We start from the raw sequence: 56,197 nt of genomic DNA on the forward strand, positions 1-56,197 counted from the left end.
TCATCCCGGTCGCCGATCGCACCCCAGACGAAAAATGGCGGCCGAAGCCGCCATTCCTCATTCATCCGCAAACCGGTTTACGCCGCTTCGCTCACCGTCTGCTGCGTCTTGAACTGCAGCCGGTCCGAACCGCTCGTCACCTTCACCGTCGATCCGTCCGGCACCTGGCCGGACAGGATCTGCTCGGCGAGCGGATCCTGCACGAACTTCTGGATCACCCGCTTCAGCGGCCTTGCGCCGTAGACCGGATCATAACCCTTGTTCGCCAGCCAATGGCGGGCGTCTTCGTCGAGATCGATGACGATCTTGCGCTCGGAAAGCAGAGCCACCAGCCGTTTCAGCTGGATATCGACGATCGCGCCCATCTCCTCACGTTTCAGGCGATGGAAGAGGATGATCTCGTCGATGCGGTTCAGGAATTCCGGCCGGAAATGCCCGCGCACGACCTCCATCACCTGCTCGCGAACCGTATCGCTGTCGTCGCCGTCCCTCAGCTGCGTCAGATATTCGGCACCGAGGTTCGAGGTCATGATGATCATCGTGTTGCGGAAATCGACGGTCCGGCCCTGGCCGTCCGTCAGGCGTCCGTCGTCCAGCACCTGCAGCAGGATGTTGAAGACGTCGGGATGCGCCTTTTCGATCTCGTCGAACAGCACGACCTGATAGGGCCTGCGGCGCACGGCTTCCGTCAGCGCTCCGCCTTCGTCATAACCGACATAGCCGGGAGGCGCGCCGATCAGACGGGCAACGGAGTGTTTCTCCATATATTCCGACATATCCATGCGCACCATCGCCGTTTCGTCGTCGAAGAGGAAGCGGGCGAGCGCCTTGGTGAGCTCCGTCTTGCCGACGCCGGTCGGACCGAGGAAGATGAACGAGCCGATCGGCCGGTTCGGATCCTGCAGGCCGGCGCGCGCGCGGCGGACGGCGCGCGACACGGCCTGAACCGCATCACCCTGGCCGATCACCGATTTCGCCAATTCGTCTTCCATCCGCAGCAGCTTGTCGCGTTCGCCCTCCAGCATCCTGTCGACCGGAATGCCGGTCCAGCGGGAAACGACGTGAGCGATATTGTCGGGGCTTACCACCTCCTGCACCATCGGGCCGCGATCGCCATCCTGCTTCTCGGCATCGACGAGCTGCTTTTCGAGATCCGGAATGACGCCGTAAGTCAGCTCGCCGGCACGCTGGAACTCGCCTTTGCGCTGGGCGATCGCCAGTTCGTTACGGGCATCGTCGAGCTGCTTCTTGAGATCGGCGGCAAGGCCGAGCTTCTGCTTTTCCGCCTGCCAGCGGGCCGTCAGCGCATCGGCCTCTTCTTCGAGGTCGGTGAGTTCGGTCTCCAGCCGCTTCAGCCGGTCGGCCGAGGCAATGTCGGTTTCCTTCTTCAGGGCCTCGCGTTCGATCTTCAGCTGGATGATGCGGCGGTCGAGTTCATCGAGCTCTTCCGGCTTGGAATCCACCTGCATGCGCAGCCGCGCTGCCGCTTCGTCCATCAGGTCGATCGCCTTGTCGGGCAGGAAACGGTCGGTGATATAGCGGTTGGAAAGTGTCGCCGCGGCCACCAGCGCCGCATCGGCGATGCGCACCTTGTGATGCTGCTCGTATTTTTCCTTCAGGCCGCGCAGGATCGAGATCGTGTCTTCGACCGTCGGTTCGTCAACGACGACGGGTTGGAAGCGGCGGGCAAGGGCCGGATCCTTCTCGACATGTTTGCGATATTCATCAAGCGTGGTCGCGCCGACGCAATGCAGCTCACCGCGGGCAAGGGCGGGTTTCAAGAGGTTGGAGGCGTCCATCGCCCCATCCGCCTTGCCGGCGCCGACCAGCGTGTGCATCTCGTCAATGAACAGGATGATCTCGCCGTTCTCCGCCTGCACTTCGTTGAGTACGGCCTTCAGCCGCTCCTCGAATTCGCCGCGGTATTTCGCACCGGCAATCAGCGCGCCCATGTCGAGCGCCATCAGCTTCTTGTCCTTGAGCGATTCCGGCACGTCGCCGTTGACGATGCGCAGCGCCAGGCCTTCGACGATCGCCGTCTTGCCGACACCGGGTTCGCCGATCAGCACAGGATTGTTCTTGGTGCGGCGCGAAAGCACCTGGATGGTGCGGCGGATTTCGTCGTCGCGGCCGATCACCGGGTCGAGCTTGCCCTCGCGGGCTTCGGCGGTGAGATCGCGTGCGAACTTCTTCAGCGAATCGAAACCCTGCTCCGCATTGGAGGAATCCGCCGTCCGGCCCTTGCGGATGTCATTGATGACTTGGTTGAGGCCCTGAGCCGTCACGCCTGAATTCTTCAGCGTCGAAAAGGTCGAGGCCGAGGATTCGATCGCCAGCGCCTGCAGCAGGCGCTCGACGGTGACGAAACTGTCGCCGGCCTTCTTCGCCGCCTCTTCAGCTGTTGAAAGTACCTTGGCAAGCGGTTGCGCAAGATAGATGTTGCCGTTGCCGCCGGAAATTTTCGGCAGCTTGGCCAAAGCCGCGTCGTTGGCAAGGCGGGCCGCCTTGGCATCGCCGCCGGCGCGCTCGATCAGCGAGGCCGCCATGCCCTGATCGTCGTCGAGCAGGACTTTCAGCACATGTTCGGGCGTGAATTGCTGGTGACCTTGCGCCAGCGCATAAGTCTGGGCGGACTGGATGAAACCGCGCACCCGCTCGGAATATTTCTCGATATTCATATTCTACCTCCATGGATCGCCCTGCCCTGACGAGGCGCAGACCGATGATTGAGATCGACCCCCTGAAAAGGCAGGCCGCGCTTTGCCCGTCTGGGATTTCGGGCGAAGCAGTTCGAGGAGAATATGGTAGCCTGTTCTGCGAGTTTAAAGCCCATAAAACGAAAATCCCCGGCGCGAGACCGGGGATTTTAAAGGCAATTTGAGCAGATGGCATGAACCTCACGCTCTCCCCTGAAGGAGAGGCGAAATCCTCATTCCGATGCGACGTCGGCCAGCACCGGCGCCTCGGCAGAGGCACCCTCGCCTTCAGCAGCAGCTTCCCCTTCTGCGCCGCGACGCGGGCGACGGGGACGGTTGCCGGTGCTGCGACGGCGAGGCTGGCGTTCGCGCGGCTGGCCGCCCGAACCTTCCTCGTCCATGGCGACTTCGGCCGGTATGCCTTCGATCTCCGGCTGCGGGCCGGTTCCATCGATGACCTCGGCCTGGGACACTACCGGCGCCGGAGCAGGAGTCGGCTGGGGCTGGGACTCAGGCTGCGGCCGCGGCTGATGCTGCCTGCTCTGCGGCGGCTGGACGATAACGACGTCGTCACCGTCATTGTCGTTGCTATCCATATCGTCGCCGTCGCGGTCCGCGCCGTCGCGATCATTGTAATCGCCGCGATCGTCGCGCTGGAAGCGCTCCTGCATCTGCGCCTGGGCGCTGGCGATGATACGATTGTAATGTTCGGCGTGCTGGAGATAGTTCTCGGCAATCACGCGGTCGCCGGAACTTTGCGCGTCGCGGGCGAGTTGCGCGTATTTTTCGGCGATATGCTGCGCAGTACCGCGAATCTTCACATCGGGGCCGGAGCTGTCATAGGTCCGGGTCAGCGGATTGCCGCCCTTGCGGTTGAAATTGTTGTTATTGTTATTTCCACCGCCGCCGTTGTTATTATTGTTGTTACCACGCCCTCGACCGCGCTTGTTCTGCTGTCCTGGCCTCATAGATCGTTCACCTGAATTCTCTGTTTGTGATGGATACATGGCACCAACCGCCATGACCGGAAAACCGGGTCAGGACCTTTGTGCCGCGAGCATACTGCGCCTTTGCGCCGACCTGCCGCTTGGTTCTCAAGTCAGTTTGACTGATTCACGCATTGGGTCGTGTTCAACCGTTGAAACTCTCATTTAAAAGAGCGGACCCCCGAGGCAAACCAAGTACCGAACGAATCTCGTTCATTCCTATCTGCCCAACACGTAACCGCAACCTATATTGCTTCCCTGGGAAATCCAAGCCTTTTCTTCGCAATAACAATAATGTCCTGTCCAGTGCAGCAATTATCGCCTGTCACGCGAGCGCGAACACGAGCACCCTGTCGTTCTGACCATAATCTTTCACGGATTTGAGGCACTTGAAGCCTTTCGCTTCAAAGATCGCCGTCACATCGTTTCGCTGATCGTAGCCGATCTCCAGTCCGACGAACCCATCGGGTCTCATGAACCTTGCCGCATCCTTGGCTATGGCTTTGTAGGCGTCAAGCCCATCCGGGCCGCCATCCAGGGCCGCAAGCGGATCAAATTTCGTCACTTCGGGAGCGAGATCGTGAATGACATTGGACGCAATATAGGGCGGATTTGAGACAATCGCGTGAAAGGACCCTTCGATGCTCTCGAACCATCTCGACTGTATGGCCTGAAACCGATCCAGCAATCCGTTTCTTTCTGCATTCGATCTTGCCGTCAAAAGCGCATCCGCCGATATGTCGCTGCCGACACCTGACGCATCAGGACACTCGCTCAAAAGCGCAAGGCATATTGCCCCGGTCCCGGTTCCTAGATCAAGGATATGGAGACCGCCTTCAGCTTTTGCAAGGTTGCGGAGATAGCCGAGCACCGTATCGACCAGGATTTCTGTATCCGGCCGCGGCTCCAGCGTTTCCGCCGAGAGCCGAAGCGGCAAGCCGTAGAACTCCCGCTCGCCGAGAATGCGATGCACCGGCTCATGGCCGAGCCGCCGCTCCACCGCCTTGAAGATCAGCTCGGACCGCTCGGGAGAAAGTCTCTCGGCCGATCGCGTCAACAGCTCGGTCGGCGACAATTTCAGAAGGCCCGCGACCAGCAGCCGCGCATCGGTCGCCGGATCGACGATACCTGCTTCGGTGAAGCAACGGCGCGCTTCGGCAAGCATATCGGCGATCGTCGAGCTCATTGCTGTTCGCCGAGCTGTGCCAGCTGGCTTGCCTGGTAATCGGCCATCAGCGCATCGACGACCTCCTCGATCTCGCCTTCCATCATCCGGTCGAGCTTGTAGAGTGTCAGGTTGATGCGATGGTCCGTCACCCGACCCTGCGGGAAATTATAGGTGCGGATGCGTTCCGAGCGGTCGCCGGAGCCGACCTGGCTCTTGCGATCGGCAGAGCGCTCGCTGTCAGCCCGCTGCCGCTCGGCATCGTAGAGCCTGGAGCGCAGCACCTGCATCGCCTTGGCGCGGTTCTGGTGTTGCGACTTTTCCGAGCTGGTGACGACGATGCCGCTCGGCAGGTGGGTGATGCGCACCGCCGAGTCCGTCGTATTGACGTGCTGGCCGCCCGCACCCGAAGAGCGCATCGTATCGATGCGGATATCCTCCGGCCGGATCTCGATGTCGATCTCCTCGGCCTCCGGCAACACCGCAACCGTTGCCGCCGACGTATGGATGCGTCCGCCCGCCTCGGTTTCCGGCACGCGCTGCACGCGATGTACGCCGGATTCGAATTTCAGTTTGGCGAAAACGCCCCTGCCGGTGATCGTCGCGATGATTTCCTTATAGCCGCCGGCTTCGCCCTCGCTTGCCGAGAGAACTTCCACCTTCCAGCCCTTTTCCGCGGCGAAACGCTCGTACATGCGAAAGAGATCGCCGGCAAAAAGGGCCGCTTCCGAGCCGCCGGTGCCGGCGCGGATTTCGAGGATCGCACTCTTTTCGTCCGCTGCATCCTTCGGCAAAAGCAGGATCTGCATGTCCTGTTCGAGCGTCTCGATCTGCTCTTTCACCTCCGGCAGTTCCAGCTCGGCGAGGTCGCGCATCTCGCGATCGACCGATTTATCCGCCAGCAGCGTTTCGAGATCGGCAAGCTCGGCGACCGCCTTCTCATAGGCGCGGATCTGCGTCACGACGGCCTGCAGCTCGGAATATTCGGATGCGAGCTTCACATAGACATCGGCAGCCGGGCCAGCCGACATGCGCGCCTCGATCTCGCCGAAACGGCGCTCCAGCTCGCGCATTTTTTCAACGGGAAGCTTCGCCACCCTTCACTCCGATTCTTCTTAATCTCTGTCTAAAGGGGAATATTGTGGCTCTCGGCGAAGCGGGCAAGCACCTCGCGCATCGGCATCACGGCGTGGTGATCGTCCAGCACCTCGTCCATCACCTTGGCCAGCGCCCCGACATCGAGCCCGAGCAGCATCGCCTTCACCGGTCCGATCGAGGCCGGCGACATCGAGATCGAGCGGAAGCCGATGCCGAGCAGCGCCATCGCCGAGATCGGTTTGCTGGCGAGTTCGCCGCAGAGCGTCACCGGCGTCTTGTTCCGATCCGCCCCGCGCACGATATCGCGCAGGATGCGCAAGAATGGTTTGCCGAGCGGATCGAAGCGATCCGAGACCCGCGCATTGCCGCGATCGACCGCCATCGAGAACTGGAAGAGGTCGTTCGAACCGACCGAAACGAAATCCACCGCCTCCATCAGTTCGTCAAGCTGCCAGAGCAGTGCAGGCACCTCCAGCATCGCTCCGAATTGCAGCTTGCGCGGCAACCCGTGACCGAAGCGCGAGAGGTGCTGCACTTCCTTCTGCAACAGCTCGCGCACGATCTTCAGCTCCGAAACCTCGGTCACCATCGGCACCATCAGCTTCAGTTCGGTGTCGGCCGACGCCTTCAATAGGGCGCGCAGCTGGGTGCGCAATAGTCCCGGCCGATCGAGCGATAGCCGGATGGCGCGCCAGCCAAGGGCGGGATTTTCTTCCTCATGGCCGCGGAAATAGGGCACGACCTTGTCGCCGCCGATATCCAGCGTGCGGAAGGTGACGGGGCGGCCCGCCGCCTGTTTTATCACATTGCGATAGAACTGCTCCTGCTCATCCGCCTTCGGCATGGTGGAGGCGATCATGAACTGCAGTTCGGTGCGGAAGAGGCCGATGCCCTCGGCGCCCGATTCCGAAAGCTGCGGCAGGTCGACCAGCAGCCCCGCATTCATCATCAGCGCGATCCGCTGCCCATCCTTCGTCACCGGCTCGACGGCGCGCAGCGCCCGGAACTGCTCCTGCCGTCTGGCACGGAAGCGGACCTTTTCCTCGTAGGAACGCCGATGATCGGCCATCGGCCGCAGATGCACATGCCCCTCGTCGGCATCGATGATCACGGCATCGCCGTTCTCGGCGAGCGCCACGACGCCGGCTGCCTGGCCGATGACCGGAATGCCCATGGCGCGCGCGACGATCACCACATGGCTCGTCACCGCGCCTTCTTCCAGCACCAGCCCGCGCACATTGGCACGTGGATAATCGAGCAGTTCTGCCGCCCCCATGGCGCGCGCCAGAATAACCGCGTCGCTGGGGAAACCCTCGGCCGTCGTCCGCCCGGTATAACCCGTCAACTGTCTGAGCAGCCGGTTCGCCAGATCCTCGAAATCGTGCATGCGTTCGCGCAGATACGGATCCGTCAGGCGCATCATCCGCGCCTTGGTATCGCTCTGCACCTTCTCGACCGCCGCTTCCGCCGTCAGGCCGTTGCGGATCGCCTCCTCGAGCTTGCGCACCCAGCCCTGATCATGCGCGAACATACGATAGGTTTCGAGCACCTCGCGGTGTTCGCCTTCCATCGACACGTCGCGACGCGACAGCATGTCGTCGATCGAGATCCGGAGCGAGCCCATGGCTTCGGCCAGCCGTCGGATTTCCTTCTCGGCATCCTCGTTGAGCAGGTTGGTGACGACGATGCGCGGCTCGTGCAGCACGACGTAACCGAGGCCGATGCCGTCATTATAGGTGTCGCCGTCGACGGTCACCGAACGCGTCAGGTCGAGTTCGAGGCCCGGCTTGGTGATCTTCTTGAGCTCGCCGGTGGCGATCATCTCGGCCAGCACCATCGCCGTCGTCTCGAGCGCTTCCAGCTCTTCCTCGCGATAGTTGCGGCTCGCCTTGTTCTGGACGACGAGAACGCCGAGCGAGCGCCCGGTTCGGAGAATCGGCACACCAAGGAAGGAATGGTAGATCTCTTCGCCCGTTTCCGGCAGGTAACGGAAAGCAGGGTGTGACTGCGCGTCGGAAAGGTTCAGCGGCTGGGCCGAGGCTGCGATCGTGCCGACGAGGCCCTGCCCCATCTTCAGTTGCGCCAGATGCACGGCCTCGCGGTTGAGACCTTCGGTTGCATAGAGTTCGAGGACGCCGTCGGCGCGCAGCACGTAGACAGAGCAGACTTCCGCCACCATGTTGCCGGCGATCTGGCGGACGATCCGGTCAAGACGATCCTGCGGCTCCAGCGGCTCCGCCATCAACTCGCGCAGCCGCCTGAGCAGCACGCGTGGACCGCCGGAAAGGTCTCTCATGGCGTCTCAAGCTCCCGAAACAACGCACTCAGTCCCGGCGGGCCGGCCCTCGTCTCCTCAACCTGAAGGGGCAGGCCGCCCACTGGGAATCAATTCTTATCCAGACCGTAGCAGGAATGCAAAGTCCTGACAGCGAGTTCTGCATAGGGACCGTCGATCAGGATGGAAATCTTGATCTCGGAGGTCGTGATCGCCTTGATGTTGATGCCTTTTTCGGCAAGTGCACGAAATGCGGTCGCGGCAACGCCCGCGTGGCTGCGCATGCCGATGCCGATGACCGATACTTTCACCAGCCCCGATTCGTTCTGCACGACATCGTAGCCGATCTTCTCCTTATGGTCGCCGAGCACCTTGATCGCCTTCTCGACGTCGCCTGAAGGGACGGTGAAGGTCATGTCGGTCTTCGACCCGTCCTCGGAGATATTCTGGACGATCATGTCGACATTGATATGGGATTCGGCGAGCGGTCCGAAGATCGCTGCGGAAACGCCAGGCCGGTCGGCAAGACGGCGAAGCGAGATCTGAGCCTCATCCTTGGCATAGGCGATGCCGGTGACTACTTCCTGTTCCACGATTTCATCCTCGTCACAAATCAGCGTTCCGGGCGGGTTCAACAGATCGCCCATGCCCGGAGCATCGGGATCTTCGAATGACGAGCGCACGAAGGTGCGCACCTTGTGCACCATGGCAAGCTCGACCGAGCGCACCTGCAGCACCTTGGCGCCGAGCGAGGCCATTTCCAGCATTTCCTCGAAAGCGATCTTCTTCAGCCTGCGCGCCTTCGGCACGATACGCGGGTCGGTGGTGTAGACGCCGTCGACATCGGTATAGATATCGCAGCGATCCGCTTTGACAGCTGCCGCGATCGCGACGGCGGACGTGTCCGATCCGCCGCGCCCGAGCGTCGCGATACGGTTGTCGGGTCCCAAACCCTGGAAACCGGCGATGACGGCAACCTGCCCCTCGCCCATCCGCTTGACGATGTCGGAGCCGTCAATCTCCATGATCCGCGCCGCGCCATGAGCGTTGTCGGTGTGGATCGGGATCTGCCATCCCTGCCAGGACCGCGCATTGATATCCATCGCCTGCAATGCGATCGCCAGCAGCCCGGAGGTCACCTGCTCGCCGGATGCGACCACCGCATCATATTCCCGCGCATCGTAAAACGGAGAATTGGCACCGATCACCTTCGGCGTGCCTTGCACCCAGCCGACCAGTTCATTGGTCTTGCCGGACATGGCCGAGACGACCACCGCCACCTCGTGCCCGGCATCGACTTCGCGTTTTACGTGGCGGGCAACGTTCTTGATGCGGTCCAGGTCAGCGACGGATGTGCCGCCGAATTTCATTACGATGCGTGCCATATGCCTCTACCACGACTGGCGCCGGGACAGCGGAAAACCGAACCCGGCATCACGAAAGCTCTGGGGCGGACCGCCTGGCCAAAGAGCCGGATTCCCAACTTCTGGAACCGCTCTAAAAGCCCAGGCCCCAAAAGGCCCCAAGTTGCGGCGTCTCTTAGCGAGTTTGGCGGGGGTAGGCAAGCGCACGCGATAAAAGCTGTTGGCGAGCGGCTCCGCGCTCGTCAGTCCGCTGATCCACGCCCCTTGACTTATGCCGTCGATCGTCCGACTTCACATTGAGCGAATGAAGGAGTGGACGATGACGGAAGGCGCCAGAAGCACGATCGACCAGGGCGAAGTGGACCGCTTCTCGGCGATGGCGGCGGAATGGTGGAGCCCGACCGGCAAGTTCAGGCCGCTACACAAGTTCAATCCCGTCCGGCTTACCTATATAAGAGACAAGGCCTGCGAGAATTTCGGCCGTGATCCGAAAAGCGCCCGCCCGCTCGAAGGCCTGCGGGTGCTCGATATCGGCTGCGGCGGCGGCCTCCTGTCCGAACCTGTCGCCCGCATGGGCGCCTCCGTCACCGGCGCCGATCCGTCCGAGAAGAATATCGGCATCGCCTCTACCCATGCCAAGGCATCAGGCGTTTCGGTCGACTATCGCGCTGTCACTGCCGAGGAGCTCGCCGACGCCGGCGAGACCTTCGATATCGTCTTGAACATGGAAGTGGTCGAACACGTCGCCGACGTCGAATTTTTCATGACGACCTGCGCGAAAATGGTCCGCCCCGGCGGTCTGATTTTCGTTGCCACCATCAACCGCACGATGAAGGCGGCCGCGCTCGCCATCTTCGCCGCCGAAAACATTCTACGCTGGCTGCCGCGCGGCACGCATCAATATGAAAAGCTGGTGCGCCCGGAAGAGCTGGAAAAGCCGCTGGCCGCAAGCGGCCTCGAGATCACCGACCGCACCGGCGTCTTCTTCAACCCACTGTCGAACCAATGGAACCTGTCCAAGGATATGGACGTCAATTATATGCTGCTGGCAAAGCGGCCGGCGTAAGTCCAGGGCAGGCGCCACATGCAGGTAGCCATTGCAGCAGGCCGCGCGGACTGCGTCAGTTCACGTCTTCCGGCAAAACCGGAATGGCTGCGATCTCGATGCCCTCTTCGAGGAGTGCCTGCGCCTCGTCGAAAGTCGCCTGGCCAATGATGCCGCGGGCATCCGCCTCGCCATAATGGATCTTGCGGGCTTCCTCGGGAAACTGCGTGCCGACATCCTCGGAATTGGCCTTGACGGCCGCGACCGCCTCTTTCAGCTTCCGCAGGGCCTCCTGGCGCATGGCATCCATCGCCAATGTCTGGATCTCGTCCTTCTTCCGCGCCGTCGACACCGAAGGCGCCATCAACAGCTTGGAAATAGCAGCGGAATGACAGACGGGGCAGGTCAGGAAGCCGGTCGCGACCTGACGGTCGAAATCGGCGCTTTCGGAAAACCAGCCTTCGAATTCATGGGCATTGTCACAGGTGAGAGAATAGCGGATCAAGCGGCGACGCCTCCTGCGACTGCCCCCGCAATCTTCTCGACCGAGAATTCCCGGCCATTCCTCAGGTTCGGGATCTTATCATGCGCGGTTTTGACCGCACTGGGATCGATCTCGGCAACGATAATGGCCTCGCCGGTGGCGCCGGCCGACGCCAGCACCGTGCCCCAGGGATCGATGATCATCGAATGGCCAAAAGTCTCGCGGCCGTCCTCATGCCGGCCGGCCTGTGCGGCGGCGATGACGAAGACACCGTTCTCGATCGCGCGTGCCCTGAGCAGAATCTCCCAATGCGCCTCGCCGGTCTGTTTGGTGAAGGCGGCGGGAACCGTCATCACCTCGGCGCCGGCAATCGCCTGGGCGCGGAAGAGCGTGGGAAACCGCACGTCGTAGCAGATCGTAAAACCCATTTCGGCAAAGGGCAGCGACAGGACACGGGCCTCCGAGCCGGCCGTATAGGCGGCACTTTCACGCCAGCTCTCGCCATTGTCGAGGTCGACGTCGAACATATGGATCTTGTCGTAGCGATTGAGGATTCGGCCGTCGGGACCGAAGAGGAAACCGCGATTGGCGATTTTGCCGTCGGCAAGGGCGATTGCCGTCGAGCCGACATGCACGTGGATGCCGAGTTCGGCGGCGAGCTCCGAGCCGGTCTTGACGATGATGTCATGCGCCTCGTCAGCAAGAACGGCGCGCGCCGCCGCGCGATCGCGCTGCAACATGCCGGTCATCTCCGGCGTCTGCACATAGATCGCGCCCTCTGCGGCAGCCTCGCGCGCCAGCCGCGCCATGGCTGCGGCGTTTTTCACCGGATCGACCCCGGAACACATCTGGATGGCGGCGGCCTTGAAGCTCATCGATTTGTCCTCAGGCCGCCAGCATCGGATCGAGCTTGCCGGCCCGATCGAGCGCGAAGAGATCGTCGCAACCGCCGACATGATCGGCGCCGATGAAGATCTGCGGAAAGGTGGTGCGGCCGTTCGACTTGCCGATCATCTCCTGGCGAAGATCCGGCGAAAAGGTTGCGTCGTGTTCGACGTAGTCGACGCCCTTTTCTTCGAGAAGGGACTTGGCGCGGCTGCAATAGCCGCAGAACTGCCGTGTATAGATCGTGACGGGTACCATAATTTCTCCAGACCGATGCCGGGTATTTCTGTCATATAGGCTCGGAGAGAGCCCTTGCAAAGGTCAAAACCGTTATCTCGGCCGCACCTGCCTTGCGCAATGTCCGGCTTGCCGCAGCAACCGTCGCCCCCGTTGTATAGACGTCGTCGACGAGGACGATGCGCTTGCCGAAAATGTCGTTTTCGCAACCCTTGGCAATCGCGAAAGCGCCCCTGACATTGTCCTCGCGCGCCTTCGCGCCAAGGCCAACCTGCTGGCTGGTGCGCTTGACGCGAACAAGCGTGGCTGCAAGCAGCGGCTTGCCCGAAAGCCTTGCCATATGGCGGGCAAGCTCGGCTGCCTGGTTGAACTTGCGCGCCAGCATGCGGGTGCGATGCAGCGGCACCGGGATCAGCGCATCGCAGCTTTCGACCGCCCCGTCGGAAGCGCGCAGCATCCAGGCGGCCATCATCGGCGCCAGATCGGTACGGTCGCGATATTTCAGCCCATGCACGAGATCGCGGACCGCATGGTCGTGGGTCGCAGCCGACCGCAGCCGGTCGAAGGGCGGCGGGTCAGCAATCGCCTCGGCACTGAGGATGCCGGCACCGAGATCGTGCGAGAAGGGAATGCCGAGCACCTCGCAATAGGGCCGTTCGATGAAGCGGATGCCGGACCAGCATTTTGCGCAGAGCCCGCGATGGCCGCCTGTGGAAATACCGCAGACGGAGCAGGCGGGCGGATAGAAGAAATCGGCAAGCGCCGACAACGGCCGCAAGAGATGCGCCCGCAAAAACTCTGCCGGTCTTTCGAAATCGATCGAGCCCATGCGGCTAAGACTAGAGCCTTTCCTGGTCAGATTGAAGCATTCTGTTGGCTCAAACGGAATCGGATGGTCGACCGGCCGGCGCGCGTCGTAGCCCAGTTCTACGGCCAAGCCGGCCGGTCGATCAGCCGGCCCGTTTCAGCCAACCCTCCCGCAGATTTGCTAGGCAAATCTGCGGGACTTTAGAATCGCCGGACGCACCTATTGCTTCGCATGGCGAAGCAGTGCGGCCGGTGGGCCGGGCATCTCTACGCCAGGACAGAGGCGATCGGCTCGGACGTACCAAGGGGTATGTCCGTCGCCAATCGCCTTTGCCCTGATGAAAACCTGCTCCGGCAGAATGCTTCAATCTGGCCAAGAAAGGCTCTGGCGCGTTCTGCGCGAAACGAAAATCGTCTTGCCGCCTAAACGACGCGGGACTAAGGACATCGCCATGGAAACGATCTTCGACAAGGCCCTGATCGCCGCACACCGCCATCGTGCGCTTGCCAGCAACGACCCGAAAGCCGCCTTCCTGCTCGACATCGCCGCTGAGGAAATGGCCGAGAGGCTTGCCGTCGTCGAGCGGACCTTCGAGACCGCCGTCGAGCTGCACGGCGCAACCGGGGCTGCCGCCCGTGCGGCGCTGGCGACGGGCAAGATCGGCACGATCATCCGCGTCGAAAGCGAGAAGGCCTATGCCGGGCCGGGCGAAACCTTGATCGAGGCGCCGCTCGAAGATGTGCCGCTCGAACCGCAATCGGCCAATCTCATCCTTGCGCCGCTCAGCCTGCATCTGACCAACGATACGCCTGGCGTTTTCATCCAGATTCGCCGAGCCCTGAAGCCGGACGGGCTGTTTCTCGCTGCGATCCCCGGCGCCGGGACCCTCCAGGAACTGCGCGAGGTGCTGCTGGCCGCCGAGGTCGAGATGACCGGCGGCGCAAGCCCGCGTGTCATTCCCTTCGCCGATGTGCGCGATGTTGGCGGCCTGATGCAGCGCGCCGGCTTCACGCTGCCGGTGATCGACACGGAGAACTACACGGTGCGCTATGATTCGCTCTTCCCGCTGATGCGGGATCTGCGAGCGATGGGCATGAGCAATCCGCTTGCAGCCCGCGGCCGGATGCCGCTGACACGCGCCTTCTTCCTGCGCGCAGCGGAGATCTACGCCGAACGCTATTCCGATCCCGACGGGCGCATCCGCGCCACCTTCTCGATCATCTATGTCTCGGGATGGGCTGCGCACGAGAGCCAGCAAAAGCCGCTGAAGCCCGGTTCGGCCAAGGCTCGCCTCGCCGATGCGCTGAAAGTGGACGAGCACAAGCTCAGGCAGTAATGGCCGGCTGCCTCTTCAATTCCCAGGCAGATTGTTGCCGATCGCGTTGAAAATATCCTGCAGTCTGCCGGAGAAGATACCGAGAGCAGAGACAATTGCGCCACCGATGACGGCGGCGATCAGCCCATATTCGACCGCCGTCGCACCTCTATTATCTGCAAGAAATGCCTTCAAAAAATGCATCACCCAACCCTTAGCGCGAACGGACAGCAAACGACCAATTCCACGACCATCAGGTGATGGCCGACATTTTTCAGCAACCGGCGCCGACGCCATAGCCCTGGACGACGCAGACCGAGCCGGGTGTATCCTGGAGGACGCTGCGGCGAATCGTATAACGCTTGCCGCTTTCGGCCTTCGGAATCGATCCTGTTGTCATCGTATCAAATTCAAGGGGAGCGCTGGCAAAGACACTCTTTTTCGAGGAATCCGCAAGCATCGGCGTCAGGATGAGCGTCAGCGCAACCACCGCCGTACCGAACAGAAGGGCGATATTGAGCGCACCCGTCCTGCGCGAGGCAGACGAAGCCCGTTCCTTTTCCCGGACAGCTTTCCAGAAATCATCGTCCATGACGTCAAGCCTTTTAATACACGCACGCCAGATGCTTGATTGAGGCCGATCTTTGGCAGAAGGTGTTAAACGATCCATTAATATCCACAGCCGAAAACGACACGGCGCGATAATAATCAGGTAACGCTAAAGTAAATCCTGCAGCATCGGGATGAGCGGCTCGTCGGCCGGCGGCATCGGATAATCGCGCAACGCCTGCGGCCGCACCCATTTCAGCGCCTGGCCCTCGCGGCCCTGGGGAACGCCCTCATAGCGCCGGCAGATATAAAGCGGCATCAAAAGGTGGAAGGTCTCGTAGGAATGGCTGGCGAAGGTGAGCGGCGCCAGGCAGGCGATCTTGGTCTTGATGCCGAGCTCTTCCTCGAGCTCGCGCACCAGCGTTTCTTCCGGCGTCTCGCCAGGTTCGACCTTGCCGCCGGGAAACTCCCAGAGCCCCGCAAGCGACTTCCCCTCGGGACGCTGTGCCAATAGGATACGCCCGTCGGTATCGATCAGCGCGCAGGCGGCGACCAGCAATATCTTCCGGCCTGCCTCGATCATTTCGGCTCCCGCTGCCAATAGCAATAATGATAGGCGTCGCGAAAACCGAGGCGCTCATAGAGGGCGATCGCCGGACGGTTGGAAAGCTTCACCTGCAGCCAGGCCGAACGAGCGCTGCGCATGCGTGCCCAGCGCAGCGCCGAGGTCAGGATCTCGGTGCCAAGCCCCTCGCGCCGCCGCGCCTCGGAGACCGAAAGCGACATGATGCCGGCAAGATCGTTGTCCTGAACGCAGAGCACGGTCGCAAGCGGGCCATCCGTCGCATTCTCGATCATGAACAGGCCGGATGGCGGCTTGATCGCCGTAATGATTTCGGCAAGCGCCGGCTTCAAGCTCAGTGGCGCCCGCTCGACGGCGAGATTGGCATCGACGAAACGGCCGACATCATGGGTCGGCAGGTGATCGAGCGTGTCCGGCAATTCCGCCTCGGCCAGATCGCAGGTCATCACGACAGTCTCGTCGAACTGCATCCAGTTCTGCTGGCGCAGAAGTTCGATCAGCACCGGCGAGGCAAGCGGCGTCTGGCGGACCACGACGGCGCGGCCATAGGCCTCGAACTTCCGGCTCGCCTTTTCCAGGCGGATTTCGACGTCGCGATGATCCGAAGGATCGAGCGGCACGATCGAATTCAACCGGTTGGACGGGTGGCCGGCCGTCAGCCGCACCTGCCAGCTGCCGTCATATTGCACGGACGCCGCCGGCCAGGCGCGGAAGCCGACAGCCTCCAGCCTGCGGACCAGCGGCAGATTGTGTGAGGAAATGGATGCCTGCGCCAATGACCGATCAGCTCCGATAGTCGCCATTGATCGCAACATATTCCTTGGTGAGGTCGCAGGTCCAGACCGTAGCCGTGCCGGCACCGAGCCCGATATCGACTTTGACGGGGATATCCTGCGCCTTCATGACATCAGAGGCGGCCTCCTCGGAATAATCCGGGTCACGCTCGCCGTTGACGGCGACCCTGATGTCGCCGAACCAGATGGCGAGCCGGTCGCGATCGGCCATCTCGCCGGATTTGCCGACCGCCATGACGATACGGCCCCAATTGGCGTCTTCGCCGGCGGCCGCCGTCTTGACCAGCGGCGAATTGGCGATCGACAGTGCGATGCGCTTGGCGGCGGTATCGCTCTCGGCGCCCGTCACTGTGATCTCGAGCATCTTGGTGGCACCTTCGCCGTCACGCACCACCTGCAGCGACAGATCCTTCAGCACTTCGTTGAGTGCAGCGCGGAAGGTGGCAAGGCGCGGATCATCGGCGCGTTCGATACGGGCCTGGCCGTCCTCGGCCGCCGCACCCGTCGCAAACAGCATCAGCGTATCGGAGGTGGAAGTGTCGCTGTCGACAGTCATGGAATTGAAGGTCGGGCCGACACCGTCGGACAGAAGCGCCTGCAGCGCGGCCGGTGCAATGTCGGCATCGGTGACGACGAAGGAGAGCATGGTCGCCATATCAGGCGCGATCATGCCGGCGCCCTTGGCGATGCCGTTGATCGTCACGGCCACGCCGCCGATCTCGGCGCTGCGGGTCGAAACCTTCGGGTAGGTGTCGGTCGTCATGATCGCCTTGGCGGCCTCGAACCAGAAATCGCCCGTCGCTTCGACCTGCATCCGATCCAGAACGCCTGCGAATTTGGTGGCATCGAGCGGCTCGCCGATGACGCCGGTCGAGGCCAGATAGATCTCGTTTTCAGCGCAGCCAACGGCAGCGGCAGCCGACTGCGCCGTCAGCGCGGTCGCCTGGCGGCCCTTCAGCCCGGTAAACGCATTGGCATTGCCGGAATTGACGACGACGGCGCGGGCGCTGCCATGGGGAAGATTGGCCCGGCAGAAATCGACCGGCGCCGACGGGCACTTCGAGCGGGTGAAGACGCCCGCAACGGCCGCCGGCCTGTCGAAGACCATCATCAGCACGTCGGTGCGGTTCTTGTACTTGATGCCGGCGGACGCCGTCGCCATGCGCACGCCGCGCAACGGCGGCATCGAGACGAAGGATTTCGGAGCGAGCGGAGAGACGGAACCGGACATGATAAGACCTGCCAATGAGCATTTCCAGGCGAATTGGAAACCGGTTCGCCGTCCGGAAATGCGACAACAAACGATGCCGGAGCATGATGCCGAAAGTGTCGGCGTTTTTCGACGACATCATGCTCTGCTTTTTGATTTGGAAGGGCCCGGAAGAACCGGGCCCCGATGCGATGATTACTGCTGCGGCGCCGGCGCGACGGGCTCGCTGCCCGGCTCCGGCTGCTTGTTGGCCTGGTCGTAACCCTTGCGCAGCGTCTCGTCCGAGATCTCGATCTTGGCGGAGGCCTTCGCCTTGTTCAGAAGCTCAAGATACTTGTCGCGCATGACGAGCTGACGAACCTGATCCTGCACCTGCTCGAAGGGCGGCGGCGGAGCGTCGCGCTTGTCCTCGACCTTGATGACGTGGAAGCCGAAATCGGTCTTGACGGGTGTCTTGGAATAGGTGCCCTTCTCCAACGCGAAGGCTGCGTCCTCGAATTCCTTGACCATGCGGCCGCGCGAGAAATAGCCGAGATCGCCGCCTTCCGACTTGTTCGGATCGGTGGACTTTTCCTTGGCGAGTTCGGCAAAATCCTTGCCGGCGTCGAGCTGCTTGATGATGTCCTTGGCTTCGTCCTCGGTCTTGACGAGGATGTGACGGGCGTGGACTTCTTCCTGCTTCGGCAGGGCAGCGACTTCCTTGTCGTAGCGGGCCTTGACTTCCTCAGGCGTCACGATGTCGACGACATGCTTCTTGAAATAGGCGTTGTGCAGCTCGCGATCGGTGAGATACTGCATGCGCCTCTTGAATTCGTCGGTCTGATCGAGCTTCTCGGCCGCAGCGTCGGCGGCGAGCAGCTTCACGTCGATGGCGGCGGAAAGGGCTGCGACCTTCTTCTGGTCATCAGGGAGCTGCGCCAGCTGCGGGTCGAGATTGGCGACGGCAAGGTCGAGTTCCGACTGGTGGATCTCCAGATTGCCGACCTTGGCGATGACGGCGTCATCGGCATAGGCCGGGGCCTGGAGCGCAACAAAAGTTGCGAACGCCAGAACGGCAAGTTTGTTGGTGCTCAACATGAAATACCCTTCACAGTTACATCGCCGGTTTCAGCATCGCCTGAATCCAGCCCAAAATAGCCATCAACACCGGATTGTGGCCTTTCTGTATCCGCCAAATCCGTTGACATCATTCGACCCCCCTCTTATCTGTCACGCAACCTCGCGTCCAGAACAGTTTCCGGGCGTTTTAAGGCGCGCGCCTGATTTTCGGCTGGGCCGCGAATAAGAAACGTCGGGGATGAATATTGAGAAAGGACCAGTCATATGGTCAGCTTTGGCGGTATAGCCCGCAAGTTATTTGGTTCTTCCAATGACCGCCGCGTGCGGTCCTTCCAGCCGAACGTCACTGCCATCAACTCTATCGAAGAGAAGACGAAGGCCCTGACGGACGAGCAGCTCGCGGCAAAGACCGTGGAGTTTCGCGCCCTGCTCGCCGAGGGCAAGACCCTCGACGACATTCTGATCCCGGCCTTTGCCGTCGTGCGCGAAGCCTCGCGCCGCGTTCTCGGCCTGCGACCTTTTGACGTACAGCTGGTCGGCGGCATGATCCTGCATTCGAATGCGATCGCCGAGATGAAGACCGGCGAAGGCAAAACCCTCGTCGCCACCCTGCCGGTCTATCTGAACGCGCTTTCCGGCAAGGGCGTGCACGTCGTCACCGTCAACGATTACCTCGCCCAGCGCGACGCCGCCACCATGGGCCGAGTCTACGGCTTCCTCGGCATGACCACCGGCGTCATTGTCCACGGCCTCTCCGACGAGGAGCGTCGCGCGGCCTATGCCTGCGACATCACCTATGCCACCAACAACGAACTCGGCTTCGATTATCTGCGCGATAACATGAAGTACGAGAAGAACCAGATGGTCCAGCGCGGCCATAACTTCGCGATCGTCGACGAAGTGGACTCGATCCTGGTCGACGAGGCGCGCACGCCGCTGATCATCTCCGGTCCGCTCGACGACCGCTCCGAACTCTATAATACGATCGACGCCTTCATTCCGCTGCTGGCGCCCAGCGACTACGAGATCGACGAGAAGCAGCGCTCCGCCAACTTCTCCGAAGAAGGCACTGAGAAGCTGGAAAACCTGCTCCGCCAGGCCGGCCTCCTGAAGGGCAACGCGCTCTACGACATCGAGAATGTCGCGATCGTCCACCACATCAACAATGCGCTGAAGGCCCACAAGCTCTTCCAGCGCGACAAGGACTATATCGTCCGCAACGACGAAGTCGTCATCATCGACGAGTTCACCGGCCGCATGATGCCGGGCCGCCGTTATTCGGAAGGCCAGCACCAGGCGCTGGAAGCCAAGGAAAAGGTGCAGATCCAGCCGGAAAACCAGACGCTGGCCTCGATCACCTTCCAGAACTACTTCCGCATGTACGGCAAGCTCGCCGGCATGACCGGTACGGCGCAGACGGAAGCGGAAGAATTTGGGAATATCTACAATCTCGATGTCATCGAGGTTCCGACCAACCTGCCGATCAAGCGCATCGACGAGGACGACGAGGTCTACCGGACCTTCGACGAGAAGTTCAAGGCGATCATCGAGGAAATCCTCGATGCCCATAAGCGTGGCCAGCCGGTGCTGGTCGGCACCACCTCGATCGAGAAGTCGGAGCTGCTTGCCGAACGCTTGCGCAAGCAAGGCTTCAACGACTTCCAGGTGCTGAACGCCCGCTACCACGAGCAGGAAGCCTATATCGTCGCCCAGGCCGGCGTGCCGGGTGCCGTCACCATCGCCACCAACATGGCCGGCCGCGGCACCGACATCCAGCTCGGCGGCAACCTCGACATGCGCATCGAGCGCGAACTCGGCGATGTCGAAGCCGGTCCGGAGCGTGACGCCCGGATCCAGGCGATCGTCGGGGAGATCAAGGAACTCAAGCAGAAGGCGCTCGCCGCCGGCGGTCTCTACGTCATCGCCACCGAACGCCATGAAAGCCGTCGCATCGACAACCAGCTGCGCGGCCGTTCCGGCCGTCAGGGCGACCCCGGCCGCTCGAAGTTCTACCTTTCGCTTCAGGACGATCTGATGCGCATCTTCGGCTCCGACCGCATGGACAGCATGCTGACCAAGCTCGGCCTCAAGGAGGGCGAGGCGATTGTCCATCCCTGGATCAACAAGGCCCTGGAGCGCGCCCAGAAGAAGGTCGAAGCCCGCAACTTCGATATCCGCAAGAACCTTCTGAAATATGACGACGTTCTCAACGACCAGCGCAAGGTAATTTTCGAACAGCGCCTCGAGCTGATGGAAGCGGCCAATATTTCCGAAATGGTCTCCGACATGCGCCGCGAGGTAATCGAGGACATGGTCGAAAAGCATATCCCCGAGCGCGCCTATGCCGAACAATGGGATGCTGCCGGCCTGAAGACCGGTGCTTTGAACATCCTCAATCTCGATCTGCCGATCGAGGACTGGGTGAAGGAAGAAGGTATCGGCGAAGACGATATCCGCGAGCGGCTGACGCAAGCCACCAATGCCGCCTTCACGGAAAAAGCCGAGCGTTTCGGCGACGACATCATGCATTATGTCGAGCGCTCGATCGTCATGCAGACGCTCGATCATCTCTGGCGCGAGCATATCGTCAATCTCGACCATCTGCGCTCCGTCATCGGCTTCCGCGGCTATGCCCAACGCGATCCGCTGCAGGAATACAAGTCGGAAGCCTTCGAGCTCTTCACGGCGCTGCTCAACAATCTGCGCGAGGCCGTCACCGCCCAGCTGATGCGCGTCGAGCTGGTGCAGCAGGCGCCCGCCGAGCCCGAACCGCCGTTGATGCAGGCCCATCACCTGGATCCGACGACCGGCGAAGACGATTTCGCCCCAGCGATCTACCAGGCATCGGAAGTCATCGTTTCTCCCGAAAACCGCAACCCGGATGACCCGGCCACCTGGGGCAAGGTCGGCCGTAACGAGACCTGCCCCTGTGGTTCCGGCAAGAAATACAAGCATTGCCACGGCGCCTTCGAGCAGGTCTGAGGCAAGCCGCAACGATCCTGAAAATGCCGCCTTCGGGCGGCATTTTCTTTTCTCCGGCAACGCCTCACGATCGTAACTCAGCGTCGGGCAGCAAGCCCGATCCGGAACCGTTTCTTAACCCTGTTCTGTCAAGACTTCATGCGCGATTTGCCTGACCTTAGAGTTTTGCGTGTTCATCATGGCGGTCATAGAAACAGCGGAGAAGATGCTGCCCGCGGGCCTGCGCCCGATCGGCGGCCGTACGCTGCGCATGCTTGCGGCCGTGCTCACGGAACGCGGCGAGAAGGCGGCCGCCCAGCGCATGGCGCTGACGGCCTTTTCGATCCGTATCCTCAGCGCGGCTCTCGCCTTCGTCTCCCAGATCGTGCTCGCCCGGCTGATGGGCGAATATGAATACGGCATCTTCGTTTTCGTCTGGGTGCTGGTCGTCGTCTTCGGCGATCTCTCATGCCTCGGGTTCCACACGGCGATCATCCGCTTCCTGCCGCAATACAGGGCAGCGGGCGCTTTCGAGGAAATCCGCGGCCTGACCGGGACGGCGCGCATCTTTGCGCTGCTTTCCGGCACGGCGGTGCTCGCCGCCGGCACGCTCGGTCTGCATTTCTTCGGCGACATGATCCAGGTCTATTATCTCGTCCCGATCTTCATCGGCCTGCTCGCCATGCCGATGATCGCGCTCGGCGACATTCTGGAAGGCACGTCGCGGGCCAACCACTGGCCGGTGATGGCGCTGAGCCCGGTCTATATCGTCCGCCCGATCCTCATCATCCTCTTCATGCTCATCGCCATTGCCATCGGCGCCGAGCACACCGCCGTCACTGCGATGCAGGCAGCACTCGTCGCCACCTTTGTCACCGCGCTCGGCCAGTATGCCGCAACGCTCTATCGCCTTCGCCGGCATTATGATGAAGGCCCGCGCAAGGTCGATTTCCTCGCCTGGTTCAGCGTCGCCTTTCCGATTTTCCTGATCGAGGGCGTGAGCTTCCTGCTCACCAATTCCGATGTCGTCGTCGTCGGCATCTTCCTCGAACCGCACGATGTCGCCATCTATTTCGCCGCCGCCAAGACGATGGCGCTGGTGCATTTCATCAATTTCTCGGTCAAGGCAGCCTCCGGCCCGCGCTTCTCCTCGATCATCGCCGAAGGCGACCACGGACAGCTGGCGACCGCTGCCATCGACGCCGCCCGCTGGACCTTCTGGCCGGCGCTCGGTGTCGGCCTTGCCGTGCTTGCGGCCGGCCATCTGCTGCTATCGCTCTTCGGCGGCGCCTTCACATCAGGCTATCTGGTCATGGCGATCCTGCTCGCCGGCATCCTCGCCAAGTCGCTGGTCGGCCCCGCCGAAACGTTGTTGATGATGGCAGGCAAGCAGAACCTCTGCGTCGCACTCTATGCCGGCGCACTGACGGCCAATGTCGGCCTCAACCTCGCTTTGATCCCGCATTATGGCATCGAGGGCACGGCGATTGCCACGGCCTCGGCCATGGCGGTCGAGGCGATCCTGCTGCATCTCGCCGTGCGCCGCACGCTCGGTATCGTCCTGTTCGCCTTCGCCAGCCCCTCCGCCGCAACGCCAGAAATGAGAGTTCGATAGATGGTGCGTGTTCCCCCCGTTACCGAAAGCACCAACAGCGCCGCCAACCGCATGGTGCATGATCTCGCCGCGCTGCATTTCGAAGCGCCGCAGGCCGAGGCCCGCGCCGAGATCGGCCGGCCGGGGCGCGAGCTCTGCCTCTATCCCGGCAAACTCGGCTATGAACTTCAGGATGAGCTCGATTTCCTCTCCAACCGGGCGATGGAACCGAACGTCTTCTTCTCCGGCCGCTTTCTCGCCCCCGCTATGCCGCGGCTTGAGGACCGGCAGGTGAACTTCGCCCTGATCCGCGACCACAATGCCGGCCGCAGCCGCATGCGCTTCCTGATGCCGTTTTCGGTCGACCGGCCCGGTTTTGCCGTCGGCCCGTCGATCATCCGCGGCTGGTCGAACAGTTTCGGCCCGCTCGGCACGCCGCTCGTCGATGCCGAGGATGCTGCCGAGACCCTCGACAATCTCTTCGAGGCCCTGACCGTGCGCGATCTCAATCTGCCCGGCATTCTGGTTCTGCCGGATCTGCGGCTGAACGGCATCTTCGTGCGCATGCTCAAGGCTGTGGCGCTCAGCCGCAACCTTCCCGTCACCGTCACCAATCCTTACCAGCGCCCGATGCTGCAGAGCGACGAAGAGGCGCCGGCCTATCTCGGCAAAACCATTTCCTCCTCGCATATGCGCGAAATGCGCCGTCAGTGGCGCCTGCTGGAGGAACAGGGAACGGCGGTCTATGCCGTCGCCCGCCAGCCGCGCGAAATCCATATCCGCTTCGAGGAATTCCTGGCGATGGAAGCCGGTGGCTGGAAGGGCAAGCGGCGAAGCGCTCTCGTCACCGATCGCTATCACACGGCCTTTGCCCGCGAGGCGGTGTCGAACCTTGCCGCCGTCGATGCCGTGCGTATTCACACGATCGATCTCAATGGCAAGGCGATCGCCGCCATCGTCGTCCTGATGATGGGCGGCGAAGCCTATACCTGGAAGACCGCCTATGACGAGAACTATGCCCGCTATTCGCCGGGCAAGCTCTTGATGAGCGAGCTCACCGAATGGCATCTCGACGACGCCAATATCGTGCGTTCCGATTCCTGTGCCGTCTCCGATCATCCGATCATGAGCCGCTTCTGGCAGGAGCGCGAGGAGATGGGAACGCTGGTGATCGGCCTGACGCAGAACGGCGACCGCGACATGCGCCAGGTCTCGGCCCAACTCCATATGTACCGCAGCACCCGCAATATGGCGAAGATGCTGCGCGAGAAGATCATGTCGCTTGCCGGCCGGGGCTAATTTTCGGCCGCCGCCCTTTCGCGCAGCAGCCGGCGGATCACCTTGCCGGTGGTCGTCAGCGGCAAGGCGTCGATGAATTCCACCTCGCGCGGATATTCGTGCATTGAAAGCCGCGTCTTTACCCATTCCCTGATATCGGCGGCCAGCGCTTCGCTTGGATGATGACCCGGTGACAGCACGATATAGGCCTTGACGATCTCTGTGCGCACGGCATCAGGTTTGCCGACGGCGGCGGCAAGCTGCACGGCGGGATGGCCGATCAGACAATCCTCGATCTCGGCCGGGCCGATGCGATATCCCGACGAGGTGATGACGTCGTCGTCGCGGCCTTCGAAGGTGACATAACCCTCGGCGTCCTGACGGCCGATATCGCCGGTGAGCAGCCAGCCTTTGGCGAACTTCCGCTCGGTCGCCGCCGCATCGTTCCAGTAGCCGAGGAACATGACGGGGTCGGGACTGGCAATGGCGATCTGGCCCGGTTCGCCGGCCGGCAATTCGTCACCCGCTTCGCTGACGATGGCGACGCGATGCCCCGGCACCGCCCGTCCGATGGCGCCTGCCTTGGTGACGCCATGGGCAGCACTCGACGAGAGCACGAAATTGCACTCCGTCTGGCCGTAGAATTCATTGATAGTGATGCCGAGCGTACGCCGCGCCCATTCATAAGTCTCACGGCCGAGCGCCTCGCCGGCCGAGCCGATGGTGCGCAGCACCAGATCATATTTCGAGCGCGGATCGGCAACGGATCGCATCAGCCGCAGCGCCGTCGGCGGAATGAAGGCATTGCGCACCTTCATCTCGGCCATGATGCGATAGGCCATGTCGGCATCGAATTTCTGCGCCGGCGACGAGACGACGGGAATCCCGAGCAACAGGCTCGGCAGCAGCGCATTGAGCAGACCGCCCGCCCAGGCCCAGTCGGACGGCGTCCACACCTTGTCGCCCACTTTCGGAAAGCCCTCATGGGCAAACTGCATACCGGGAATATGGCCGGGCAGAACGCGATGACCATGCAGCGCGCCCTTGGGCGGCCCCGTCGTTCCCGAGGTGAAGATCATCAGCGCCGGATCGTCCGGACCGGTCCTGGCGACGTCGAAGACAGTGGGATGGCCGTTCACCAGATCGCCAAAGGCAACCGCATCGACATCCGCCCGGTCGATGCTGACGACATGTTTCAGCATCGGCAGGCGATCGCGGATCTGCCGGATGCGCTCGAGACCGAAACCATTGGTGACGATTGCTGCAACACCTGCTGCCTTCAGCCGGTATTCCAGCGCCTCGACGCCGAAGAGCAGCGCCAGCGGCAGCGCGACCGCGCCGGTCTTGTAGATCGCCACATGTGCGATCACCGTCTCGAAGGATTGCGGCAAGAGCAGCGCGACACGATCGCCGCGCTCCACCCCAAGCGAAACGAGCGCATTGGCGAAGGCCGAGGACTGGTCGGCGAGGGCGCGATAGGTCATCGCGCGGTGATGGCCATCCGGGCTGAAATGCTCGAGACAGACGCGCTCCGGATCTCTCGCGGCCCAGTCGTCGCTGACGGCGCGGCCGATATTGAAATCTTCGGGAATCCGCCACGAAAAATCGCGATAGAGATCGTCGTAGCGATCATGGGGCGGCAGTTTCATAGGCAAAATCCGGTGAATGTTGCACCAGCTAACACCTTGTGCTGCAATTGCGCAAGCGGCCGGTCTGGGCGGCGATGACTGCCCGGCTTCAAAGCCATCACGCATAGTTGCACGCATGGCAGAACGGATTCTTCGCCAGGTGCCCTGCGACTTTGCCGGCTTTCGCACTAGATCATGGAAAGCCGCCTGGGGGCCACCAATTCATCACGGAGCCGTTTCATGGAATACGCAAAATTTGGGAAGACCGGACTGGAAGTGGCGAAAATCTGCCTGGGCTGCATGACCTTCGGCGATCCCGGCCGCGGCAATCATGCCTGGAGCCTCAGGGAAGACGAAAGCCGGACGATGATCAGGCAGGCAATCGACCTCGGCATCAATTTCCTCGACACCGCCAACACCTATTCCAACGGTTCCTCGGAGGAGATCGTCGGCCGCGCCATCAAAGATTTCGCCAAACGCGAGGATATCGTGCTGGCGACCAAGGTGTTCAATCGCATGCGGCCGGGCCCGAACGGCGCCGGCCTGTCACGCAAGGCGATCTTCGACGAGATCGACAACAGTCTGCGTCGCCTCGGCACCGACTATGTCGATCTCTACCAGATCCACCGGTTCGACTATACGACGCCGATCGAGGAAACGCTGGAAGCGCTGCACGACGTGGTCAAATCGGGCAAGGCGCGTTATATCGGCGCTTCCTCCATGTATGCCTGGCAGTTCGCCAAGGCGCTCTACGTCTCCAGGCTGAACGGCTGGACCGAATTCGTCAGCATGCAGGACCACCTGAACCTGCTCTACCGCGAGGAAGAGCGCGAAATGCTGCCGCTCTGCGAGGATCAGAAGATCGCCGTCATCCCCTGGAGCCCGCTGGCCCGCGGCCGCCTGACCCGCGACTGGGACGAGACGACGGCACGCAGCGAAACCGACGAATTCGGCAAGACGCTCTACACCCAGTCCATCGATGCCGACCGCAGAATCGTCGAGGCGGTGGCCGAGATCGCCAGGACCCGCAACATCTCCCGCGCCCAGGTCGCAACCGCCTGGATCCTGCAGAAGAGCGCGGTGACCGCGCCGATCATCGGTGCCTCGAAACCGAACCATTTGCAGGACGCCGTTGCCTCGCTCTTGGTCAAGCTTACCCCCGAGGAAATCGCGACACTGGAAGCACCCTACATCCCGCACGCCGTCGCCGGCTTCAAGTAGTCAGCCGGCCGACTTCTCAGCAGGCATGAGCGAGGCAGATCCCTCTACGCGCCCGCGCGGAGAGGGAGATCGGCATTATGACTATTCCACGACCGATCTTACATCCGGCTGCCGGGGTCGAGCTGCCGGCGCATCGTCACCAGAAATTGCTCGGCAAGCGCCCTATCCTCGACCGCGCGGGCAAGAATGACGGCGCCCATCATCGACGAGAGCGTCGTCGCGGCATTGGCCCGGCGTTCTTCTTCAGTCTCGCCGGGAACGATATCGGCGAGCGTGTCGACCAGCACGGACAGCCCGTCGCTGAAGACCGCGCGGACAGCCCCCCGGCTGCGGCTCACCTCCTGGATCAGCGTTGCGAAGACGCAGCTGCCACCCGGATCGTCGACCGTGCGCCAGTGAATATAATGGTCGAGAAGTGCTGCCAGCGGCCGGTCCGGCGATTCGGCGATGTGCTCCTTCCACCGCGTTTCCACTCTGTCGATCAGCTTGCGGCTGACCTCGAGCGCCAGATCGTCCTTCGAACTGAAATGACCGTAGAAGCCGCCATGCGTCAGCCCCGCCGCCTTCATGATGTCAGCAACGCCGACCCCGTCGAAACCGTTCTCGCGGAAAAGCACGCCCGCAACGCTCAGGATCTTTTCGCGGTTTTCGGCAAATTTCTCGCGGCTGACCCGCATTTTTCGTCTCCAGAAATAGTCGCTTGACAAAATATATGACGTCCATCATCAATACGCAAGAAATATGATGACCATCATGTAAATCGGTCCTGTACTTTCGCGAACCTGAATTCGAACGGAATCTTGCCCATGGTTTCCACAGCCCTCGCCTCCACCCTTGCCCGGCGCAACATCCATTACGGCTGGGTCGTCGTTGCCGCGACCTTCCTCACCATGCTGGTCACCGCCGGCGCCATGGGCGCACCCGGCGTTCTCATCAAGCCACTGCAGGACGAGTTCGGCTGGGAGACCTCGCAGATTTCCTCGGCGCTGGCGATCCGTCTGATCCTGTTCGGTTTCATGGGTCCGTTCGCCGCCGCCTTCATGAATTATTTCGGCGTGCGCAAGGTCATCGTCTTCGCGCTCGCCCTGATCGGCGCCGGCTTCATCGGTTCGCTGTTCATGACCACGCTGTGGCAGTTGCTGCTGCTCTGGGGCATCGTCGTCGGCTTCGGCACCGGTCTGACAGCCATGGTGCTCGCCGCGACGATCTCCTCCCGCTGGTTCACCAGGCATCGCGGCCTCGTCGTCGGCATGCTTTCGGCAAGCTCGGCCACCGGCCAGCTCGTCTTTCTGCCGCTGATGGCCGAGCTGACGGAACGCTACGGCTGGCGCTCGACGGTGTTTTTCGTCTGCGCCATGATCATGGTCGCAGCCCTTGCGGTGCTCGCCTTCATGCGCGACCGCCCGGCCGACCTCAACCTGCCGGCTCTCGGCGAAACGCACGTGACGCCGCCGCCGGCAGCCACCTCGCTCGGCGTCGCGCTGATGACGCCGATCACCGTCCTCAGGGAAATCTCGAAGACCTCGACCTTCTGGATCCTCTTCGCCACCTTCTTTATCTGCGGCCTCAGCACCAACGGCCTGATCCAGACCCATTTCGTCACCCTCTGCGGCGATTTCGGCATCGTGCCCGTGGCCGCCGCCAGCGTGCTCGCCGTCATGGGCATCTTCGATTTCTTCGGCACGATCGGCTCCGGATGGCTCTCCGATCGGTTCGACAATCGCTGGCTGCTGTTCTGGTATTACGGCCTGCGCGGCCTCTCGCTGCTCTACCTGCCCTTCAGTGATTTCAGCTTTTACGGCCTTTCCATCTTCGCCATTTTCTACGGCCTTGACTGGATCGCCACCGTGCCGCCGACCGTCAAGATCGCCGCCGACCGCTTCGGCCGCGAAAAGGTCGGCCTCGTTTTCGGCTGGGTCTTTGCCGGCCATCAGCTGGGAGCCGCCACCGCCGCCTATGGCGCCGGCCTCTCGCGCACGGAGCTTTCGAGCTATCTGCCCGCCTTCTTCGTCGCCGGCGCCTTCTGCCTGCTGGCCTCGATCCTGGCGATCACATTGAAGAAGTCCGGCCTCAGCAGCCCGGCCCCCGCTGCAGCCCATTGATATCGACCGGACCCGGCCTCGAAACGAGGCCGGGTCTCTCCACCGGATCGGTCTGATAACTTCGCTTGCCCGTCTTGCGCGCGCAGGCGCTCGCATGTTAGACAGCCGCCCGTTCGTATCCGTTGCCCCATTGGCGGAATTGGTAGACGCGCTCGACTCAAAATCGAGTTTCGAAAGAAGTGCTGGTTCGACCCCGGCATGGGGCACCACCTACGCTCTGCGAACTTCGGCTCGGCAGGCCGAAGAGCAGCTAAGCGAAGGGTTGTCGCGCCGTAGTTCCGTCAGGAACGAAGGCGGACTGGTTCGACAATGCTCCGGCTAGCTGCACCATCATCTCAAATCGCTTCGCGTAGCCCTGCCTCAGGAGACCTGATACGGGACTACGGAGCAAAATTCGCCTGCGGGTGAAGCCTACTTGTTCTTCAACAGCCACATTTTGCCGGCCATGGTGATGCCGTAGACGTCTTTTGAGACGTCGTCGTCCAGATGCCGCCGCTCGAGGAAACCCGGCTCCTTCAATTCACCCAGCGTCTTGGCAGTGACTGATTTGATTTTCTGCGGCCGCTCTTTCCAACGGTCGGTTTTTGCGTAAGTCACCTGCGCGTTCTGGTGCGTCCATTTGTTGGCTGGCTGAGGATAGAGATCTCCATCCCTGGCGAGTTTGAGTGCGGCGATCTGGGACGGGGTAAGCTCAATCATAGTAAAAATCCTGTGCGGGAGGTATTTGCGCTGGGAACGCGCTTTTACCAAAGGCGTGCTCATAACACCGACGGACCACTTCCACCACCCATTCAGACAGTCGCGCCACAAAAGGCGAAAACCCGGCTCGTGGGAACCGGGCTTCGCCCTTGTAGCGTATGTCTCGTTAATTGCAGCGTCGGACCGTCTTGGTGACCTCGCCTTCATCGGTCTGGCGCGTGACGCTCCTGGTTTCGCAGCCACTATCGCGGTAGCGGCGGTGCTCACGTTCGCGCACGGCACCAAAAGTGACGCCTCGCTCGCTGATGGTAATTCCAGGTCGTACCCGCTCGTGACGATAGCCGTCATCATAGGAACGCTCCCTGACATAGACGCTATCGGCAAGAACAGGCGCTGCAAACGAGCAGGCGGCAAGGGCCGCCACAGTACAGTTCAGGATAATCTTCCGCATGTCGTTCTCCTTTCTTGATGAAAGGGCAACGAGGCAAGCCGCAAGTGGTTCCAACATTGTGACGGCCCGGCCGTGCCGCAGACAACGTCTGCATCTGGCGGGCCAGAACTATGAGTGAGGGGGCCTCACCGCTCAAATCACTTGTTTAATTTTGCTTGCGCTTCGTCCAAAGTGGCCGCCGCTACAAATAGAGAGGGCGGACGTGCATCAGGAAGTAGGACTCATCGCGACGGTTGCCGTCAGTTTTGTTTTCGCCGCGATCCTGGGCTACGGCGCCGATCGGCTCCGGCTGCCGCCGCTCGTCGGCTACCTGATGGCCGGCATCCTGATGGGGCCGTTCACCCCGGGCTTCGTCGCCGACACCGCCCTTGCCGGTCAGCTCGCCGAAATGGGCGTCATCCTTTTGATGTTCGGCGTCGGCCTGCATTTTTCCGCCTCCGACTTGCTCGCCGTGCGCGGCATCGCCGTGCCGGGCGCGATCGGACGGATCATTCTCGCCACCCTGCTCGGCGTCGGCCTTTGCCAACTCTGGGGCTGGAGCCTCGGCGCCGGCATCGTCCTCGGCCTCAGCCTGTCGGTGGCGAGCACCGTCGTTCTCTTGAAGGCGCTGGAGGAGCGCAATCTCGTCAACGCGCCAAGCGGACGCGTCGCCGTCGGCTGGCTGATCGTCGAGGATCTGGTGATGGTGCTGGCGCTGGTGCTGCTGCCGGCGCTCGCAGAGCTTCTGGGTGGCAACGCCGCCGATACGACCAACCACGGCCTCGGCGACCTGCCGCTGGTGCTGACGATCGGCCTGACGCTGTTGAAGGTGGCGGCCTTCGCCGCCATGGCGATCTTCCTCGGCCCTCGCATCGTGCCCTGGCTGCTGACGATGATCGCCCGCACCGGCTCGCGTGAGCTGTTCACGCTGACAGTCCTGGCGATCGCGCTCGGCATTGCCTTCGGCTCGGCGGCGATCTTCGGCGTCTCATTTGCACTCGGCGCATTTTTTGCCGGTGTCGTCATGAGCGAATCCCAGCTCAGCCACAGGGCGGCCGCCGATTCGCTGCCGCTGCAGAATGCCTTCTCCGTGCTGTTCTTCGTCTCCGTCGGCATGCTCTTCGACCCCTCGATCCTGGTGCGCCAGCCGCTGGCCGTGATCGGCGCGCTGGCGCTGGTCATCCTCGGCAAGGGCATCATCACCTTCCTCATCGTTATCCTGCTCAGATATCCGATCGGCCTGGGGCTGACATTGGCCGGCGGCCTCGCCCAGATCGGCGAATTCTCCTTCATCCTCGCCGGTCTCGGCGTGTCGCTCGGGCTTCTGCCGCATGAGGGCCAGGATCTGATCCTTGCCGCCGCAATCCTGTCGATTACGCTGAACCCGATCGTGATCCTGGCGACCGACGGACTGAAGAAATATATCCATTCGACATGGCCCTCCCTTTGGGAAAATTACGGCAGAAAGAGGCAGAAAGCGCTCGGCAAGGAACTGGAAAAGATCAGGGCGCTCAGCGAGGAGCGCGAGCGTCAGCATCAGTTGAAGATGCAGCAGCTGATCGAAACTTTCCCGTTGTTCTCCGAGGTCAGCGAGGACGCGCAAGAGGAGCTGCTGCTGCTCTTCAAGGCAAAGTCCGCCCCTCCCGGCGAACGCGTCATTCGCCGCGGCGACCGCGGCGACAGCATGTATTTCATCTCTTCGGGAGCGGTGGAGGTGCGGCTCGCCAGCGGTGCGATCCGCCTGGAACCGGGCGCCTTTTTTGGCGAAATGGCGCTTCTCACCGGCGGACGACGCACCGCCGACGTCATTGCCGTCGATTTCTGCCAGTTCGAGGTGCTCGAGCGGCGAGACTTTAACATGTTCATGTCACACCATCCCAATCTGCGCGCCGCCGTCAGCGAAATGGCCCAGAAGCGCACGGAGATGAACGTCCTGCGCCAGCAATGGGAAAAGTCGATGGACCTGTCCTGAGCAAACACCGCCGCATTTCTCGCGGGAGCGCGATAGCGTGATTGCCTAGAGTAGGTCGCGCAAAACTGAGCAGCGGTTTTGCGATTCCGACATGCGTAAAAGCAAACATCTAAATCGCAAGCGAATCTGAGGATTGCGACGCGCTTTAGACCGCCGGCCAATAGCCATCGGCACGGAAATCCTCCGGGATCGGATCGAGGCGCGACAATGTCTCGGCCGCGAAATCGATCTGTAGCGACAAGTATTTGAGAGACGCCAGCATCGGCGCGCCGGTCGCAAACTCCCGGATGCGGGACAGATGATAGCCGCTGGCGCTCAGCCGCCGCGCAGCCTCCTGGCGGACATCGTCTCTGCTCGGTCCGCGCCCCTTTTCGGACCGGTCATCCATTTGCACGGCCTGCCCACGGCCGCCTTCGATCACTTCGAACATTCTCATGCCACCCTGCACGTCGACCCTATGCTCTAATACAGCTTGCCGCAGAATGGCCGATTCGCAATCCCATGAAATCTCGAGAGAGGCGCGGATGCGCCGCATCACGAAAATTTTTGGACGGCGGTGGCAGGAAGGACACGGGCGAGCATTTACAGCACCGCGCACGGCCCCTAAAGCTTTTGCACCGCAACAGGAAGGAAACGGAATGCTCCGCAGACTTTACGACTGGACCATGTCTTTGGCCTCGCGCAAATCGGCCGAAGTCTGGCTCGCCGTCATCGCCTTCGTCGAAAGCTCCGTCTTTCTCGTCCCCGCCGATGTGCTCTTCCTGCCGATGGCGCTTTCGAGGCCGGAACGCTCCTACCGCTATGCGCTGATTGCAACCGTCGCCTCCGTGCTCGGCGGCATTGCTGGCTGGGCGCTCGGCTTTTACGCCTATGAAACGGTTGCGCGGCCGGTTCTCGAATTCTACGGCAAACTCGACGCCTTCGAGCAGATGAAGGCCTATGTCACCTACGAGTGGATCCTGCTGCTGCTCGTCACTTCGGGTCTCGCGCATCTGCCGCCAATCAAGATCGTCACGATTTTGTCCGGCGTCATCCACGTCAATCTGGGGCTTTTCGTCGTCTCGGCGATCGTCGCGCGCGGCGCGCGTTTCCTCTTCCTCGCCTGGCTGCTGCGCCGTTACGGCGAGCCGATCCGCCATTTCATCGAGAAGCGCCTCGGCCAGATCGTCAGCGTCGGTGCCGCCGCCGTGATCGTGTTATATCCCGCCTACCGCTATCTCGCTCACTAGAACAGGATGATTTTCGGCCGAACAGGCCTAAAATCTGAATCCGCATCTCAGGCTTTACCAACTTTGCGGAGTTCCGCCATGACTGCCACTTCCTCGCCGCTCACCCGCCCCGGCTTTACCTATTCCCTGCTGCTCGCGATCGGCATGGCGGCCGTCGTCGGCACGGCGCTGGGCTTCCAATATATCGGCGGCTATATTCCCTGCGCGCTCTGCCTGCTGCAGCGCCAGCCTTATTATTACGCCGTCCCGATCGCGATTCTCGCCGCAATCTCCGAGCTCGTCGGCCTGCCGAACTGGATCACCCGCGCGCTCATCCTGGCGGCCGGCATCCTGATGCTGGTCACGGCAGGCATGGGTGTCTATCACGCTGGCGTCGAATGGCATTTCTGGCCGGGGCCGGCCACCTGCTCGACCACGGCAAGCAGCATGACGACCAATGCCGGCGATCTGCTCGGCGAACTCAACACCATCAAAGGCCCGTCCTGCACCGATGCGGCGCTGCGGGTGCTCGGCCTGTCTTTTGCAGGCTGGAACGTGATTGCCGGAATTCTGCTCGCAGCCTTCGCCTTTGCAGGCGTTCGCAGGGCTGCCTCTGCATAATCCCTTAAGTCGGCCGTTCTCTGTGCCTCCGAAGGACGCCGTGCTGTAAGCAACTCGATCACGGCTGCAGTTCGGTATCCCAGTAGAGATAATCGAGCCAGCTGTCATGCAGATAGTTCGGCGGGAACAGCCGGCCGTTATTGTGCAGATCCTGCACCGTCGGCTGGTAGGGCTTCTGCGCCGGGAACATGCCTGCCTGCTTGGGAAGCTTGCTGCCCTTGCGCAGATTGCACGGCGAACAGGCAGCCACGACATTCTCCCAGGTCGTCTCGCCGCCATGGGCGCGCGGGATGACGTGATCGAAGGTCAGGTCGTCATGGGCGCCGCAATACTGGCATTCGAACCGGTCGCGCAGGAAGACGTTGAACCGGGTGAAAGCGGGATTGCGGGACGGCTGAACGTAAGTCTTGAGGCACACGACACTCGGAAGCCGCATCGAGAAGCTCGGTGAGGAAACCGAATGTTCATACTCTGCGATGATATTCACACGGTCGAGAAATACCGCCTTGATCGCGTCCTGCCAGGACCATAGCGACAAGGGATAATAACTCAGCGGCCGGTAGTCAGCGTTCAGGACGAGCGCCGGCAGGGCCTGCGGGGAGACTGCAATCGTCAAGGGACTCTCCTGATCGATTCGGCATCTGCACCTGTATATTAGGCCGGTTGTTACAGGATTGTGAAGTCCAATAAATTCAGAGGATAAAGGCAAAATGAAGAGTGTTGCCGATCAGCCGATCGGCACCATGTCGCGGCGCATTTTCGTGGCGTAATAGGCCCAGAAAAGCCGTGCCGCCACCGAGCGCCACGGCGACCAGACTTCCGAAAGCTCGGCAAGCGCCTTCGCCTGCGGCCGTGCCGCAAGGCCGAATGCCGTCCCGACCGCATTCTGCAGTGCGACATCGCCGGCCGGGAAAACATCGGCATGGCCGCCGCAAAACATCAGATAGACCTCCGCCGTCCAAGGGCCGATACCCTTCAGCGCGGTGAGTTCGCCAAGCGCCTCGCCCGGCGGCTTCAGGCAGAGGCCGGAGAGATCGAGGCGGCCGGAGGCAACCGCTTCGGCGATCCGCGACAGAGTGTCGGCCTTGGCGCGCGACAGGCCGAATTCGCGCCATGCCTCTGCGTGAAGCAGCATGTAGCCTTCGGCAGTCAAAAGACCATCCGCTGGCAGCATGCGCCGCCAGATCGCGTCGGCGCTGGCGCGCGACACCATCTGCGAGACGATGATATGGGCAAGCCCGGCAAAGCCGGGTTCGCGCAATCGCAGCGGAACGGGTCCGGCGTCCGCTGCGATCGGCGCAAGGCGCGGATCGAGGCGAAGCAATGCTTCGAGCCCCTGCCTGACGTCGTCTTCGTTGCGGATGATCTGCACATTGCCTCGCAGTGGTTCAAAAGCCGAATCCATGGCAGAAGAAAGCATGACCACGAGTGAGCGTCAAAAACCCGTCTTTCGCTTTGCGCCGAGTCCCAACGGGGCGTTGCATCTCGGCCATGCCCTCTCGGCGCTGCTGAACCACGACATGGCGCGGGCTGAACAAGGCCGCCTGCTGCTCCGCATCGAGGATATCGACCAGACACGCTGTACGCCCGAGTTCGAGGCCGGCATCCACCGGGATCTCGACTGGCTTGATATCCGCTGGGAAAGCCCGGTGCGGCGCCAGTCGGAACATTTCCCCGAATATCAGGCAGCATTGCATGCGCTGATCGAGCGCGGTCTGGTCTACCCGGCCTTCCTGACGCGCGGCGAGGTGAAGGCGCGCGTCGCGGCCTACGAGGCGGCGGGAGAATCCTGGCCACGCGATCCAGACGGCACTCCGCATTATCCGGCAGGTGACCGCGACCGGCCGAAAGACGAATGGCAGGAAATGCTGACCGCGGGGAGGAAACATGCCTGGCGGCTCGATATGCGCAAGGCGCTCGACCTGATCGGTCAGCTGCTGTTCTGGACTGAAACCGGCGACGGTAGGACTGGCGAAATCGCCGCCGAGCCCGGCGTCTGGGGCGACGTCATCTTGTCGCGCTCGGATGCGCCATCGAGCTATCATCTTTCCGTTGTCGTTGACGATGCGCTGCAGGGCGTCACCCATGTCGTGCGGGGGCTCGACCTCTTCCATGCGACATCGGTGCACAGGCTGCTGCAGGTGCTGCTCGGGCTACCGCAGCCGGTCTATCACCATCATCGCCTCATTCTCGGCGTCGACGGCCGCAAACTTTCGAAAAGCGAAGGCGACACCGGGCTTGGCGAATTGCGCGCCCAAGGCATGTCAGGAGCGGATATTCGCCGTCTTGTCGGGCTCTGATGGCCTTTCGACACGCTCTCTGCCGACGATCGAAAGCGTATGGGAAAACATCCGGAAGACGCGGAACTTGATCAGCGCCGCATTGATCTCCGCCCCGATGATGAAGATGACGCCGACCATGTAGAGGAAGATCAACACGATCATGACGGAGGCCAGACCGGCATAAGTTGCCGTATAATTGGCGAAGGTCGCCAGGTAGTAGGCAAAGATCAGTGCGCCGGCGAGCCACAGAAGCAGTGTCAGCAAAACGCCCGGAATAACGTCGAAGACCCGTCGTTTGCCGGCCGGCAGCCAGAGATGCATGACCAGCAGTCCAACCGTCAGAACCACCAGCGTGCCGTAGATGCGCCAGCTGAAGACGATGTCGAGCGTATCGGCAAACAGTGGGAACCATTTCCTGGAATAATCGAGCGCCAGCGGCAGGGCGACGAGCAGAATGCTGATCGCCGCAAAGATGATGACCGCGATCAACACGTAGCCGAGGCTGAAGAGACGGGTGAAATACCAGGGCCGCGTCTCCTGCACCCGGTAGGCGCGGTTGAGCGAGATGCGCAACGCCTCGACGCCGTTCGAAGCGAAATAGGCGGCCGCCAGCACGGAGATCGTCAGCAGCCCGCCGCGCGGAATGGTCAGCACCTGCAGCACCTGGTCGGCCAGCGGCTTGGCGATCGCCTCGGGCCAGGTGTCGAAGATCAGGTGGATGGCGGTCGAGGAGAACTGATCGGCGCCGAGGAAGCTTGCAAGCGCGGTGCCGAAGATCAGGAACGGGAAAACCGCAAGCAGGCTCGACAGTGCCACGTGACTTGCCATGGCAAAGCCGTCGTCCTCGACCATGTGACAGATCGCGTCATAGACCACGTCGTAGATCGTGCGCAGCACCTTCGGCATTCCGTCTCCGGCTTTCCAGATTGTATCCTCTGGCCGAATATGGGAAACGAGTCCCATTTTGTACAGGAATCATTCCATGGCGGGAGAGCGCATCATCGTCGTCACCGGATGTTCGTCCGGGATCGGCGCTCATTGCGCGCGGGCGCTGAAAGCCGATGGCTGGCGTGTCTTCGCGACGGTGCGCAAGCCGGACGACCTCAAGGGGTTGGAAGCAGACAGCATAGAGACCTTCCTGATGGACTATACCAGGCCCGAGACGATTTCCGATCTGGTCGGCGCGGTTCTCGAACGCAGCGGCGGCCGCATCGACGCGCTCTTCAACAACGGCGCCTACGGCCAGCCGGGCGCCGTCGAGGATCTTTCGACTGCAGTGCTGCGCGCCCAGTTCGAGGCGAATTTCTTCGGCTGGCACGAACTGACGCGGCAGGTCATTCCGCCGATGCGCAAACGCGGAGAGGGGCGGATCGTCCAATGCTCGTCGATCCTCGGTGTCGTGCCCTATCGTTATCGCGGCGCCTACACCGCATCCAAATTCGCGCTCGAAGGCCTCAGCATCACGCTGCGCATGGAGTTGCAAGGCAGCGGAATCCATGTGAGCCTGATCGAGCCGGGACCGATCGCCACCCGTTTCACCGCCAACGCGCTTGCAAAGATCAAGGAGAATATCGACCTCGACAATTCGCCGCACGCGGTCGATTACAGCAGACAACTGGCAAGGCTCGACGGATCGGGGCCGGTCAACCGCCATAAACTCGGCCCGGAGGCGGTCTATTCCGTATTGAAACACGCATTGAACTCGAAAAATCCAAGACCACATTATCCCGTAACGACTCCGGCTAAGCAGGGCATGTTCCTGAAGCGGCTGCTTCCGGCAGACCTCTTCTACCGCCTGATGCGCTGGACGGACTGACTGAGAAAGCTGAGTGCCATGTCCACGTTCACCTATGTCCTCGCGATCATCGTTATGGGCGCCGTCGCCCTGGTGCTGATCCGCGGTCTCTTCAACATGATGAAGGGCGGCGATGCCAACCGCTCCAACAAGCTGATGCAGCTTCGCGTCCTGTTGCAGGCGATCGCCGTCGTCCTGATCATGATAACGCTCTGGCTGACCGGCGGCGGCCGCCCGACTTGACGGCGCTTTGAGGGGGAACCGTGGTCAAACTCAACAAGATCTACACCAAGACAGGTGACGACGGCACGACCGGGCTGGTTTCCGGCCCGCGCCGGACAAAGGACGATCTGCGCGTCGAGGCCTATGGCACGATCGACGAGGCCAATTCCGCGATCGGCCTGGCGCGGCTGCACACTTCAGGCCTGCCCGAACTCGACGCCATGCTGATGTCGATCCAGAATGATCTCTTCGATCTCGGCGCCGATCTCGCCACCCCTGACACCGGTGAGCCGCCGGCCTATGAGCCGCTGCGGATCGTCGAGACGCAGGTCGACCGCGTCGAGCGCGATATCGACCAGCTGAATGCCGCTCTCGAGCCGCTGAAATCCTTCATCCTGCCGGGCGGCAGCCCGGCCGCCGCACATCTGCATCTTGCCCGGACGATTGCACGGCGCGCCGAACGTCAGATGGTGGCGCTTGCCCGCACCGATGGCGAAATCGTCAGCGAGGCGGCGATGAAATATGTCAACCGGCTCTCCGATTTTCTCTTCGTCGCCGCACGCCATGCCAATGACCGCGGCCATGCGGATGTGCTTTGGGTTCCGGGAAAAAACAGATAGGCTTGCCGCACGATCGCCGGGGGGCCTTATGTTCATACCACTTCACGACGCCAATACGCTGAAACATATCAAGGTCCAGTGGGTGACACTCTCACTGATCGCACTGAATATCGCGGTCTGGCTTTTGACCAGCCTGGAGAGCGAACAGGCAGCCCAGGCGACAACTGTCGGGCTAGGCTATATCCCCGCGATCGCCTTCGGCGACGCTGTGCTGGCGCCGGGCTTGGAAATCGTGCCGGAACCGCTGACCTATCTCACCTATGCCTTCGTCCATGCCGGCTTCTGGCATCTGGCCTCCAACATGATCTTCCTCTGGGTCTTCGGCGACAATGTCGAGGATGCCATGGGGCATCTGCGTTTCCTGATTTTCTACCTCCTCTGCGCGGCCGCCGGCGCGCTCTGCCACGGCCTGCTGACCATGACCTCGCAAGCGCCGCTGGTCGGCGCCTCGGGGGCGATCTCCGGCGTCGTTGCCGCCTATGTCATGCTGCATCCGCGCGTCAGGGTCTGGGTGCTGGTGTTCTTCCGTGTGCCACTGCCCCTGCCGGCCTTCATTCCGCTGCTTTTGTGGATCGGGCAGCAGTTCTTCATGCTGGCGATCACCCCTGATAGCGACGTTTCCTGGGGCGCGCATGTCGGCGGCATTCTTGCCGGCGCTCTTCTGATCCTGGTGTTGCGCCGGCCGGGTGTACCGCTCTTCGACCGGCAGATCGTCACGCCCCGCGCCGTGAGAAACGACCGCAGTGCCGGTCCGGCCATCGCGGCCGGTACGGACGGGCAAACGGCGCAGCGCTTTCCCTGGGGCCGACGCTGATAGCTATATTGACGTGAACGTAAACGTCCATATATTGCCGAGGCAAATTGCCTGCCGGCGTCATGGAAGCGTTGAATTTGGAGGAAAAACGCGTATCCATGTCGCCATTCGACAATCGGAGCGGCGCCCAAGCGCGCATTTTCTAAAAAAGCCTCTGAAGCCAGTTTCTCCTGAAGGAAGGACCCCATGAAGATACTCGTCCCAGTCAAACGGGTTGTCGACTACAACGTGAAGATCCGGGTGAAGCCGGATGGCACGGGTGTCGAGCTTGCCAATGTGAAGATGTCGATGAACCCGTTCGACGAGATCTCGGTGGAAGAGGCGCTGCGGCTGAAGGAAGCCGGCAAGGCCGAGGAGGTTGTCGTGGTGTCGATCGGTCCTGCCAAGGCCGAGGAGACGCTGAGGACGGCCCTTGCCATGGGCGCCGACCGGGCGATCCTGGTCGAGACCGACGATGCGGTCGAGCCGCTGGCGGTCGCCAAGATCCTCAAGGCTGTCGCCGATGCCGAACAGCCCGGCCTTGTTATCGTCGGCAAGCAGGCGATCGATGACGACAGCAACCAGACCGGCCAGATGCTGGCGGCCCTGCTTGGGTTTGCCCAGGCGACCTTCGCCTCGAAGATCGAGATCGGCGATGGCAAGGCGACCGTCACCCGCGAAGTCGATGGCGGCCTGCAGACGATCGAGATCAAGCTGCCGGCAGTGGTCACCTCGGACCTGCGCCTGAACGAACCGCGTTATGCCTCGCTGCCGAATATCATGAAGGCGAAGAAGAAGCCGCTCGACAAGAAGTCTCCTGCCGACTTTGGCGTCTCCACCACACCGCGCCTCAAGGTGTTGAAGACCGAGGAGCCGTCCGGCCGCAAGGCCGGCGTCAAGGTCAAGTCGGTCGCCGAGCTGGTCGACAAGCTCAAGAACGAAGCCGGCGTGCTTTAAGCCAGAACCAGGGAGCCCTTATCATGACCATTCTTCTTCTGGCTGACCACGACAATGCAAGCCTTTCCGACCAGACCGCCAAGGCGTTGACGGCCGCAACCAAGATCGGCGGCGACGTGCATGTGCTGGTCGCCGGCAAGGGCGCCAAGCCCGCTGCCGATGCGGCTGCCAAGCTTGCCGGCGTCTCCAAGGTGCTGCTGGCCGAAAGCGATGCGCTGGCCAACAATCTGGCCGAACCGCTGGCCGACCTGATCGTCTCGCTGGCCGGTAGCTACGACACGATCCTCTCGGCTGCGACGTCGGTCGGCAAGAATGTGCTGCCGCGCGTCGCTGCCCTGCTCGATGTCGCCCAGGTCTCCGAGATCATCGAGGTGATCTCTGCCGATACCTTCAAACGGCCGATCTATGCCGGCAATGCCATCCAGACGGTGCAGGCAACCGATGCCACGAAGGTCATCACCGTGCGCACCGCCTCCTTCGCCTCTGCAGCCGAAGGCGGCTCCGCGCCGATCGAGACGGTTGCAGCGGTTTCCGATCCCGCTCTGTCGCGCTTCGTCGCCGATGCGCTGTCGGCCTCCGACCGTCCGGAACTGACCTCGGCGAAGATCATCATCTCCGGCGGCCGGGCGCTCGGCTCTGCCGAGAAGTTCCGGGAAGTCATCCTGCCGCTCGCCGACAAGCTCGGGGCTGCCGTCGGGGCAAGCCGTGCGGCCGTCGATGCCGGTTATGCGCCGAACGACTGGCAGGTCGGCCAGACCGGCAAGGTGGTGGCGCCGCAGCTCTATATCGCCTGCGGCATATCAGGCGCCATCCAGCATCTGGCCGGGATGAAGGATAGTAAGGTGATCGTCGCCATCAACAAGGACGAGGAGGCGCCGATCTTCCAGGTTGCCGACTACGGACTGGTCGCCGATCTCTTCGACGTCCTACCGGAATTGCAAAAGGCGCTCTGAGCGCGTCAAATGCTTTTCTTTCGCACGTGCGAATGACTGGAAAATTATCTTTTATCGGTCTACTACTGCTGCCGGGCGATCCTTCGTCCGGCAGTATTGCTAGAAAAATGCGGCAGCGCGGGGGCGGATGCCGTGCGGGGGTTTGGAGATGAATGCGGTGTTGAAGAATATTGGTATCATCGGTGCCGGCCAGATGGGTTGTGGCATCGCGCATGTTTCGGCCGCCGCAGGTTACAGGGTTCACATCTACGACCTCTCCCAGGACCGCATCGAATCCGGCCTCGCCACCATTAACGGCAACCTCGCCCGCCTGGTGACCAACGGCAAGATGACCGAAGAGGAACGCAAGTCGACCTTGTCGTTGATATCCGGCTCGTCCGACGTCAATGATCTCGCCCCGTCCGATCTCGTCATCGAAGCCGCCACCGAGGATGAAACCGTCAAGCGCAAGATCTATGCGCAGGTCTGTCCGGTCCTGAAGCCGGAAGCGCTGCTTGCCACCAACACCTCTTCCCTTTCCATCACCCGGCTTGCCGCCGCCACCGACCGGCCCGAACGCTTCATGGGCATACATTTCATGAACCCGGTGCCGGTGATGAAGCTGGTCGAACTGGTGCGCGGCATCGCAACCGATGAAAAGACCTTCTCCGCCGCCAAGGAATTCGTCGGCACGCTGGAAAAGACCATCACCGTTGCCGAGGATTTTCCGGCCTTCATCGTCAACCGCATCCTGCTGCCGATGATCAACGAGGCGATCTACACGCTCTATGAAGGCGTCGGTACGGTCGACGCCATCGATACGGCGATGAAGCTCGGCGCCAACCATCCGATGGGGCCGCTGCAGCTTGCCGATTTCATCGGTCTCGACACCTGCCTGTCGATCATGCAGGTGCTTCATGACGGTCTGGCGGACTCGAAATATCGTCCCTGCCCGTTGCTGGTGAAATATGTCGAGGCCGGCTGGCTCGGACGCAAATCCGGCCGCGGCTTCTATGACTATCGCGGCGAAGTGCCGGTCCCGACGCGTTAAGCGGCCATCACCAGAAAGGGCGAATAGACCGAGCGCCCGCTAAATGCTTTCCTTGCCGGGAACGGGAGGAAACGCCATGTCGACCGAAACACCCATGTTCCTGCTGCAATGCTGCGTCCTTATCGGAATCGCCGGCGTCTTTCTCATGAGAGGAGATGGGGACTCCTGATCAACGTCGTTACGACCCGATCGCACCCTTGATTAGCGCCTTCGCGTCTTCGCTATCCCACGCGGCCGGGCCGTTCATGGCGGAGATCAGGCAGCCCTTGTCGTTGAGCAGCAGCGTCACCGGAAGGCCGAAGGCAAGCCCTTCCTTCTTCAGGCTGTTGAAGACGCCGATCGTATTGTCGCGGTAGAGCTGCAGCGCATCGACGCCGGTTTCAGTCAGGAAGGTCTTCGGCTTCTCATCGTCGCCGGTGTCGATATTGACCGGCACGACTTGGAATTTGTCGCTGCCCATCTCCTTTTCGAGTGCGTTCAGCGCCGGCATTTCCTCGCGGCAGGGCACGCACCAGGTGGCCCAGAGATTGAGAAGCACGGTCTTGCCGGCGAAATGATCGAGCGTCAGCGGCTTGCCATCCGGCCCGTTGAAGGAAACCGCCGTCAGCTTGCGCGGCTCGGTGGCGGCAACCATGGCGGCCACCTGCCCCTTCATCAGCGGTGTGAGGCTGGCTGCGCGTTCCCTGGCAGACTTGCATTCCGCAGAAGCGGTTTCACCACCGCCATTGCCAATCCCCGTCTCCTTCACGTATACCGCTGCCGCACCGGCAACGACACCCGCAACGGCGGCCATCGCGATCCATTTCAGGGATGGCGGCCCGAGGGGTTTTCTTGTCGTCATTTCATTCTCCTGGACATGCATCCTCAAGGCGGACACCTCATGGCCGACGACACCACGGACACCAAATCCTCCAACCAGATGTGGGGCGGTCGCTTCGCCTCCGGCCCGGACGCGATCATGGAGGAGATAAATGCCTCGATCGGTTTCGACAAGAAGCTATTCGCGCAGGATATCCGCGGTTCGATCGCCCACGCGACGATGCTCGCCCATCAGGGGATTATTTCATCAGACGATAAGGACAAGATCGTTCACGGGCTAAACACGATCCTGTCAGAAATCGAAAGCGGCAATTTCGAATTCTCGCGCCAGCTCGAAGACATCCATATGAATGTCGAGGCACGCCTGGCGACGCTGATCGGACCGGCGGCCGGCCGGCTGCACACCGCCCGCTCGCGCAACGATCAGGTGGCGCTCGACTTCCGTCTCTGGGTGAAGGAAGAGCTTGAGAAGACCGAGAAGATGTTGACCGGCCTGATCGCCGCCTTCCTCGACCGCGCCGAAGAGCATGCCGAAAGCGTCATGCCCGGCTTCACCCACTTGCAGACCGCCCAGCCCGTTACCTTCGGCCATCACTGCATGGCCTATGTCGAAATGTTCGGCCGCGATCGCTCCCGCGTGCGCCACGCCATCGAGCATCTGGACGAAAGCCCGATCGGTGCTGCCGCCCTTGCCGGCACCGGCTATCCGATCGACCGCCACATGACGGCCCGGGCGCTCGGTTTCCGCGAGCCGACCCGCAACTCCATCGATACGGTCTCCGACCGCGATTTCGCCATCGAATTCCTGTCGATCGCAGCGATAACAGGCATGCACCTGTCGCGTCTGGCGGAGGAGATCGTCATCTGGTCGACCCCGCAATTCGGTTTTGTCCGTCTCTCCGACGCGTTTTCGACCGGCTCGTCGATCATGCCGCAGAAAAAGAACCCCGATGCAGCCGAACTGGTGCGCGCCAAGACCGGCCGCATCAACGGCTCGCTGGTGGCGCTGCTGACGATCATGAAGGGCCTGCCGCTCGCCTATTCCAAGGACATGCAGGAAGACAAGGAACAGGTCTTCGACGCAGCCGAGAGCCTGGAACTGGCAATCGCGGCCATGACCGGCATGGTGCGCGACCTGACCGTCAACACTGCGCGCATGAAGGCAGCGGCCGGCTCCGGCTATTCGACGGCGACCGATCTTGCCGACTGGCTGGTGCGAGAAGCGGGCCTGCCCTTCCGCGACGCCCATCATGTCACCGGCCGCGCCGTGGCGCTTGCCGAAAGCAAGGGCTGCGATCTTGCCGAACTGCCGCTCGCCGATCTGCAGGCGATCCATTCCGCGATCACCGACAAGGTCTATGACGTGCTGACCGTCGAGGCCTCGGTCGCCAGCCGCAAGAGCTTCGGCGGCACTGCGCCGTCTGAAGTGCGCAGGCAGATCGCCTTCTGGCGCGCCCGCAACTGAAGAGCAAAGGGCGGGCCGAAAAGCCGCCACGCCCTTCCTTCAGGCGCGGAAAGACCTCCAACAATCAGGGTGCACAAGGCGGATAAACTTCGTTATGAAGATGTCCATCATTCGAGATGAATGACGCCAGCACATGCCGCAGAAGAGGATATCCATGCAGAAGAGCTTGCCGCACCTCGTCCGCCTGACGGTGGTTCTCGCCGTCATCGGCCTTGCCGTTGCCGGATGCGGGCGCAAGGGCGACCTCGATCCGCCGAGCGCTGCGGCAACCAAGGAAGGCGACGTTTCCAAGCCGACGAAAAAGCCGGGAACCGTTGATAAGCCCTTCCTTCTCGACCCCCTTCTTTAAGGCATAAGCTCGTGAACCATTTCGAATACCGTGACGGCGTCCTTCATGCCGAGAATGTCTCCGTTCCCGAGATCGCCAAGGCGGTCGGCACGCCGTTTTACATCTATTCCACCGCGACGCTCGAGCGCCATTACCGCGTCTTTTCGGAAGCCTTCGCCGACATGGACTCCATGGTCTGTTATGCGATGAAGGCGAATTCGAACCAGGCGGTGCTGAAGACGCTGGGCCGTCTCGGCGCCGGCATCGACGTCGTCTCCGAGGGCGAGCTGCGCCGCGCGCTTGCCGCCGACATTCCGGCAAACCGCATCATGTTCTCAGGGGTCGGCAAGACTCCGTCCGAGATGGATTTCGCGCTTGAGGCCGGCATCTACTGCTTCAACGTCGAATCCGAGCCTGAGCTCGAAATCCTCAACCAGCGCGCCGTCAGCGCAGGCAAGAAAGCGCCGGTTTCCTTCCGCATCAACCCGGATGTCGATGCGAAGACGCATTCCAAGATCTCGACCGGCAAGAAGGAAAACAAGTTCGGCATCTCCTGGGAGCGCGCCCGCGCCATCTATGCCCATGCCGCCAGGCTGCCGGGCATCGAGGTCACCGGCATCGACATGCATATCGGCAGCCAGATCACCGAGCTCCAGCCCTTCGACGACGCCTTCAAGCTGCTGCACGACCTTGTCGCGACGCTGCGCGCCGACGGCCACACGATCCACCACGTCGATATCGGCGGCGGTCTCGGCATCCCGTATAAGGACGACAACAATCCGCCGCCGCTGCCGGATGCCTATGCGGCAATCGTCAAGAACCAGCTACGCGGCCTGGACTGCAAGATCATCACCGAACCCGGCCGGCTGATCGTCGGCAATGCCGGTATCCTGGTGACCGAAGTCCTCTATGTGAAGGATGGCGGCGAGAAGACCTTCGTCATCGTCGACGGCGCCATGAACGATCTCATCCGCCCGACGCTCTACGAAGCCTATCACGAGATCCGCCCGGTGACGATTTCGGCGGCCAACGCTCCGCGCATTCGCGCCGACGTCGTCGGTCCGGTCTGCGAGACCGGCGACTATCTGGCGCTCGACCGCGAAATGGCGATGCCGAAGCCCGGCGACCTGATGGCCGTCAGCACTGCCGGCGCCTATGGCGCAGTCCAGGCCGGCACCTATAACAGCCGCCTGCTGGTGCCCGAAGTTCTGGTCAAGGGCAGCGATTTCCATACGATTCGCCCGCGCAGAACCTACGCCGAGCTGATCGGCCTCGACTCCGTCCCGGCCTGGCTGGATTAACGCGTCGGCCCGAAAATCGGAATCGATTCTCGGAAAGCACGAAGCGTAGATTCAAAATGCTAGAGCGTCCTTTGTGCGTCCGAAAGGACGCACGGCGCTCTAAAGCATGTCGCGCAAAAGTGCGCAGCGGTTTGCGATCACGACATGCGTGAAACAAAGACTTAAAGCGCCAGGAGCGATCTGAAAGATCGCGACGCGCTTTAAGCAGCCATCACTTTTTGGCGAATAAACGTGAAAAGCCGGTATTACCGGCCGCTCGCCCTCGCCTTCGCCACAAAGAGTGTTATCCTTTCGTTCATGAGCGTATTGCCCCGCAATCGCCGGAAGCGCCCTCTGTTTCAGAACGCCAGATCGCGGAGACCGGACCGATGACAAGCCCCTCAAGGCAGAAGAAAGGTGCGTTTGCGCTCCGTCCTTCGCTTGCCCGGCTGGTGACGACCAAACGTCTGCTGGCGCGCGTGGTGCTGTTTTTCGAGCAGTTGCTGCCGCCTTTGATGCCGGTCCTGGCGGTCGTTGCCTTTTATCTCTGCGCCTCCTGGTTCGGCGTTTTCCGCAGCGTGCCGGACTGGCTGCGCATCCTGCTGCTGATCGCCTTTGCCGCCGCCTTTCTCGCCTCGCTCATCCCCTTCCGCACCCTGCGCTGGCCGAAGGTCGCCGAAGCCGATCGCCTGCTGGAGGAACGCAACGGCCTGCCGCACCAGCCGGTCACCGTCCAGGAAGACGAGCCCGCCTTCGATACGCCCTTCGCCCGGGCGCTCTGGCGCGAGCACCAGACGCGCATGGCCGAAAAGATCGCAGCGCTCGATGCCGGCCTGCCGCGACCTGATATCGCCGCGCATGACCGTTTCGCCCTGCGCGCCATCCCGGCGCTGCTGCTGGTCACTGCCTTCGGTTATTCGCTGTCGATCAACGGCGGCTCGATCAGCGACGCATTGCAGGCGGCACCCGAGCAGGTGGTCAGCGATCCGGCGGTGCGCATCGACGCCTGGGTGACGCCGCCGTCTTATACCGGCCGTGCGCCGATCTATCTGACGGCCGATGGCAGCGAGCAGGCGCCGATCGGCATTCCGCAGTTTTCAGGCCTCACCGTCCGCGTCAGCGGCGGAAAGACGGCCGAAAAAGTGGTGTTCCGCAAGGCCAATGGCGAGGCGCGGGATATATCAGTGCAGGCGGATAGCAAGCCTCAGCAAGCGGCGGCAGCAGGCGGCGAGCAGCCGAATGCCGCACCCGCCAGCCAGGCCCCAGCCAGCCAGGCACTCGTCGCGCAGACGCATGTGATGAAGCTCGAGGAGAATGGCGCACTCGAAGTCAACGGCCGCCGCTGGAGCTTCGACGTGCTTCCCGACAAGGCCCCGGAAATCGCCTTCGACGGCTTGCCGAAGCCCAGCGTCAATGGCGCGCTTGAAATCGGTTTCACCGTCAAGGACGATTACGGCGTCCAGGAAGCGCATGCGGAAATCGTTCCCGTCGACACCGATCCGACGGCGACGCCGCTCTATCCGCTGCCGGAATACCGGCTGGATATCCCCCGCCGCAACGCCCGCGACGCCAAGGGCGTGACCAGCCGGAACCTGAGCGAACATCCGCTTGCCGGCAAACGCGTGCGCATCACGCTCGTCGCCAAGGATGCCGCCGGCCAGACCGGCCGCAGCCCGCCGCATGAGATGATAATGCCGTCGCGGCGCTTTAACGAGCCGCTCGCCGCCGCCGTCGCCGAAGAACGGCAGGTTTTCGCCCTCGACACCCGCAAGATGCCGCAGGCGATCGCGCTGAACGAGGCGCTGACCATCCGTCCCGAGGAGACCATCCCCAAGCTTACCAACTACCTGCTGCTCGAATCCGCCTTGACGCGCATGAAGCTCGCAAAGGGCGAGGATGCGCTGAAAGATACCGCCCAATATCTCTGGGAGATTGCGCTGGGCATGGAGGACGGCGATCTTTCGCTTGCCGAGCGCAAGCTGCGCGAAGCCCAGCAGAACCTCGCCGACGCGTTGGACCGCAACGCCCCGGATGCCGAGATCAAGAAGCTGATGGACGAGCTGCGCAAGGCGATGCAGGACTATATGAGTGAGCTCGCCCAACGCATGCAGAACGCGCCGATGCAGCCGAACCAGAATGCGCAGAACATCCTGCGCCAGCAGGATCTGGAACGGATGATGGATCAGATCGAGAATCTCGCCCGCTCCGGCAATCGTGACGCGGCCCAGCAGATGCTGTCGGAATTGCAGCGGATGATGAACAACCTGCAGGCGGGCCGGCCGCAGCGCGGCCAGCAGAGCCAGGAAAACAGCGAAGCCCGCAAGCAGATCGACAAGCTCGGCGAGATCCTGCGCGACCAGCAGAAGCTGATGGAACAGACCTTCCGGCTCGACCAGCAGCTCAGGGACCGCATGCAGCGCGGCGAGCCTGACATGGGCGAGAGCGATCCGCTGCTCGACGAGATGAACCCCGGAGAGAACGGCGAGCCGCAGGATCAGCAGCAGGGCCAGCAAGGTAAGGAAGGCCAGCAGCCCTCCGACCAGATGACGGCCGAACAGCTACGCGAGGCGCTGAAGCAGCTGCGCGCCCACCAGGATGCACTGGGCAGGCAGCTCGGCGAATTGCAGAAAAGACTCGGCGAGATGGGCATGAAGCCCGGCCCCGGCTTCGGCCAGGCGCAGCGCGAAATGGAAGGTGCCGGCCGTGAACTCGGCCAGGGCCGCGGCCAGCCGGCCATCGAGGGCCAGGGCCGCGCGCTGGAAGCGCTTCGCCAGGGCGCCCGCGACATGATGAACCAGATGATGCAGGCGCAGCAGGGCCAGCAGGGTCAAGGTCCGAACGGCCAGGTGGGCCAGGGCGACCAGAATGGCCGCGACCCGCTCGGCCGGCCGCGGCGGACCCAGGGACCGGATTTCGGCGATAACAGCGTGAAGGTGCCCGACGAAATCGACGTTCAGCGGGCGCGAGAAATCCTCGACGCGATCCGCGAAAAGCTCGGCAACAATCCGCCGCAGGAAATGGAGCGGCGGTATCTCGAACGATTGCTGGATATCCAGTAGGCCTCACGCCACCGGATCTTGGATAGGATGATTTTAGGCCGGACGGCCTAAAATCTGAATCCGGATCTATCAACAAATAGAGCGGGATACCGTTCGAAAACCGCTCACGCCTTCCAGCATCGTCCTCTACGCGACGAGCGCCCGGGCGACCGCCTTGCGGATATCGGGAAGCGCGAACGGTTTGGCGACGACATCGATGATCTTTTCGGCAAGATCGTCGGCCCGTTCGCGTTGTTCGGCATAACCGGTCATCAGCAGGATCTTCAGGCTGGGAAAAGCGTCTTTCGCCTGATGGGCGAGTTCAATACCGTCCATCACAGGCATGCGGATATCTGAAAGCAGCAGATCGTAGACCCCATCCTTGAGCTTTTCCAGGCCCTCGGCCCCGTCGGCCGCCTCATCGGTCTCGTGGCCATCAAGCCGCAGGGCCCGGGCTACAAAAGACCGCAGGGAATCCTCGTCTTCCGTGATCAGAATTCTTGCCATATGTGCATCGCTCCGTGTCAGCCCCGCGACGGAAATCACCAGACTTTCCTTTTCGATCGGTAAAGATGACGAAGCGATGGACGAGATGGTTAACAACCCGTCTCGAACAGTAAGATAGCACCACGGGGCGCGCAAAAGCGCTGCAACATTTAGAGCCTTTCCGGGTTAGATTGCAGCATTCTGCCGGTGCAGGTTTTTGTCAGGGCAGAGGCGATTGGCGACGGGCATACCCCAAGGTACGTCCGAGCCGATCGCCTCTGATCCTGGCGCAAAGATGCCCGGCCCTTCGGGTTGGCTGAGGCGGGCCGGCTGATCGACCGGCCATCCGACTCCGCTTGAGCCAACCGAATGCTGCAATCTAACTCGGAAAGGCTCTAGCTGTCGCTCAGGCGTCCCCGGTGACCACGCCGACGAAGGGCAGTTCGCGAAAGGCATAGGCGACATCCATGCCATAGCCGACGACAAAATAGTCAGGGCATTCGAAGCCGACATAATCGGCCTCCAGCTTTTCCTTGCGCTTCACGCGCTTGTCGAGCAGCACGGCGATGGTGACGTTGCGCGCCCCGCGCTCGAAGAGCAATTCCTTGGCAAAGAGCAACGTCCGGCCGGATTCGAGGATATCGTCGATCAGCAGGACATCGCGGCCATGCACGTCGCTGTCGATATCCTTGACGATGCGCACGCCCTGCGAAACCGTACCGATGCCGTAGCTCGACAGCGTGATGAACTCGACCTCCGGGGCAAGCCCGGTGTCATGCAGGGCGCGGATCAGGTCGGCGGCAAAGATGAAGGACCCCTTGAGCACGGCGATGACCAGCAGGTCCTTGGTCGGGCCGTCGGCGATCTCGCGCGCCATCGAATGATTGCGCTCGGCGATCTGCTCGGCGGTGAAAAGCGGCTCGATGTTTTTTCCGCGCACGACAGGCATAAGGGCTTGCTCCATGAAAAGAAGGGTAAGCCGTTAGCACATATGCGAGCCTGAAACAGCCTCGCCAGCCATGAAATTAACGGGATTGGCGCGACCCGTGGCAAGAAAACCGGCCATTCCATGCCCGGCGCGCTCTATGGCAGGAAGGACAGCCGGACCTCCGGCATCTTTCCGCCGGCATGCTGGACGCGCGCCGAGAAGCCCCGGCTTTGGCCGCTATAGATGACATCGGCCGGCGGGTTGATGACAACGCTTGCGGTCAGCCGCTCGTCGGTCACGAGGTCGGCACGGATCGGCTGCACCGTCTGCGTCGTGCCGCTGTCGTTTTCGATGATGCCGTTGATGACGAGCACCCGCATGCCGTTCGCATCACGCGGCGTCACCGTGACATGGCTGAAATGCAGCGGCACGCCGGAATAGGCTCGCTCGCCGGAAAGGCCGGAAAAACCGCCCGCGAGCCCGAAGACGAGCACGATGAGCCCCAGCACCAGTGCTGCGAAGCTGCGCATCGACGCGCGCTGCAGCCAGGATTCCACTGTCTGCAGAATGGAAGCGGCCATCGCCGGCAGGAGCGGCGGCTGTGCGGCCTGTGCCGCAGCCATGCGTTTGCGGTTGTCGTTAGGGGTCCTGGCAGTGTATTCCCGAGGCCGCACTTTGCCGAGGGTGACGAATTCGGCGTCGGAGATATCGGCAGCACGCGCCGAGCGGTACTGGCGGCTGGCGGGTTCGGGCGGCAGGAAATCATAGGCCTGGCTCGGTGTCCGGCGGCTGAAGGAGGATGCTTCCATGGTGGCTGCCTCGCAGATGTCCACATGGTTTCGATGCCAGGGGAAATCTTGGCATTGAAACGAATCCCGCTCAGTCGTAAATTTTAATGGTTAATGCTTCGCAAAGATTGCCATCAAACGGGCGTCTTTCCGGCAAAATTTACCGGCTGTTAACGGTGTTGGTTAACAAGTCACGCGGTGAAACCCACAACAGACTGAGCTGCCCGTTGATCCACTTCGAGAATGTCGGTTTGCGCTATGGCATGGGCCCGGAAATCCTCCGGGACCTGACCTTCGACATTCCGAAGAAATCCTTCCAGTTTCTGACGGGGCCATCGGGCGCCGGCAAGACCTCGCTGCTGCGGCTGCTCTTCATGTCGCTGCAGCCGACACGCGGCCTGATCCGCATGTTCGGGCGCGACATTTCCGAAATCCCCCGGCCCGAGCTGCCGTTGTTGCGCCGTCGCGTCGGCATCGTCTTCCAGGATTTCCGCCTCCTCGATCATCTCACCACCTATGAGAATGTCGCTTTGCCCTTACGGGTGCGCGGCAAGGATGAGAGCTCCTACAAGACCGACGTCCTGGAACTGTTGAAATGGGTCGGTCTTGGCGAACGCATCAACGTGCTGCCGCCCGTGCTCTCCGGCGGCGAGAAGCAGCGCGCCGCCATCGCCCGGGCGCTGATGGACCGGCCGGAGGTGCTGCTTGCCGACGAACCCACCGGCAATGTCGACCCGCCCATGGCCAAGCGCCTGCTCAATCTTTTCCTCGAGCTGAACCGCCTCGGCACCGCGGTCGTTATAGCCACCCATGACCTGGCGCTGATGGAGCAGGTGGAGGCCCGCCGCATGATCCTCTCGGGGGGGCATCTCGATATCTATGACTGAGCCCCCATCCGGAAACCGAGACAAGGCGCCTGGTAAGGCGGAGCAGAAGCGACCGGAAATGCGCGTGCGCCCGACCGCGCCGATCCTGCCGCCATCCAACATCCAGGGCAGCGCGTTGATGGTGGTGATATCGATCATGGCCTTTCTCGCCTGCCTGACGCTCGGCGGCGTCAGCATGGTGCGCTCGACGGCGGCAAGCTGGGAGAGCCAGATCTCCCGCGAGATCACCATCCAGATCAAGCCGGACGACAATCTCGACATGGAAAAGGCGCTGACCCAGGCGCGCGACCTGGCGCTGACTTTCGTCGGCACCAAGAGCGGCCAGATCGTCGACGAGGCGGCGACCGCCCGCCTGCTCGAGCCCTGGCTCGGCCCCGGCCTCGATCTCAAGGATCTGCCCGTCCCTCGCCTCGTCATCATCACCATCGACGAGAGCAATCCACCGGATTTCGATTCGATGCGGTCGCTGCTGAAGGACAGTATCCCGCAGGCCACCCTCGACGACCACCGCACCTGGGTCGACCGGCTGGTGTCCATGGCCCACACAACTGTCATGATCGGCACCGGTATCCTGCTCCTGGTCTTCACGGCGATGGTGCTCACCGTCGTCTTCGCCACGCGTGGCGCGCTGTCGGGTAACCGTCACGTCGTCGAAGTGCTGCATTTCGTCGGCGCCGAAAGCTCCTTCGTCGCCACTGAATTCCAGAAGCATTTCCTGAAGATCAGCCTCAAGGGCTCGGCAATCGGCAGCGCGCTTGCCGCGCTGTTCTTTGCCAGCGCCGGGTTCTGGCAGAGCCGCACCCTCGCCACCCCCGAAACCGACCAGGCGACCGCGCTCTTCGGCACCTTCTCGGTCGGTGTGCTTGGTTATGCCGGCATCTTCGCGACGATGATCGTCATCGCGCTCCTGACCACCTTCACCGCTCGCCTGACCGTCATGCGGACGATCTACGAAATCGATACACTGCGCTCGGACCCGACACGCACCGACGGCATCGCAAGTTGATCGTGACCATGCCGTTTTACCACGAAAGCGTCTGTTCTGCGCCGCAATCAGCGTATAATCACGATTCATGACCATGGGACATACGACACCCAACCCGACTCAGCAGGACCCGGAGCTTGACCGCCCGGCGGGTGTGCCGCCGCGGCGCGGGCCGATCCGCCGCCTGCTGCGCTGGGGCGGCTTTGCCTGCGTGCTGGCAATGGCCCTGGTGTTCGGCGGTTTCCTGCGTTTTGCCGATTCCGTGACGACGCTGAAGCCGCCGGCCGAGCCGAAGGCGGATGCGATCGTCGTCCTGACCGGTGGCTACCAGCGTATCGACCAGGCCGTGGAACTGCTGCAGAAGGGTGCCGGCAAGCGCTTGCTCATTTCCGGCGTTCACCCGACGACGACGCCGGCGCAGATCCGCAGGATGACCCAGGGCTCGGCCGATCTCTTCTCCTGCTGCGTCGATATCGGCTATGATGCGATCGACACGATCGGCAATGCCGAGGAAGCTTCGAACTGGATCCATGCCAAGGGATACCGGAGCGTTTTGATCGTCACCAACAACTACCACATGCCGCGAAGCCTCGCGGAGCTCTCCTATGTCGATCCCGACATCGACTTCATCGCTTATCCCGTGGTCAATTCGGATTTGAAGAGCCGCAACTGGTTCACCGACCCGAATGCGATGCGCGTCATGCTTGCCGAATATGTGAAAGTGCTGCTGACCGGCGCCCGCAACATCACCGGCTTCGGCCGTCACACCGGGCTGCGCTCGGCAAATGCGTCCGGCCCGCAATAGACGCGCCGCGCGTCGAGCCGAATTCGCGCGACGCGCTTTAAGCCTTGTTTTATGCAAGTCGTTGTCCCAAAACCGCTGCGCAGTTTTGGGCGACATGCACGAGCCTTTTGCATGAGGGCGTCATCAAACGCTTTTTATGACAGACAATATCGTGTAGGCCGGTCGCGTGAGCATGCCTCGGGAAAGTTTCATGATCGCCCTGCGTTCCGTTCTCTTCAATACGATCTTCTACGCCAACCTCATCATCCGGATGATCGTGCTCTCGCCATATTATTTCGTGGTGCCGCGCAAGATCGCCTATGCGATCCCGAAGAACTGGGCCCGCTCCAACCACTGGCTGATGCGGGTGATCGTCGGTACGACCTTCGAGATCGAGGGGCTGGAGAACCTGCCGGGTGACAGTTACATCCTGGCGCCGAAGCACCAGTCCTTCTGGGATACCTACGCGCTGCTGCCCTGGCTGAAGGACCCGGTCTATATCCTGAAGCGCGAACTGATGTGGATTCCGCTCTTCGGCTGGTATGCGAAGAAACAGCGCATGATCCCGGTCGACCGCGGCGCCCGCGGCAAGGTGATGGTGGAAGTGCTGAAACGCACCAAGGACGAGCTTTCCACCGGCCGGCAGCTGATCATCTATCCCGAGGGCACTCGCCGCCCGCCAGGCGCCGAACCGGTCTACAAATACGGCATCGCCCGCATGTACCGCGATCTCGGCATCCCGGTCGTTCCGGTCGCCATGCATCCCGGTCTCTTCTGGCCGCGGCGTAGCATTCGTCGTTATCCCGGCCATTTCAAGGTGAGGATCCTGCCGCCGATCATGCCGGGAATGGATCCGGACGCCTTTTTCGCCCAGCTGATCGAGGTATCGGAGCGGGCAAGCGATGAGCTTCTGCTCGAAACCGTCGAACGAAATCCGCATCTGCCGCTGCCGCCGACGGCGATCGAAAGGCTGGCGGAGCTGCGCAAACTGAACGCCGCGACCGTCTAGATTAAGATCAGGCGGCGCGCAGCCGTTCCACCTCGTGGACGACCTGCTCCAGCCAATGGTCGCGAATGCCCATCTGCTTCAGATGCGTCAGCGTGTTGAAGACATAGGCATCATTCGGACCGGACTGGCCTTTTGCTTCGTTCACCACCCGTGCCGCGGCACGCGCATCGAGGGCGCCGGCATATTGCTCATGGTCGCGGTCGATGATGTAGGCGACCGCTTCCACCCGGCGCCGGCCGGCAAGCTGCAGCCGCACCCGGCGCTCCAGGTAGACATTGGTGACCAGCTCGCGGGCGCGGAGATAATCGATCACCTCATCCCATTTTTCCGCGGAAATGCGGAAAGCCATGCCGCGGCAGGCGCCACCCCTGTCGAGGCCGAGAACCAGGCCAGGATTGTCGCGTGTGCCGCGATGGACAAAGGAACGGACACAGAGTGAACGCCTGTAGCCATAGACCAGAGCCTCTGCCCGCTCCATGAA

Annotated in this window: 56 protein-coding genes and 1 tRNA gene (1 of these 57 only partly in view); 28 read left to right on the top strand and 29 right to left on the bottom strand. The window is 62.0% G+C overall.

The genetic code is table 11. The features are described from left to right. Nucleotides 1-77: 77 nt before the first annotated feature. Nucleotides 78-2,678, bottom strand: a complete 2,601-nt coding sequence (clpB, locus tag NE851_RS30700; RefSeq protein ID WP_047619963.1) for an ATP-dependent chaperone ClpB — start codon at nt 2,676-2,678, stop codon at nt 78-80. A gap of 44 nt (nt 2,679-2,722) precedes the next feature. Between clpB and NE851_RS30705 the strand changes: the two genes are divergently transcribed. Continuing rightward, complete coding sequence (locus NE851_RS30705) at nt 2,723-2,881, top strand: hypothetical protein (protein ID WP_164736004.1); 159 nt, start codon at nt 2,723-2,725, stop codon at nt 2,879-2,881. Nucleotides 2,882-2,929: 48 nt separating this feature from the next. Here NE851_RS30705 and NE851_RS30710 read toward each other — a convergent pair whose 3' ends face one another. The 5 genes from NE851_RS30710 to NE851_RS30730 all read right to left on the bottom strand — a co-directional run bounded on the left by NE851_RS30710 (nt 2,930) and on the right by NE851_RS30730 (nt 9,605). Further along, nucleotides 2,930-3,664: a DUF4167 domain-containing protein gene (locus tag NE851_RS30710; protein WP_063476311.1), complete on the bottom strand. Its 735-nt coding sequence runs from the start codon at nt 3,662-3,664 to the stop codon at nt 2,930-2,932. 343 nt (nt 3,665-4,007) lie between these two features. Continuing rightward, a complete protein-coding gene (gene prmC / locus NE851_RS30715; RefSeq protein WP_127431883.1) occupies nt 4,008-4,868 on the bottom strand; it encodes a peptide chain release factor N(5)-glutamine methyltransferase in 861 nt (286 codons plus the stop codon). Next, the gene (gene prfA, locus NE851_RS30720; RefSeq protein ID WP_127431884.1) at nt 4,865-5,944 is read right to left on the bottom strand and encodes a peptide chain release factor 1; all 1,080 of its coding nucleotides are present in this window, start codon (nt 5,942-5,944) and stop codon (nt 4,865-4,867) included. Before prfA ends, prmC begins: the two co-directional genes overlap by 4 nt. Nucleotides 5,945-5,973: 29 nt before the next feature. Continuing rightward, nucleotides 5,974-8,241, bottom strand: coding sequence for a phosphoenolpyruvate--protein phosphotransferase (gene ptsP, locus NE851_RS30725; RefSeq protein WP_047619955.1), 2,268 nt, complete (start codon nt 8,239-8,241; stop codon nt 5,974-5,976). 89 nt (nt 8,242-8,330) lie between these two features. Then, on the bottom strand, nt 8,331-9,605 hold the full coding sequence (locus NE851_RS30730; protein WP_047619953.1) for an aspartate kinase: 1,275 nt from the start codon (nt 9,603-9,605) through the stop codon (nt 8,331-8,333). A 298-nt stretch (nt 9,606-9,903) separates the two neighbouring features. Here NE851_RS30730 and ubiG point away from each other — a divergent pair, with 298 nt between their 5' ends. Continuing rightward, nucleotides 9,904-10,650, top strand: coding sequence for a bifunctional 2-polyprenyl-6-hydroxyphenol methylase/3-demethylubiquinol 3-O-methyltransferase UbiG (ubiG, locus tag NE851_RS30735; protein ID WP_047619973.1), 747 nt, complete (start codon nt 9,904-9,906; stop codon nt 10,648-10,650). A 55-nt stretch (nt 10,651-10,705) separates the two neighbouring features. On the opposite strand, the gene NE851_RS30740 is transcribed toward ubiG, so the two are convergent. The 4 genes from NE851_RS30740 to NE851_RS30755 are packed head-to-tail and all read right to left on the bottom strand — an operon-like array spanning nt 10,706 to nt 13,064. Then, complete coding sequence (locus NE851_RS30740) at nt 10,706-11,134, bottom strand: DUF1178 family protein (protein WP_047619951.1); 429 nt, start codon at nt 11,132-11,134, stop codon at nt 10,706-10,708. Continuing rightward, nucleotides 11,131-11,988 carry a carbon-nitrogen hydrolase family protein gene (locus NE851_RS30745; RefSeq protein WP_127431885.1) on the bottom strand — a complete coding sequence of 286 codons (858 nt, stop codon included), beginning with the start codon at nt 11,986-11,988 and terminating at the stop codon, nt 11,131-11,133. The genes NE851_RS30740 and NE851_RS30745 overlap by 4 nt, the downstream gene beginning before the upstream one ends. 10 nt (nt 11,989-11,998) lie before the next feature. Continuing rightward, entirely contained in the window at nt 11,999-12,256 is a 258-nt protein-coding gene (grxC, locus tag NE851_RS30750; protein ID WP_047619947.1) for a glutaredoxin 3, read from the bottom strand. A 31-nt stretch (nt 12,257-12,287) separates the two neighbouring features. Next, nucleotides 12,288-13,064, bottom strand: coding sequence for a ComF family protein (locus NE851_RS30755; RefSeq protein ID WP_127431886.1), 777 nt, complete (start codon nt 13,062-13,064; stop codon nt 12,288-12,290). 430 nt (nt 13,065-13,494) lie between these two features. On the opposite strand from NE851_RS30755, the gene NE851_RS30760 reads away from it, so the two are divergent. Beyond that, complete coding sequence (locus NE851_RS30760) at nt 13,495-14,379, top strand: methyltransferase domain-containing protein (RefSeq protein WP_127431887.1); 885 nt, start codon at nt 13,495-13,497, stop codon at nt 14,377-14,379. 15 nt (nt 14,380-14,394) lie between these two features. Here the strand turns inward: NE851_RS30760 and NE851_RS30765 are convergent, their stop codons facing one another. From NE851_RS30765 to NE851_RS30790, 6 genes are all read right to left on the bottom strand, one after another. Continuing rightward, on the bottom strand, nt 14,395-14,562 hold the full coding sequence (locus tag NE851_RS30765; protein WP_047619943.1) for a Flp family type IVb pilin: 168 nt from the start codon (nt 14,560-14,562) through the stop codon (nt 14,395-14,397). A 70-nt stretch (nt 14,563-14,632) separates the two neighbouring features. Further along, entirely contained in the window at nt 14,633-14,950 is a 318-nt protein-coding gene (locus NE851_RS30770; protein WP_047619941.1) for a hypothetical protein, read from the bottom strand. A 126-nt stretch (nt 14,951-15,076) separates the two neighbouring features. Further along, nucleotides 15,077-15,490, bottom strand: coding sequence for an 8-oxo-dGTP diphosphatase MutT (mutT, locus tag NE851_RS30775; protein ID WP_127431888.1), 414 nt, complete (start codon nt 15,488-15,490; stop codon nt 15,077-15,079). Continuing rightward, the gene (locus tag NE851_RS30780) at nt 15,487-16,293 is read right to left on the bottom strand and encodes a GNAT family N-acetyltransferase (protein WP_127431889.1); all 807 of its coding nucleotides are present in this window, start codon (nt 16,291-16,293) and stop codon (nt 15,487-15,489) included. Before NE851_RS30780 ends, mutT begins: the two co-directional genes overlap by 4 nt. Then, nucleotides 16,274-17,515: a bifunctional glutamate N-acetyltransferase/amino-acid acetyltransferase ArgJ gene (gene argJ, locus NE851_RS30785; RefSeq protein ID WP_063476305.1), complete on the bottom strand. Its 1,242-nt coding sequence runs from the start codon at nt 17,513-17,515 to the stop codon at nt 16,274-16,276. The genes NE851_RS30780 and argJ overlap by 20 nt, the downstream gene beginning before the upstream one ends. 174 nt (nt 17,516-17,689) lie before the next feature. Beyond that, nucleotides 17,690-18,571, bottom strand: a complete 882-nt coding sequence (locus tag NE851_RS30790; protein WP_047619934.1) for a peptidylprolyl isomerase — start codon at nt 18,569-18,571, stop codon at nt 17,690-17,692. 246 nt (nt 18,572-18,817) lie between these two features. Here NE851_RS30790 and secA point away from each other — a divergent pair, with 246 nt between their 5' ends. The 3 genes from secA (at nt 18,818) to NE851_RS30805 (ending at nt 24,407) form a co-directional block, all read left to right on the top strand. After that, nucleotides 18,818-21,535: a preprotein translocase subunit SecA gene (secA, locus tag NE851_RS30795; RefSeq protein ID WP_254959571.1), complete on the top strand. Its 2,718-nt coding sequence runs from the start codon at nt 18,818-18,820 to the stop codon at nt 21,533-21,535. Nucleotides 21,536-21,713: 178 nt separating this feature from the next. Then, nucleotides 21,714-23,129: a lipopolysaccharide biosynthesis protein gene (locus NE851_RS30800; protein ID WP_063476315.1), complete on the top strand. Its 1,416-nt coding sequence runs from the start codon at nt 21,714-21,716 to the stop codon at nt 23,127-23,129. Then, the gene (locus NE851_RS30805; protein WP_047619931.1) at nt 23,130-24,407 is read left to right on the top strand and encodes a GNAT family N-acetyltransferase; all 1,278 of its coding nucleotides are present in this window, start codon (nt 23,130-23,132) and stop codon (nt 24,405-24,407) included. Here the strand turns inward: NE851_RS30805 and NE851_RS30810 are convergent. After that, entirely contained in the window at nt 24,404-26,035 is a 1,632-nt protein-coding gene (locus NE851_RS30810; RefSeq protein ID WP_127431890.1) for an AMP-binding protein, read from the bottom strand. The two genes, NE851_RS30805 and NE851_RS30810, sit on opposite strands and share 4 nt — an antisense overlap. 219 nt (nt 26,036-26,254) lie before the next feature. On the opposite strand from NE851_RS30810, the gene NE851_RS30815 reads away from it, so the two are divergent. Continuing rightward, nucleotides 26,255-27,235, top strand: a complete 981-nt coding sequence (locus NE851_RS30815) for an aldo/keto reductase (RefSeq protein WP_127431891.1) — start codon at nt 26,255-26,257, stop codon at nt 27,233-27,235. A 98-nt stretch (nt 27,236-27,333) separates the two neighbouring features. Here the strand turns inward: NE851_RS30815 and NE851_RS30820 are convergent, their stop codons facing one another. After that, a complete protein-coding gene (locus NE851_RS30820; RefSeq protein ID WP_028759089.1) occupies nt 27,334-27,912 on the bottom strand; it encodes a TetR/AcrR family transcriptional regulator in 579 nt (192 codons plus the stop codon). Between the two features lie 129 nt (nt 27,913-28,041). On the opposite strand from NE851_RS30820, the gene NE851_RS30825 reads away from it, so the two are divergent. After that, a complete protein-coding gene (locus NE851_RS30825; RefSeq protein ID WP_127431892.1) occupies nt 28,042-29,337 on the top strand; it encodes an MFS transporter in 1,296 nt (431 codons plus the stop codon). 124 nt (nt 29,338-29,461) lie between these two features. Beyond that, nucleotides 29,462-29,546 (top strand) — tRNA-Leu (locus NE851_RS30830). A 202-nt stretch (nt 29,547-29,748) separates the two neighbouring features. Here NE851_RS30830 and NE851_RS30835 read toward each other — a convergent pair. Both NE851_RS30835 and NE851_RS30840 read right to left on the bottom strand, forming a co-directional pair. Next, entirely contained in the window at nt 29,749-30,036 is a 288-nt protein-coding gene (locus NE851_RS30835; RefSeq protein ID WP_028757264.1) for a hypothetical protein, read from the bottom strand. A gap of 166 nt (nt 30,037-30,202) precedes the next feature. After that, the gene (locus NE851_RS30840) at nt 30,203-30,487 is read right to left on the bottom strand and encodes a hypothetical protein (protein WP_047619967.1); all 285 of its coding nucleotides are present in this window, start codon (nt 30,485-30,487) and stop codon (nt 30,203-30,205) included. Between the two features lie 202 nt (nt 30,488-30,689). Between NE851_RS30840 and NE851_RS30845 the strand changes: the two genes are divergently transcribed. Then, complete coding sequence (locus NE851_RS30845; protein WP_028757263.1) at nt 30,690-32,438, top strand: cation:proton antiporter domain-containing protein; 1,749 nt, start codon at nt 30,690-30,692, stop codon at nt 32,436-32,438. Nucleotides 32,439-32,583: 145 nt separating this feature from the next. Here NE851_RS30845 and NE851_RS30850 read toward each other — a convergent pair whose 3' ends face one another. Continuing rightward, on the bottom strand, nt 32,584-32,874 hold the full coding sequence (locus tag NE851_RS30850) for a hypothetical protein (protein ID WP_028757262.1): 291 nt from the start codon (nt 32,872-32,874) through the stop codon (nt 32,584-32,586). Between the two features lie 202 nt (nt 32,875-33,076). Here NE851_RS30850 and NE851_RS30855 point away from each other — a divergent pair, with 202 nt between their 5' ends. Then, nucleotides 33,077-33,667 (top strand): YqaA family protein, encoded by a 591-nt coding sequence (locus tag NE851_RS30855; RefSeq protein ID WP_028757261.1) that lies wholly within the window; start codon nt 33,077-33,079, stop codon nt 33,665-33,667. 78 nt (nt 33,668-33,745) lie between these two features. Then, nucleotides 33,746-34,267: a disulfide bond formation protein B gene (locus NE851_RS30860; protein ID WP_028757260.1), complete on the top strand. Its 522-nt coding sequence runs from the start codon at nt 33,746-33,748 to the stop codon at nt 34,265-34,267. Nucleotides 34,268-34,325: 58 nt separating this feature from the next. Here the strand turns inward: NE851_RS30860 and NE851_RS30865 are convergent, their stop codons facing one another. Both NE851_RS30865 and NE851_RS30870 read right to left on the bottom strand, forming a co-directional pair. Next, nucleotides 34,326-34,883 carry an HNH endonuclease gene (locus NE851_RS30865; protein ID WP_004671754.1) on the bottom strand — a complete coding sequence of 186 codons (558 nt, stop codon included), beginning with the start codon at nt 34,881-34,883 and terminating at the stop codon, nt 34,326-34,328. Between the two features lie 111 nt (nt 34,884-34,994). Beyond that, on the bottom strand, nt 34,995-35,687 hold the full coding sequence (locus tag NE851_RS30870; RefSeq protein WP_028757259.1) for a DNA-3-methyladenine glycosylase family protein: 693 nt from the start codon (nt 35,685-35,687) through the stop codon (nt 34,995-34,997). Here NE851_RS30870 and gluQRS point away from each other — a divergent pair. Beyond that, complete coding sequence (gluQRS, locus tag NE851_RS30875; protein WP_127431893.1) at nt 35,686-36,567, top strand: tRNA glutamyl-Q(34) synthetase GluQRS; 882 nt, start codon at nt 35,686-35,688, stop codon at nt 36,565-36,567. The two genes, NE851_RS30870 and gluQRS, sit on opposite strands and share 2 nt — an antisense overlap. Here the strand turns inward: gluQRS and NE851_RS30880 are convergent. Continuing rightward, nucleotides 36,532-37,455 (bottom strand): YihY/virulence factor BrkB family protein, encoded by a 924-nt coding sequence (locus tag NE851_RS30880; protein ID WP_047619916.1) that lies wholly within the window; start codon nt 37,453-37,455, stop codon nt 36,532-36,534. The genes gluQRS and NE851_RS30880 overlap by 36 nt on opposite strands. A 76-nt stretch (nt 37,456-37,531) precedes the next feature. On the opposite strand from NE851_RS30880, the gene NE851_RS30885 reads away from it, so the two are divergent. The 7 genes from NE851_RS30885 to NE851_RS30915 all read left to right on the top strand — a co-directional run bounded on the left by NE851_RS30885 (nt 37,532) and on the right by NE851_RS30915 (nt 42,919). Next, nucleotides 37,532-38,365, top strand: coding sequence for an SDR family oxidoreductase (locus NE851_RS30885; protein WP_047619915.1), 834 nt, complete (start codon nt 37,532-37,534; stop codon nt 38,363-38,365). Nucleotides 38,366-38,383: 18 nt separating this feature from the next. Further along, a complete protein-coding gene (locus NE851_RS30890) occupies nt 38,384-38,587 on the top strand; it encodes a twin transmembrane helix small protein (RefSeq protein WP_028757255.1) in 204 nt (67 codons plus the stop codon). 20 nt (nt 38,588-38,607) lie between these two features. Then, nucleotides 38,608-39,186, top strand: coding sequence for a cob(I)yrinic acid a,c-diamide adenosyltransferase (locus NE851_RS30895; RefSeq protein WP_047619913.1), 579 nt, complete (start codon nt 38,608-38,610; stop codon nt 39,184-39,186). Nucleotides 39,187-39,214: 28 nt separating this feature from the next. Then, nucleotides 39,215-40,000 (top strand): rhomboid family intramembrane serine protease, encoded by a 786-nt coding sequence (locus NE851_RS30900; protein WP_063476299.1) that lies wholly within the window; start codon nt 39,215-39,217, stop codon nt 39,998-40,000. A gap of 186 nt (nt 40,001-40,186) precedes the next feature. After that, entirely contained in the window at nt 40,187-40,936 is a 750-nt protein-coding gene (locus NE851_RS30905) for an electron transfer flavoprotein subunit beta/FixA family protein (protein ID WP_254959597.1), read from the top strand. A 23-nt stretch (nt 40,937-40,959) separates the two neighbouring features. Further along, entirely contained in the window at nt 40,960-41,889 is a 930-nt protein-coding gene (locus NE851_RS30910; protein ID WP_127431850.1) for an electron transfer flavoprotein subunit alpha/FixB family protein, read from the top strand. A 148-nt stretch (nt 41,890-42,037) separates the two neighbouring features. After that, complete coding sequence (locus NE851_RS30915; RefSeq protein ID WP_028756415.1) at nt 42,038-42,919, top strand: 3-hydroxybutyryl-CoA dehydrogenase; 882 nt, start codon at nt 42,038-42,040, stop codon at nt 42,917-42,919. A 178-nt stretch (nt 42,920-43,097) separates the two neighbouring features. Here the strand turns inward: NE851_RS30915 and tlpA are convergent, their stop codons facing one another. Then, complete coding sequence (tlpA, locus tag NE851_RS30920; RefSeq protein WP_047615868.1) at nt 43,098-43,760, bottom strand: thiol:disulfide interchange protein TlpA; 663 nt, start codon at nt 43,758-43,760, stop codon at nt 43,098-43,100. Nucleotides 43,761-43,799: 39 nt separating this feature from the next. Between tlpA and argH the strand changes: the two genes are divergently transcribed. The 4 genes from argH (at nt 43,800) to NE851_RS30940 (ending at nt 49,870) form a co-directional block, all read left to right on the top strand. After that, the gene (argH, locus tag NE851_RS30925; RefSeq protein WP_028756417.1) at nt 43,800-45,203 is read left to right on the top strand and encodes an argininosuccinate lyase; all 1,404 of its coding nucleotides are present in this window, start codon (nt 43,800-43,802) and stop codon (nt 45,201-45,203) included. A gap of 154 nt (nt 45,204-45,357) precedes the next feature. After that, on the top strand, nt 45,358-45,552 hold the full coding sequence (lptM, locus tag NE851_RS30930) for an LPS translocon maturation chaperone LptM (RefSeq protein ID WP_028756418.1): 195 nt from the start codon (nt 45,358-45,360) through the stop codon (nt 45,550-45,552). Nucleotides 45,553-45,563: 11 nt separating this feature from the next. Continuing rightward, nucleotides 45,564-46,832, top strand: a complete 1,269-nt coding sequence (gene lysA, locus NE851_RS30935; protein ID WP_028756419.1) for a diaminopimelate decarboxylase — start codon at nt 45,564-45,566, stop codon at nt 46,830-46,832. Between the two features lie 368 nt (nt 46,833-47,200). Then, entirely contained in the window at nt 47,201-49,870 is a 2,670-nt protein-coding gene (locus NE851_RS30940) for a TIGR02302 family protein (RefSeq protein ID WP_063476295.1), read from the top strand. A gap of 126 nt (nt 49,871-49,996) precedes the next feature. Here NE851_RS30940 and NE851_RS30945 read toward each other — a convergent pair whose 3' ends face one another. The 3 genes from NE851_RS30945 to NE851_RS30955 form a co-directional block, all read right to left on the bottom strand. Then, nucleotides 49,997-50,356, bottom strand: coding sequence for a response regulator (locus tag NE851_RS30945; protein ID WP_018495840.1), 360 nt, complete (start codon nt 50,354-50,356; stop codon nt 49,997-49,999). A gap of 385 nt (nt 50,357-50,741) precedes the next feature. Next, entirely contained in the window at nt 50,742-51,284 is a 543-nt protein-coding gene (gene hpt, locus NE851_RS30950) for a hypoxanthine phosphoribosyltransferase (protein WP_028756421.1), read from the bottom strand. A gap of 134 nt (nt 51,285-51,418) precedes the next feature. Next, a complete protein-coding gene (locus NE851_RS30955) occupies nt 51,419-52,072 on the bottom strand; it encodes a membrane protein (protein WP_047616119.1) in 654 nt (217 codons plus the stop codon). 206 nt (nt 52,073-52,278) lie between these two features. Here NE851_RS30955 and ftsE point away from each other — a divergent pair, with 206 nt between their 5' ends. From ftsE to NE851_RS30975, 4 genes are all read left to right on the top strand, one after another. Next, nucleotides 52,279-52,938 (top strand): cell division ATP-binding protein FtsE, encoded by a 660-nt coding sequence (gene ftsE / locus NE851_RS30960; protein ID WP_003567051.1) that lies wholly within the window; start codon nt 52,279-52,281, stop codon nt 52,936-52,938. Further along, the gene (locus tag NE851_RS30965; protein ID WP_028756423.1) at nt 52,931-53,944 is read left to right on the top strand and encodes a cell division protein FtsX; all 1,014 of its coding nucleotides are present in this window, start codon (nt 52,931-52,933) and stop codon (nt 53,942-53,944) included. Before ftsE ends, NE851_RS30965 begins: the two co-directional genes overlap by 8 nt. Nucleotides 53,945-54,011: 67 nt before the next feature. After that, nucleotides 54,012-54,728, top strand: coding sequence for a YdcF family protein (locus NE851_RS30970; RefSeq protein ID WP_028756424.1), 717 nt, complete (start codon nt 54,012-54,014; stop codon nt 54,726-54,728). A 190-nt stretch (nt 54,729-54,918) separates the two neighbouring features. Then, nucleotides 54,919-55,716 carry a lysophospholipid acyltransferase family protein gene (locus tag NE851_RS30975; protein ID WP_047615877.1) on the top strand — a complete coding sequence of 266 codons (798 nt, stop codon included), beginning with the start codon at nt 54,919-54,921 and terminating at the stop codon, nt 55,714-55,716. A gap of 7 nt (nt 55,717-55,723) precedes the next feature. Here NE851_RS30975 and NE851_RS30980 read toward each other — a convergent pair whose 3' ends face one another. After that, nucleotides 55,724-56,197, bottom strand: the 3' portion of a protein-coding gene (locus tag NE851_RS30980) for a gamma-glutamylcyclotransferase (RefSeq protein WP_047615472.1). 57 nt of this gene lie beyond the right edge of the window; the window shows 474 of its 531 coding nt (coding positions 58-531); its start codon lies off the right edge, out of view; its stop codon occupies nt 55,724-55,726.

Source organism: Rhizobium anhuiense bv. trifolii, assembly GCF_024346605.1.
GTDB lineage: Bacteria > Pseudomonadota > Alphaproteobacteria > Rhizobiales > Rhizobiaceae > Rhizobium > Rhizobium anhuiense.

Excerpts from the sequence above, each read along its gene's own strand:
- clpB (WP_047619963.1), bottom strand. The coding sequence starts at position 2,678 with ATGAATATCGAGAAATATTCCGAGCGGGTGCGCGGTTTCATCCAGTCC.
- NE851_RS30705 (WP_164736004.1), top strand. The coding sequence starts at position 2,723 with ATGATTGAGATCGACCCCCTGAAAAGGCAGGCCGCGCTTTGCCCGTCT.
- NE851_RS30710 (WP_063476311.1), bottom strand. The coding sequence starts at position 3,664 with ATGAGGCCAGGACAGCAGAACAAGCGCGGTCGAGGGCGTGGTAACAAC.
- prmC (WP_127431883.1), bottom strand. The coding sequence starts at position 4,868 with ATGAGCTCGACGATCGCCGATATGCTTGCCGAAGCGCGCCGTTGCTTC.
- ptsP (WP_047619955.1), bottom strand. The coding sequence starts at position 8,241 with ATGAGAGACCTTTCCGGCGGTCCACGCGTGCTGCTCAGGCGGCTGCGC.
- NE851_RS30730 (WP_047619953.1), bottom strand. The coding sequence starts at position 9,605 with ATGGCACGCATCGTAATGAAATTCGGCGGCACATCCGTCGCTGACCTG.
- ubiG (WP_047619973.1), top strand. The coding sequence starts at position 9,904 with ATGACGGAAGGCGCCAGAAGCACGATCGACCAGGGCGAAGTGGACCGC.
- NE851_RS30745 (WP_127431885.1), bottom strand. The coding sequence starts at position 11,988 with ATGAGCTTCAAGGCCGCCGCCATCCAGATGTGTTCCGGGGTCGATCCG.
- grxC (WP_047619947.1), bottom strand. The coding sequence starts at position 12,256 with ATGGTACCCGTCACGATCTATACACGGCAGTTCTGCGGCTATTGCAGC.
- NE851_RS30755 (WP_127431886.1), bottom strand. The coding sequence starts at position 13,064 with ATGGGCTCGATCGATTTCGAAAGACCGGCAGAGTTTTTGCGGGCGCAT.
- NE851_RS30760 (WP_127431887.1), top strand. The coding sequence starts at position 13,495 with ATGGAAACGATCTTCGACAAGGCCCTGATCGCCGCACACCGCCATCGT.
- NE851_RS30765 (WP_047619943.1), bottom strand. The coding sequence starts at position 14,562 with ATGCATTTTTTGAAGGCATTTCTTGCAGATAATAGAGGTGCGACGGCG.
- NE851_RS30770 (WP_047619941.1), bottom strand. The coding sequence starts at position 14,950 with ATGGACGATGATTTCTGGAAAGCTGTCCGGGAAAAGGAACGGGCTTCG.
- mutT (WP_127431888.1), bottom strand. The coding sequence starts at position 15,490 with ATGATCGAGGCAGGCCGGAAGATATTGCTGGTCGCCGCCTGCGCGCTG.
- NE851_RS30780 (WP_127431889.1), bottom strand. The coding sequence starts at position 16,293 with ATGGCGACTATCGGAGCTGATCGGTCATTGGCGCAGGCATCCATTTCC.
- argJ (WP_063476305.1), bottom strand. The coding sequence starts at position 17,515 with ATGTCCGGTTCCGTCTCTCCGCTCGCTCCGAAATCCTTCGTCTCGATG.
- NE851_RS30790 (WP_047619934.1), bottom strand. The coding sequence starts at position 18,571 with ATGTTGAGCACCAACAAACTTGCCGTTCTGGCGTTCGCAACTTTTGTT.
- secA (WP_254959571.1), top strand. The coding sequence starts at position 18,818 with ATGGTCAGCTTTGGCGGTATAGCCCGCAAGTTATTTGGTTCTTCCAAT.
- NE851_RS30800 (WP_063476315.1), top strand. The coding sequence starts at position 21,714 with ATGGCGGTCATAGAAACAGCGGAGAAGATGCTGCCCGCGGGCCTGCGC.
- NE851_RS30805 (WP_047619931.1), top strand. The coding sequence starts at position 23,130 with ATGGTGCGTGTTCCCCCCGTTACCGAAAGCACCAACAGCGCCGCCAAC.
- NE851_RS30810 (WP_127431890.1), bottom strand. The coding sequence starts at position 26,035 with ATGAAACTGCCGCCCCATGATCGCTACGACGATCTCTATCGCGATTTT.
- NE851_RS30815 (WP_127431891.1), top strand. The coding sequence starts at position 26,255 with ATGGAATACGCAAAATTTGGGAAGACCGGACTGGAAGTGGCGAAAATC.
- NE851_RS30820 (WP_028759089.1), bottom strand. The coding sequence starts at position 27,912 with ATGCGGGTCAGCCGCGAGAAATTTGCCGAAAACCGCGAAAAGATCCTG.
- NE851_RS30825 (WP_127431892.1), top strand. The coding sequence starts at position 28,042 with ATGGTTTCCACAGCCCTCGCCTCCACCCTTGCCCGGCGCAACATCCAT.
- NE851_RS30835 (WP_028757264.1), bottom strand. The coding sequence starts at position 30,036 with ATGATTGAGCTTACCCCGTCCCAGATCGCCGCACTCAAACTCGCCAGG.
- NE851_RS30840 (WP_047619967.1), bottom strand. The coding sequence starts at position 30,487 with ATGCGGAAGATTATCCTGAACTGTACTGTGGCGGCCCTTGCCGCCTGC.
- NE851_RS30850 (WP_028757262.1), bottom strand. The coding sequence starts at position 32,874 with ATGAGAATGTTCGAAGTGATCGAAGGCGGCCGTGGGCAGGCCGTGCAA.
- NE851_RS30855 (WP_028757261.1), top strand. The coding sequence starts at position 33,077 with ATGCTCCGCAGACTTTACGACTGGACCATGTCTTTGGCCTCGCGCAAA.
- NE851_RS30860 (WP_028757260.1), top strand. The coding sequence starts at position 33,746 with ATGACTGCCACTTCCTCGCCGCTCACCCGCCCCGGCTTTACCTATTCC.
- gluQRS (WP_127431893.1), top strand. The coding sequence starts at position 35,686 with ATGACCACGAGTGAGCGTCAAAAACCCGTCTTTCGCTTTGCGCCGAGT.
- NE851_RS30870 (WP_028757259.1), bottom strand. The coding sequence starts at position 35,687 with ATGCTTTCTTCTGCCATGGATTCGGCTTTTGAACCACTGCGAGGCAAT.
- NE851_RS30880 (WP_047619916.1), bottom strand. The coding sequence starts at position 37,455 with ATGCCGAAGGTGCTGCGCACGATCTACGACGTGGTCTATGACGCGATC.
- NE851_RS30885 (WP_047619915.1), top strand. The coding sequence starts at position 37,532 with ATGGCGGGAGAGCGCATCATCGTCGTCACCGGATGTTCGTCCGGGATC.
- NE851_RS30890 (WP_028757255.1), top strand. The coding sequence starts at position 38,384 with ATGTCCACGTTCACCTATGTCCTCGCGATCATCGTTATGGGCGCCGTC.
- NE851_RS30900 (WP_063476299.1), top strand. The coding sequence starts at position 39,215 with ATGTTCATACCACTTCACGACGCCAATACGCTGAAACATATCAAGGTC.
- NE851_RS30905 (WP_254959597.1), top strand. The coding sequence starts at position 40,187 with ATGAAGATACTCGTCCCAGTCAAACGGGTTGTCGACTACAACGTGAAG.
- NE851_RS30910 (WP_127431850.1), top strand. The coding sequence starts at position 40,960 with ATGACCATTCTTCTTCTGGCTGACCACGACAATGCAAGCCTTTCCGAC.
- NE851_RS30915 (WP_028756415.1), top strand. The coding sequence starts at position 42,038 with ATGAATGCGGTGTTGAAGAATATTGGTATCATCGGTGCCGGCCAGATG.
- tlpA (WP_047615868.1), bottom strand. The coding sequence starts at position 43,760 with ATGACGACAAGAAAACCCCTCGGGCCGCCATCCCTGAAATGGATCGCG.
- argH (WP_028756417.1), top strand. The coding sequence starts at position 43,800 with ATGGCCGACGACACCACGGACACCAAATCCTCCAACCAGATGTGGGGC.
- lptM (WP_028756418.1), top strand. The coding sequence starts at position 45,358 with ATGCAGAAGAGCTTGCCGCACCTCGTCCGCCTGACGGTGGTTCTCGCC.
- NE851_RS30940 (WP_063476295.1), top strand. The coding sequence starts at position 47,201 with ATGACAAGCCCCTCAAGGCAGAAGAAAGGTGCGTTTGCGCTCCGTCCT.
- NE851_RS30945 (WP_018495840.1), bottom strand. The coding sequence starts at position 50,356 with ATGGCAAGAATTCTGATCACGGAAGACGAGGATTCCCTGCGGTCTTTT.
- hpt (WP_028756421.1), bottom strand. The coding sequence starts at position 51,284 with ATGCCTGTCGTGCGCGGAAAAAACATCGAGCCGCTTTTCACCGCCGAG.
- NE851_RS30955 (WP_047616119.1), bottom strand. The coding sequence starts at position 52,072 with ATGGAAGCATCCTCCTTCAGCCGCCGGACACCGAGCCAGGCCTATGAT.
- NE851_RS30965 (WP_028756423.1), top strand. The coding sequence starts at position 52,931 with ATGACTGAGCCCCCATCCGGAAACCGAGACAAGGCGCCTGGTAAGGCG.
- NE851_RS30970 (WP_028756424.1), top strand. The coding sequence starts at position 54,012 with ATGACCATGGGACATACGACACCCAACCCGACTCAGCAGGACCCGGAG.
- NE851_RS30975 (WP_047615877.1), top strand. The coding sequence starts at position 54,919 with ATGATCGCCCTGCGTTCCGTTCTCTTCAATACGATCTTCTACGCCAAC.